General features: G+C 69.3%; 56 protein-coding genes (1 of these 56 only partly in view). 26 read left to right on the top strand and 30 right to left on the bottom strand.

The genetic code is table 11. The features are described from left to right. Positions 1-811: 811 nt before the first annotated feature. The gene (locus tag ACZ6O0_RS40135; RefSeq protein ID WP_465770322.1) at positions 812-1,426 is read left to right on the top strand and encodes a P-loop nucleotide/nucleoside kinase family protein; all 615 of its coding nucleotides are present in this window, start codon (positions 812-814) and stop codon (positions 1,424-1,426) included. Between the two features lie 25 nt (positions 1,427-1,451). Here the strand turns inward: ACZ6O0_RS40135 and ACZ6O0_RS40140 are convergent, their stop codons facing one another. After that, the gene (locus ACZ6O0_RS40140) at positions 1,452-1,865 is read right to left on the bottom strand and encodes a VOC family protein (protein ID WP_465770323.1); all 414 of its coding nucleotides are present in this window, start codon (positions 1,863-1,865) and stop codon (positions 1,452-1,454) included. An 89-nt stretch (positions 1,866-1,954) separates the two neighbouring features. Between ACZ6O0_RS40140 and ACZ6O0_RS40145 the strand changes: the two genes are divergently transcribed. After that, positions 1,955-2,746, top strand: a complete 792-nt coding sequence (locus tag ACZ6O0_RS40145) for an LLM class flavin-dependent oxidoreductase (protein WP_465770324.1) — start codon at positions 1,955-1,957, stop codon at positions 2,744-2,746. Positions 2,747-2,963: 217 nt separating this feature from the next. Here the strand turns inward: ACZ6O0_RS40145 and ACZ6O0_RS40150 are convergent, their stop codons facing one another. The 3 genes from ACZ6O0_RS40150 to ACZ6O0_RS40160 are packed head-to-tail and all read right to left on the bottom strand — an operon-like array spanning position 2,964 to position 5,538. Further along, positions 2,964-3,767 (bottom strand): ABC transporter ATP-binding protein, encoded by an 804-nt coding sequence (locus ACZ6O0_RS40150; RefSeq protein WP_465770325.1) that lies wholly within the window; start codon positions 3,765-3,767, stop codon positions 2,964-2,966. Then, positions 3,764-4,753 (bottom strand): ABC transporter ATP-binding protein, encoded by a 990-nt coding sequence (locus ACZ6O0_RS40155; RefSeq protein WP_465770326.1) that lies wholly within the window; start codon positions 4,751-4,753, stop codon positions 3,764-3,766. The genes ACZ6O0_RS40150 and ACZ6O0_RS40155 overlap by 4 nt, the downstream gene beginning before the upstream one ends. Positions 4,754-4,788: 35 nt before the next feature. Beyond that, positions 4,789-5,538, bottom strand: coding sequence for an ABC transporter substrate-binding protein (locus tag ACZ6O0_RS40160; protein ID WP_465770327.1), 750 nt, complete (start codon positions 5,536-5,538; stop codon positions 4,789-4,791). 9 nt (positions 5,539-5,547) lie between these two features. Here ACZ6O0_RS40160 and ACZ6O0_RS40165 point away from each other — a divergent pair, with 9 nt between their 5' ends. The 3 genes from ACZ6O0_RS40165 to ACZ6O0_RS40175 all read left to right on the top strand — a co-directional run bounded on the left by ACZ6O0_RS40165 (position 5,548) and on the right by ACZ6O0_RS40175 (position 8,651). Continuing rightward, positions 5,548-7,113 (top strand): glycoside hydrolase family 127 protein, encoded by a 1,566-nt coding sequence (locus tag ACZ6O0_RS40165; RefSeq protein WP_465770328.1) that lies wholly within the window; start codon positions 5,548-5,550, stop codon positions 7,111-7,113. A gap of 189 nt (positions 7,114-7,302) precedes the next feature. Then, on the top strand, positions 7,303-7,941 hold the full coding sequence (locus ACZ6O0_RS40170; RefSeq protein WP_465770329.1) for an SDR family NAD(P)-dependent oxidoreductase: 639 nt from the start codon (positions 7,303-7,305) through the stop codon (positions 7,939-7,941). Positions 7,942-8,033: 92 nt separating this feature from the next. Next, positions 8,034-8,651, top strand: coding sequence for an FMN-binding negative transcriptional regulator (locus ACZ6O0_RS40175; protein ID WP_465770330.1), 618 nt, complete (start codon positions 8,034-8,036; stop codon positions 8,649-8,651). On the opposite strand, the gene ACZ6O0_RS40180 is transcribed toward ACZ6O0_RS40175, so the two are convergent. The 3 genes from ACZ6O0_RS40180 to ACZ6O0_RS40190 are packed head-to-tail and all read right to left on the bottom strand — an operon-like array spanning position 8,632 to position 10,918. Next, positions 8,632-9,252 (bottom strand): response regulator, encoded by a 621-nt coding sequence (locus tag ACZ6O0_RS40180; RefSeq protein ID WP_465770331.1) that lies wholly within the window; start codon positions 9,250-9,252, stop codon positions 8,632-8,634. The genes ACZ6O0_RS40175 and ACZ6O0_RS40180 overlap by 20 nt on opposite strands. Further along, a complete protein-coding gene (locus ACZ6O0_RS40185) occupies positions 9,249-10,505 on the bottom strand; it encodes a sensor histidine kinase (RefSeq protein ID WP_465770332.1) in 1,257 nt (418 codons plus the stop codon). The genes ACZ6O0_RS40180 and ACZ6O0_RS40185 overlap by 4 nt, the downstream gene beginning before the upstream one ends. Beyond that, a complete protein-coding gene (locus tag ACZ6O0_RS40190; RefSeq protein WP_465770333.1) occupies positions 10,502-10,918 on the bottom strand; it encodes a hypothetical protein in 417 nt (138 codons plus the stop codon). Before ACZ6O0_RS40190 ends, ACZ6O0_RS40185 begins: the two co-directional genes overlap by 4 nt. Positions 10,919-11,246: 328 nt before the next feature. Here ACZ6O0_RS40190 and ACZ6O0_RS40195 point away from each other — a divergent pair, with 328 nt between their 5' ends. Next, entirely contained in the window at positions 11,247-11,903 is a 657-nt protein-coding gene (locus ACZ6O0_RS40195) for a VanZ family protein (protein ID WP_465770334.1), read from the top strand. 95 nt (positions 11,904-11,998) lie between these two features. On the opposite strand, the gene ACZ6O0_RS40200 is transcribed toward ACZ6O0_RS40195, so the two are convergent. Continuing rightward, positions 11,999-12,604, bottom strand: a complete 606-nt coding sequence (locus ACZ6O0_RS40200) for a pentapeptide repeat-containing protein (protein WP_465770335.1) — start codon at positions 12,602-12,604, stop codon at positions 11,999-12,001. 139 nt (positions 12,605-12,743) lie between these two features. Here ACZ6O0_RS40200 and ACZ6O0_RS40205 point away from each other — a divergent pair, with 139 nt between their 5' ends. Then, complete coding sequence (locus tag ACZ6O0_RS40205) at positions 12,744-13,622, top strand: NAD-dependent epimerase/dehydratase family protein (protein WP_465770336.1); 879 nt, start codon at positions 12,744-12,746, stop codon at positions 13,620-13,622. Positions 13,623-13,634: 12 nt separating this feature from the next. Further along, on the top strand, positions 13,635-14,393 hold the full coding sequence (locus ACZ6O0_RS40210; protein ID WP_465770337.1) for a protein phosphatase 2C domain-containing protein: 759 nt from the start codon (positions 13,635-13,637) through the stop codon (positions 14,391-14,393). Here ACZ6O0_RS40210 and ACZ6O0_RS40215 read toward each other — a convergent pair. The 3 genes from ACZ6O0_RS40215 to ACZ6O0_RS40225 form a co-directional block, all read right to left on the bottom strand. Continuing rightward, the gene (locus ACZ6O0_RS40215) at positions 14,390-15,382 is read right to left on the bottom strand and encodes a DUF4328 domain-containing protein (protein ID WP_465770338.1); all 993 of its coding nucleotides are present in this window, start codon (positions 15,380-15,382) and stop codon (positions 14,390-14,392) included. The two genes, ACZ6O0_RS40210 and ACZ6O0_RS40215, sit on opposite strands and share 4 nt — an antisense overlap. A 76-nt stretch (positions 15,383-15,458) precedes the next feature. Beyond that, positions 15,459-16,991 (bottom strand): glycerol-3-phosphate dehydrogenase/oxidase, encoded by a 1,533-nt coding sequence (locus ACZ6O0_RS40220; protein WP_465770339.1) that lies wholly within the window; start codon positions 16,989-16,991, stop codon positions 15,459-15,461. A gap of 38 nt (positions 16,992-17,029) precedes the next feature. Continuing rightward, complete coding sequence (locus ACZ6O0_RS40225; protein ID WP_465770340.1) at positions 17,030-17,662, bottom strand: TetR/AcrR family transcriptional regulator; 633 nt, start codon at positions 17,660-17,662, stop codon at positions 17,030-17,032. 118 nt (positions 17,663-17,780) lie between these two features. On the opposite strand from ACZ6O0_RS40225, the gene ACZ6O0_RS40230 reads away from it, so the two are divergent. From ACZ6O0_RS40230 to ACZ6O0_RS40240, 3 genes are read left to right on the top strand one after another with little or no spacing between them, the layout of a single operon-like run. Next, a complete protein-coding gene (locus ACZ6O0_RS40230) occupies positions 17,781-19,346 on the top strand; it encodes an FAD-binding oxidoreductase (protein ID WP_465770341.1) in 1,566 nt (521 codons plus the stop codon). A 33-nt stretch (positions 19,347-19,379) separates the two neighbouring features. Beyond that, positions 19,380-20,099, top strand: a complete 720-nt coding sequence (locus tag ACZ6O0_RS40235) for an SDR family NAD(P)-dependent oxidoreductase (RefSeq protein ID WP_465770342.1) — start codon at positions 19,380-19,382, stop codon at positions 20,097-20,099. Next, positions 20,096-21,127: an S-adenosylmethionine:tRNA ribosyltransferase-isomerase gene (locus ACZ6O0_RS40240; protein WP_465770343.1), complete on the top strand. Its 1,032-nt coding sequence runs from the start codon at positions 20,096-20,098 to the stop codon at positions 21,125-21,127. Before ACZ6O0_RS40235 ends, ACZ6O0_RS40240 begins: the two co-directional genes overlap by 4 nt. Positions 21,128-21,322: 195 nt before the next feature. On the opposite strand, the gene ACZ6O0_RS40245 is transcribed toward ACZ6O0_RS40240, so the two are convergent. Together ACZ6O0_RS40245 and ACZ6O0_RS40250 are read right to left on the bottom strand one after the other, a co-directional pair. Further along, positions 21,323-22,063 (bottom strand): rhomboid family intramembrane serine protease, encoded by a 741-nt coding sequence (locus ACZ6O0_RS40245; RefSeq protein ID WP_465770344.1) that lies wholly within the window; start codon positions 22,061-22,063, stop codon positions 21,323-21,325. 55 nt (positions 22,064-22,118) lie between these two features. Further along, positions 22,119-22,661, bottom strand: coding sequence for a peptidylprolyl isomerase (locus ACZ6O0_RS40250; RefSeq protein WP_465770345.1), 543 nt, complete (start codon positions 22,659-22,661; stop codon positions 22,119-22,121). Between the two features lie 242 nt (positions 22,662-22,903). Here ACZ6O0_RS40250 and ACZ6O0_RS40255 point away from each other — a divergent pair, with 242 nt between their 5' ends. After that, positions 22,904-23,746 carry a hypothetical protein gene (locus ACZ6O0_RS40255; RefSeq protein ID WP_465770346.1) on the top strand — a complete coding sequence of 281 codons (843 nt, stop codon included), beginning with the start codon at positions 22,904-22,906 and terminating at the stop codon, positions 23,744-23,746. Positions 23,747-23,831: 85 nt separating this feature from the next. Here ACZ6O0_RS40255 and ACZ6O0_RS40260 read toward each other — a convergent pair whose 3' ends face one another. Then, on the bottom strand, positions 23,832-24,152 hold the full coding sequence (locus ACZ6O0_RS40260) for a hypothetical protein (RefSeq protein WP_465770347.1): 321 nt from the start codon (positions 24,150-24,152) through the stop codon (positions 23,832-23,834). A 162-nt stretch (positions 24,153-24,314) separates the two neighbouring features. Continuing rightward, entirely contained in the window at positions 24,315-24,788 is a 474-nt protein-coding gene (locus ACZ6O0_RS40265; RefSeq protein ID WP_465770348.1) for a methylated-DNA--[protein]-cysteine S-methyltransferase, read from the bottom strand. Positions 24,789-24,898: 110 nt separating this feature from the next. On the opposite strand from ACZ6O0_RS40265, the gene ACZ6O0_RS40270 reads away from it, so the two are divergent. The 3 genes from ACZ6O0_RS40270 to ACZ6O0_RS40280 all read left to right on the top strand — a co-directional run bounded on the left by ACZ6O0_RS40270 (position 24,899) and on the right by ACZ6O0_RS40280 (position 28,787). Beyond that, the gene (locus ACZ6O0_RS40270; RefSeq protein WP_465770349.1) at positions 24,899-25,624 is read left to right on the top strand and encodes a DUF4328 domain-containing protein; all 726 of its coding nucleotides are present in this window, start codon (positions 24,899-24,901) and stop codon (positions 25,622-25,624) included. A 205-nt stretch (positions 25,625-25,829) separates the two neighbouring features. Next, positions 25,830-27,986: a DUF4328 domain-containing protein gene (locus tag ACZ6O0_RS40275; protein ID WP_465770350.1), complete on the top strand. Its 2,157-nt coding sequence runs from the start codon at positions 25,830-25,832 to the stop codon at positions 27,984-27,986. Between the two features lie 12 nt (positions 27,987-27,998). Further along, positions 27,999-28,787 carry a sugar phosphate isomerase/epimerase family protein gene (locus ACZ6O0_RS40280; RefSeq protein ID WP_465770351.1) on the top strand — a complete coding sequence of 263 codons (789 nt, stop codon included), beginning with the start codon at positions 27,999-28,001 and terminating at the stop codon, positions 28,785-28,787. On the opposite strand, the gene ACZ6O0_RS40285 is transcribed toward ACZ6O0_RS40280, so the two are convergent. After that, positions 28,754-29,314, bottom strand: coding sequence for a TetR/AcrR family transcriptional regulator (locus tag ACZ6O0_RS40285; protein WP_465770352.1), 561 nt, complete (start codon positions 29,312-29,314; stop codon positions 28,754-28,756). The two genes, ACZ6O0_RS40280 and ACZ6O0_RS40285, sit on opposite strands and share 34 nt — an antisense overlap. Positions 29,315-29,408: 94 nt before the next feature. Here ACZ6O0_RS40285 and ACZ6O0_RS40290 point away from each other — a divergent pair, with 94 nt between their 5' ends. Both ACZ6O0_RS40290 and ACZ6O0_RS40295 read left to right on the top strand, forming a co-directional pair. Continuing rightward, the gene (locus tag ACZ6O0_RS40290; RefSeq protein ID WP_465770353.1) at positions 29,409-30,554 is read left to right on the top strand and encodes an FAD-dependent oxidoreductase; all 1,146 of its coding nucleotides are present in this window, start codon (positions 29,409-29,411) and stop codon (positions 30,552-30,554) included. A 54-nt stretch (positions 30,555-30,608) separates the two neighbouring features. Then, positions 30,609-32,234 (top strand): M14 family zinc carboxypeptidase, encoded by a 1,626-nt coding sequence (locus ACZ6O0_RS40295; RefSeq protein WP_465770354.1) that lies wholly within the window; start codon positions 30,609-30,611, stop codon positions 32,232-32,234. Here ACZ6O0_RS40295 and ACZ6O0_RS40300 read toward each other — a convergent pair. After that, the gene (locus ACZ6O0_RS40300) at positions 32,231-33,229 is read right to left on the bottom strand and encodes a LacI family DNA-binding transcriptional regulator (protein WP_465770355.1); all 999 of its coding nucleotides are present in this window, start codon (positions 33,227-33,229) and stop codon (positions 32,231-32,233) included. The genes ACZ6O0_RS40295 and ACZ6O0_RS40300 overlap by 4 nt on opposite strands. A gap of 288 nt (positions 33,230-33,517) precedes the next feature. Here ACZ6O0_RS40300 and arfA point away from each other — a divergent pair, with 288 nt between their 5' ends. The 5 genes from arfA (at position 33,518) to ACZ6O0_RS40325 (ending at position 40,270) form a co-directional block, all read left to right on the top strand. Then, on the top strand, positions 33,518-35,005 hold the full coding sequence (gene arfA / locus ACZ6O0_RS40305; RefSeq protein ID WP_465770356.1) for an arabinosylfuranosidase ArfA: 1,488 nt from the start codon (positions 33,518-33,520) through the stop codon (positions 35,003-35,005). Positions 35,006-35,024: 19 nt separating this feature from the next. Next, positions 35,025-37,235, top strand: a complete 2,211-nt coding sequence (locus ACZ6O0_RS40310; RefSeq protein WP_465770357.1) for a family 43 glycosylhydrolase — start codon at positions 35,025-35,027, stop codon at positions 37,233-37,235. A gap of 1 nt (position 37,236) precedes the next feature. After that, entirely contained in the window at positions 37,237-38,139 is a 903-nt protein-coding gene (locus tag ACZ6O0_RS40315; protein WP_465770358.1) for a glycoside hydrolase family 43 protein, read from the top strand. A gap of 135 nt (positions 38,140-38,274) precedes the next feature. Next, positions 38,275-39,204: a hypothetical protein gene (locus ACZ6O0_RS40320; RefSeq protein WP_465770359.1), complete on the top strand. Its 930-nt coding sequence runs from the start codon at positions 38,275-38,277 to the stop codon at positions 39,202-39,204. Between the two features lie 130 nt (positions 39,205-39,334). Then, complete coding sequence (locus ACZ6O0_RS40325; protein ID WP_465770360.1) at positions 39,335-40,270, top strand: hypothetical protein; 936 nt, start codon at positions 39,335-39,337, stop codon at positions 40,268-40,270. Between the two features lie 25 nt (positions 40,271-40,295). On the opposite strand, the gene pdxR is transcribed toward ACZ6O0_RS40325, so the two are convergent. Beyond that, the gene (pdxR, locus tag ACZ6O0_RS40330) at positions 40,296-41,660 is read right to left on the bottom strand and encodes a MocR-like pyridoxine biosynthesis transcription factor PdxR (protein ID WP_465770361.1); all 1,365 of its coding nucleotides are present in this window, start codon (positions 41,658-41,660) and stop codon (positions 40,296-40,298) included. A gap of 69 nt (positions 41,661-41,729) precedes the next feature. On the opposite strand from pdxR, the gene ACZ6O0_RS40335 reads away from it, so the two are divergent. Further along, the gene (locus ACZ6O0_RS40335) at positions 41,730-42,410 is read left to right on the top strand and encodes a pyridoxamine 5'-phosphate oxidase family protein (protein ID WP_465770362.1); all 681 of its coding nucleotides are present in this window, start codon (positions 41,730-41,732) and stop codon (positions 42,408-42,410) included. On the opposite strand, the gene ACZ6O0_RS40340 is transcribed toward ACZ6O0_RS40335, so the two are convergent. The 5 genes from ACZ6O0_RS40340 to ACZ6O0_RS40360 form a co-directional block, all read right to left on the bottom strand. After that, positions 42,407-43,189, bottom strand: coding sequence for an ABC transporter permease (locus tag ACZ6O0_RS40340; RefSeq protein ID WP_465770363.1), 783 nt, complete (start codon positions 43,187-43,189; stop codon positions 42,407-42,409). The two genes, ACZ6O0_RS40335 and ACZ6O0_RS40340, sit on opposite strands and share 4 nt — an antisense overlap. Then, complete coding sequence (locus tag ACZ6O0_RS40345; RefSeq protein WP_465770364.1) at positions 43,186-44,133, bottom strand: ATP-binding cassette domain-containing protein; 948 nt, start codon at positions 44,131-44,133, stop codon at positions 43,186-43,188. The genes ACZ6O0_RS40340 and ACZ6O0_RS40345 overlap by 4 nt, the downstream gene beginning before the upstream one ends. Before the next feature lie 138 nt (positions 44,134-44,271). Continuing rightward, positions 44,272-44,796 carry an EXLDI protein gene (locus ACZ6O0_RS40350; RefSeq protein ID WP_465770365.1) on the bottom strand — a complete coding sequence of 175 codons (525 nt, stop codon included), beginning with the start codon at positions 44,794-44,796 and terminating at the stop codon, positions 44,272-44,274. A 79-nt stretch (positions 44,797-44,875) separates the two neighbouring features. Next, a complete protein-coding gene (locus ACZ6O0_RS40355; protein WP_465770366.1) occupies positions 44,876-45,484 on the bottom strand; it encodes a hypothetical protein in 609 nt (202 codons plus the stop codon). After that, positions 45,469-46,101 (bottom strand): hypothetical protein, encoded by a 633-nt coding sequence (locus tag ACZ6O0_RS40360; RefSeq protein ID WP_465770367.1) that lies wholly within the window; start codon positions 46,099-46,101, stop codon positions 45,469-45,471. The genes ACZ6O0_RS40355 and ACZ6O0_RS40360 overlap by 16 nt, the downstream gene beginning before the upstream one ends. A gap of 81 nt (positions 46,102-46,182) precedes the next feature. On the opposite strand from ACZ6O0_RS40360, the gene ACZ6O0_RS40365 reads away from it, so the two are divergent. Continuing rightward, a complete protein-coding gene (locus tag ACZ6O0_RS40365) occupies positions 46,183-46,629 on the top strand; it encodes an Lrp/AsnC family transcriptional regulator (RefSeq protein WP_465770368.1) in 447 nt (148 codons plus the stop codon). Between the two features lie 229 nt (positions 46,630-46,858). Here ACZ6O0_RS40365 and ACZ6O0_RS40370 read toward each other — a convergent pair whose 3' ends face one another. Next, complete coding sequence (locus ACZ6O0_RS40370; RefSeq protein WP_465770369.1) at positions 46,859-47,119, bottom strand: cell division protein CrgA; 261 nt, start codon at positions 47,117-47,119, stop codon at positions 46,859-46,861. 98 nt (positions 47,120-47,217) lie between these two features. Here ACZ6O0_RS40370 and ACZ6O0_RS40375 point away from each other — a divergent pair, with 98 nt between their 5' ends. Continuing rightward, positions 47,218-47,988: a DUF881 domain-containing protein gene (locus ACZ6O0_RS40375; protein ID WP_465770370.1), complete on the top strand. Its 771-nt coding sequence runs from the start codon at positions 47,218-47,220 to the stop codon at positions 47,986-47,988. A gap of 17 nt (positions 47,989-48,005) precedes the next feature. After that, complete coding sequence (locus ACZ6O0_RS40380) at positions 48,006-48,632, top strand: aminodeoxychorismate/anthranilate synthase component II (protein ID WP_465770371.1); 627 nt, start codon at positions 48,006-48,008, stop codon at positions 48,630-48,632. Positions 48,633-48,694: 62 nt separating this feature from the next. On the opposite strand, the gene pknB is transcribed toward ACZ6O0_RS40380, so the two are convergent. From pknB to ACZ6O0_RS40410, 6 genes are all read right to left on the bottom strand, one after another. Further along, positions 48,695-50,536, bottom strand: coding sequence for a Stk1 family PASTA domain-containing Ser/Thr kinase (gene pknB / locus ACZ6O0_RS40385; protein ID WP_465770372.1), 1,842 nt, complete (start codon positions 50,534-50,536; stop codon positions 48,695-48,697). 114 nt (positions 50,537-50,650) lie between these two features. After that, complete coding sequence (locus tag ACZ6O0_RS40390; RefSeq protein WP_465770373.1) at positions 50,651-52,105, bottom strand: peptidoglycan D,D-transpeptidase FtsI family protein; 1,455 nt, start codon at positions 52,103-52,105, stop codon at positions 50,651-50,653. Beyond that, positions 52,102-53,499, bottom strand: coding sequence for an FtsW/RodA/SpoVE family cell cycle protein (locus ACZ6O0_RS40395; RefSeq protein ID WP_465770374.1), 1,398 nt, complete (start codon positions 53,497-53,499; stop codon positions 52,102-52,104). The genes ACZ6O0_RS40390 and ACZ6O0_RS40395 overlap by 4 nt, the downstream gene beginning before the upstream one ends. Further along, on the bottom strand, positions 53,496-54,872 hold the full coding sequence (locus ACZ6O0_RS40400; RefSeq protein WP_465770375.1) for a PP2C family protein-serine/threonine phosphatase: 1,377 nt from the start codon (positions 54,870-54,872) through the stop codon (positions 53,496-53,498). Before ACZ6O0_RS40400 ends, ACZ6O0_RS40395 begins: the two co-directional genes overlap by 4 nt. Positions 54,873-54,882: 10 nt before the next feature. After that, a complete protein-coding gene (locus ACZ6O0_RS40405; protein WP_465770376.1) occupies positions 54,883-55,365 on the bottom strand; it encodes an FHA domain-containing protein FhaB/FipA in 483 nt (160 codons plus the stop codon). Between the two features lie 10 nt (positions 55,366-55,375). Then, positions 55,376-55,440 carry the end of an FhaA domain-containing protein gene (locus ACZ6O0_RS40410; protein ID WP_465770377.1) on the bottom strand. Its footprint extends 763 nt past the window's final position, so only the last 65 of its 828 coding nucleotides appear in the window; the start codon falls outside the window, past its right edge; its stop codon occupies positions 55,376-55,378.

A 55,440-nucleotide genomic window follows, 5' to 3' on the forward strand; every position in this document is an offset into this window, starting at 1 on the left:
AAACCCACACCCCCTACAACGAAACCACCGCCTGGCCCCAACACCCACAAACCACCGCCGCTTGACACCCCAACCCCCTGGGATGTCTCCGTCGCGTGCTACGCGCCGCTCCCGCCCACCCGAAACGGTGCGTGCTCCGCGCGCTCCTGGCGCTGTCGCGCGGTCTGCGCGCTATCGCGCGATCTCCGCGCTGCCGCAGGGGTTGGCGGGCTGCCGCCCGCGTACGCGCTGCCGCGCGAACTGGCGGGGCTTCGCCCGCGTTGCGCGCTACCGCGCGGCGACCGCACCGTGGTCCCGCGCGCCGTGGATCGTGAGCTGATCCAGCTCACGCCTGATTCGACGGTTGACCACGCCCGGCAGATCCCGAGCGCGATGCCGTGGTCGGTGAGATCCTTGTTTCCCCACACAGCTGCTTGGTGGATCCGCGGCGGGCCTCACTCAGTCGTGGATCTGGGTCCTCCCGGAGGCGGAAATCGACGCCGGGCGTCGGGCCAATGGGCTACGTGGCCTGGGGTGTCGAGGTTGAGTTCGGCGGTGGTAGGCACTCGATTCGTCGGGGGTGGCCCACCTGTCGATCTCGGCGTATGGGTCGTCTCGGAACCATGACGGGGTTCAGTGCGTGCTTGACCAGGCCGAGGAGGTTCGTGCCGGTTGGTGTGGCTGGGGGCGGCGGTCGTACTCCGACAGGCCGTGCAGCTTGGCGAGCATCGTTGCCCGGCTGCTGTGCAGGACATTTTGCACGCCCTCGAGCGGACCCTACAGACCGGCGGAGGACTTCTGGGGTGACCCGCGGTGGCCGGAGGATGGGGGCATGAGTGAGGTCGGAGGGCTGGGGTCGGCGGGTGGGGTTTTTCTGCTGCAGATGGCGGGGCGGCCCGGGGCCGGCAAGAGTACGGTCGCGGCGGAGATCGGGCGTCGGACCGGAGCGGTCGTCCTCGACCTGGACGTGCTCAAGTCCACCGCGCTCGACGTCGGGATCGAGTGGGATCTCGTCGGGAAGGTGGGCTACCGCGGCGGGTGGGCGATGGCGGAGGCGCTGCTCGAGCAGGGGTTCAGTGTCGTTCTCGACAGCCCGTGCCGGTTCGAATGGATCGTGAACGAGACCACGGCCGTCGCCGCGCGGCAGTCGGCGACCTACTGCTTCATCGAGTGCGTCCTGCCCGATCTCGAAGAGCTCGGGCGCCGGCTTCGGTCGCGACCACGGATGCCGAGTCAGATCGTGGACGTCCAAGTCGCTTCGCCTGAAGCTCCGGCCACGAACAGCGCTGTCCAAGCGTTGCAGTCCGGCGATGCATCGGTCTCGCCGTCCAAGTACCCGGCGAGTCCCTGGCTGCAGCTCGACACCCGCGAGAACGCCGAGCAATCGCTCGCTCGGGCCCTCGCCTACCTGGACGAGCGGCGAGCCGTTGCCGGCGGCAACCTCTAGCAGGCGGATGTGTTGAATCAGGTGGTCAGGACAAGCACAGACAGAAGGGGTGGCCTTCGGGGTCGATCATGACGCGGTGTTCTGATGGGCGGGCCTGGAGGGTGGCGACGCTCGCGCCGCAGCCGATTGCCCAAGAGACTGCGGTGTCGAGGTCGTCCACGCCCAGGTCGAGGTGGATGGTGGGTGACTGCTCGCCGGGGACGGTGGGCCAGATCGGGCGGCGGTAGTTGGGGTCGTAGTCGAAGTTGAGCGCCGGGGCCACGGTGCCGTCCGGCGGGCAGATCAGGGCGTAGCCGGCGTACGGCGGCTCTCCTGGGCGGGCCGGTTCTTCGCGGATGTACGTCCAGCCGAGGAGGGTGGCGTAGAAGCGTGCGAGCTCGCGGGGCCGGGCTGCCGTGATCGTCAACGCGCCCACGCGTACTTGCGGTGGAATGGTCATCTCATCACCTCACGTTCCATCCTGGACTACGGCGGGGACAGTTCGGCGACGTGCGGAATAGGGTCGCCGAGGGGTGGGTTGCCGGGAGTATGGGACTCGAGATCGGGGTGATTCTGCCGACGTCGTCGCCGGAGGCGGGGCGGGCGATGCTGGGGGATGTGCGGGAGAGTGCTCGGTTCGCCGAGGAGGTGGGGCTGGACTCGGTGTGGTCCACGGATCATCTGATCGCCAGTGCGCCGATGCTGGACAGCTCGGTGGTGCTGGCTACCGCGGCGGCGGTGACCGAGCGGATCACGGTGGGGTTCAACGTGATGTTGCTGGCGTTGCGGCCGGTGGCATGGGCGGCGAAACAGGTGAGCACGCTGCAGCTGGTTTCGAACAATCGGCTCGTGCTCGGAGTCGGCACGGGGAATCCGGCGCATGGTGATGTCGGGTGGCGTGCGGCTGGCGTGGAGTTCGCGGCGCGCGGGCGGTTGACGGATGAGGCGCTCGCGGTGCTGCCGGAGTTGATCGCCGGGAAGCCGGTCGTACTCGCGGATGGGCTCGAGGCGACGCTCTCCCCCGGCTCGGTGGTCCCGCCGATTGTTGTCGCGGGCAACGGTGTACGGGCGCACCGGCGGGCGGCGACGTACGGCGATGGGTGGGCGACGGTCGCGATGACGCCGGCCGAGGTCCGGGCGAACCTGGACCGGATCAACGAGCTCGCCGCGGAGCACAACCGGCCCGCTCTCAAGGCAACAGTTGTCGCACCGGACCTGAGTGGCGATCCGGCCGGGCAGCTCGCCGCCTATGAGGAGGCCGGTGCCGAGCGGGTGATCCTGCCGCCGACGGGCGATTGGCACCGCGACTACGAGCACGCTGCTGACCTGCGTGCGGGCTAGCAGGAATTGCCGGTCGCGCAGGTGCGGTCACATCTAGACTCGGGTGGTCCTCGCCCAAGGCGCTCTGGCTCCGGATGAGAGCGCCCGTGACGGAGAGGGTGGCCGCCCGTTCGAGCCGGGCCGAGTCCGGGGGATGCTCCGCTCAGCCGGGGCATCCCCAAGCCGGTACCCCCCACCGGCGTGGCGTCCGGAGGTACCCCGCGGGGACGACGGTGGACTAAGAGTTGAGCTCCAGTGCCGCGTCGAGCAGGGTGCGGGTGTACTCGTGCTGAGGTGATCCGAGGACCTCGGTGGCTGGGCCTTCTTCTACTAGTACGCCGCGGCGCATGACGGCGATGCGGTCGGCTATTTGGTGGACTACGCCCAGGTCGTGGGAGATGAAGAGGATCGAGAGGTTGTGGCGTTGGCGGAGGTCCTCCAGGAGGCGGAGGATCTGAGCCTGGACGGAGACGTCGAGGGCGGAGACGGCTTCGTCGCAGACCAGCAGCCTCGGCTTGACCGCTAGGGCGCGGGCGAGGCTGACTCGCTGGCATTGGCCGCCGGAGAGTTGGCTGGCTCGTTGGTGGGCCACGCCGGCGTCCAGGCCTACGTCGGCGAGGAGTTGGTGGAGGGCGGGTGTGCGGTCGCCGGAGGGGGCGGCGACCGGATGGGTGCGCCAGGCTTCGGTGATGATCGCGGCGACGGTCATGCGGGGGTTGAGGGACGAGCGGGGGTCTTGGAAGACCATCTGGATGGCGCGCTGGAGTTCGCCGCCGCGGCGGGTGCCCAGGGGTAGCGGGTGGCCGTTGTAGGAGATCTGGCCCGAGGCCGGGCGGACGAGGCCGACGATCGAGCGGGCGACGGTGGTCTTGCCGGAGCCGGACTCCCCCACCAGGCCGACGGTTTCGTTGGCGCCCACGGTCAGGGTGACTCCGTCGACTGCGACGAACGGCTTGCGGCGCGGGCCGAAGGCGACGCGGAGGTCGCGCACCTCCAGCAGAGCCGTGTCATCGCGCGGTGGCTCAGCGACGTCCGTGGTCATCGGTCCAGCACCTCCTCGGCGAAGTGGCACGCCGTCCAGCGGTCTGGTGCCACAGCCCGTATCTCCGCCTGCTCGGTGCGGCAGCGGTCCCGGGCCAGGGGGCAGCGGGGGTGGAACGCGCAGCCGGTCGGGCGGTTGGCGGGGGTGGCCGGAGTGCCCGGGAGTGGGTGGGCCAGGGCGGTTTTCGTTCGTACGGCGGGGACGCTGTCGACCAGCGCCCGTGTGTACGGGTGGGCCGGGTGGCGCAGTACTGCACTGGTCGGACCGCGCTCGGCGACGCGGCCGGCGTACATGACGACGACCTGGTGGGCTACGTGGGCCATGACGCGGAGGTCGTGGCTGACGAGGAGCATCGCCAGGCCGGCGTCCTCCTGGATGGAGCGGAGCAGGCGGAGGATGCGGGCTTGGACTGTCACGTCCAGGGCGGTGGTCGGCTCGTCGGCCAGGAGGAGAGACGGGCTGCCGGCCAGCGCCATCGCGATCATGGCGCGCTGCCGCATGCCGCCGGAGAACTCGTGCGGGAAGCTGCCGAGCTTCGTGGCCGGGTCTGGGATGCCGGCGCGGTCCAGGAGTTCGATCACTCGGTCGCGGACGGTGGAGCGGGACGAGCCGGAGCGGCGGAGGATCTCGCCGACCTGGCGGCCGATGGTCTGGGTCGGGTTGAGAGCGGCGAGCGGGTCCTGGAAGATCATCGCGATCTCGTGGCCGCGCAGCTGTCGGCGGCGGGCGGATGTTGCCTGCAGCAGCTCCTCGCCGCGCCAGCTGAGGGAACCGTCCACCGAAGCGCCGTCGGGGAGCAGACCGATCAGGGCGTTGGCGGTCATGGTCTTGCCGGACCCGGACTCGCCGATCAGCCCGACCGTGGTCGCCGCCGGGATGTCGAAGGACACCCCGTCGACGATCCGTACCGCGCCGGAGCGCCCGGGCAGGTCGACGACCAGCCCGGACACCTCCAGCAGGTTCTCCGCTGAAGCCTGGTCAGCCACAGCGTCCCGCACAGTTGTGGACAAGTCGGCGCCGCTCAAGAGGTGACCTGGAGTTTGGAGAAGTCGGGGAGGCCGTTGGGGTCGGGGGTGAAGCCGGTGAGGCGCTTGTTCCAGGCGTAGGCGTACTTGACGGCCATCGGGAACATGCCGACCGCGTCGTCCCAGATGATCTTCTCGGCGTCGCCGTACAGCTTCACCCGCTGCTGTTCGTCGGTGCTCGCCGCGGCCTGGGCGATCAGCTTGTCGAGCGCGGGGTTGCAGTAGCCGTTGCGCTTGGCCGCGCAGGGGTAGAGCCGGCCGACGGTGTTCGCGGCGTCGAGCATCGGGTTCGACAGTTGCTGGAAGTTGATGTCCCAGTTCAGCGCGAGCAGGTCCTTGGTGAACACTGCCTGCTCCTTCTGCAGCAGGTCGACCTGGACGCCGATCTTCTGCAGGTCGGAGACGACCGCCTGGTTGAACTGCTGGAACTCGGCGTTCGCGAACTGCAGCCGGAGCTTGGTCCCGAAGTCGAAGCCGGCCGCCGTCAGCGCGGCCTTCGCCGCCGTCGGGTCGTACTTCACCGGGGTCTGCGCGACGTATCCGAGGGTCTGCTTCGACACGACCGAGTCGGACAGCGAGCCGGTCTGCGGGTAGAGCTTCTTGATGATGGTCGGGAAGTCGACCGCCTGCCAGAGCGCCCGGCGCACGGCCGCGTCCTTCAATGCGGGTGTCGACGAGTTGAACCACATCGTGAAGACGGCCGAGCTCTGCACCATCTCGACGTTCAGCGTCGAGTCCTTCTGCACCTCGGGCAGTTGGTCGTCACGGCCGCGCAGGTCGACGACGGGTACCTCAACTCCGCCATCCAGGTGCGTGGCGAGGAGCGGTACGCGCGGTTGTGGACGAGCCACGAGCTCTACTGCGCCGGCCATCTGTTCCAGGCCGCGGTGGCAACCGCACGGGCGACCGGCGAGACGGGACTGCTCGACGTGGCGACCCGCCTGGCCGACCACCTCGCCGACACGTTCGGACCGTCTGGACGGACCGAGCTCGAAGGCCATCCGGTGATCGAGTCCGCGCTGGTCGAGCTGTACCGGCACACCGGCGTACGGCGCTATCTCGACCTGGCGTCGTACTTCGTCGAAGCGCGGGGGCACGGGCGGGCGACCAAGCCGGGGTTCGATCCGTCGCACTACGGCGACCCGGCGCACTACGCCGACCTGGTGTCGGTCCGGGCGGCGGAACCGCTCGAGGGGCACGCCGTACGGGCGGTGTACTTCGCCACCGGGGCGACGGATGTCGCCATCGAAACCGGGGACGCCGAGCTGCTGGCCGCCGTACGGCATCAGTACGACGCGATGCGCCGCCAGAAGCAGCACGTCACGGGTGCGGTGGGGTCGCGGTGGGACGGTGAGGCGTTCGGCGAGGCCTACGAGTTGCCGGCCGACCGTGCGTACGCCGAGACCTGTGCCGCGATCGGTGCGCTGCAGTGGGCCTGGCGACTCCTGCTGGCCACGGGTGAGTCGACATACGCCGATCAGATCGAGCTCCTGCTCTACAACGCGATCCTGCCGGCCGTGTCGCTCGAGGGGGCGGATTACTTCTACGTGAACACGCTGCACCGTCGCACTGGCGCTCGTGGTGATGTGCAGCGGGCACCGGCGTACGGGCGGCGGGAGTGGTTCAACTGCGCGTGTTGCCCGCCCAATGTGATGCGAACGCTGGCCAGTCTCCCGGCGTACCTGGCCACTGCGACCCCGGACGGGCTGCAGATTCATCAGTACGCCGTGAGTTCGCTGACTGCCGGTGAGTTCGCAGTGGACGTCGAGACCGAGTACCCATGGGACGGCCGGGTCACGGTGACTGTCCTGGAGGCCCCGGCCGGTGAGGTCGAGTTGGCGCTGCGCATCCCGGACTGGGCCGAGGGAGCTCTGGTCGACGAGAAGCCCGTGGCCGCGGGCGAATACACGCGGGTCCGCCGGGTCTTCCACGCGGGCGACCAGATCGTGCTGCAGTTGCCCATGTCACCGCGTCTGATGGTCTCGAACGACCGGATGGACTCGACCCGAGGCTGCGTCGCGGTAGCGCGAGGCCCACTGGTCTACGCCATCGAGCAACCGGACCAGGCCGCCCACGTCGTGCTGGAAGACCTCCGCCTCGACCCGACGGCAGCACTGACATCCGAACACCGCGCCGACCTGCTCCGCGGCGTCACAGTCCTCCACACCGTCGGGGCGGTAGTGGCCGAATCGCCTGACCCCTACCGCCCCTACGGCACGACCACTCCGCCGCCGGAGACCACTGATCTCACCCTGATCCCCTACTACGCGTGGTCCAACCGCGGTCCGCACGCCATGCGGGTGTGGATTCCTACTCGCTGACGATCTCGCCGGACAGCGCGGTCGTCAGCAGACTGCGGCCACTGCGTCCGTCGATCCGCGTCAGCGTCGGTACGCCGCGGCCGTAGTCCACGCCCGCGCAGACCTAGGCCCCACTCACGACCACCGTCAAGCGTGCTCCCCCGGCGCTGACTTGACCTTGACACTGATGTCAGGCTTTACGGTCGTGGCATGTCAGGAGTCATAGTCGTCGGAGTCGGACCAGGGATCGGCCTGGCGGTGGCCAAGCGGTTCGTCCGGGAAGGAATGAGCGCCGGGTTGATCGCGCGCTCGGAGCAGAAGGTGAAGGCGGCGGCCGACGCGCTCGCGGGCGCCGGCGTCCTCGCGCTCACCGCCGACAGCACCGACGAGGCGGAGCTGCGGGCCGCGCTCGACCGGGTGATCGAGGAGCACGGCGTACCCGAGGTGGTCGTCTACAACGCGGCGCTCATCCAGCCGGATGCGATCGGCGACCTGACCGCTCAGCAGCAGCTGGACGCGTGGGCGGTCAACGTGGTCGGTGCGATCACCACCGCGGCCCACGTCGTACCGGCGATGGCCGAGCGCGGCAGCGGCACGTTCCTCATCACCGGCGGCATGCCCGAGCCGAAGCCCACCTACGCCAGCCTCTCCCTCGGCAAGGCCGGCGTTCGAACGCTCGTCACACTCCTGGACCAGCAGTACGGCGCTGCCGGCATCCACGCCGCTTCCGTCACAGTGACCGACGCTGTCGCTCCTGGTACGCAGTGGGACCCGGACGACATCGCCGACCAGTACTGGCGCCTGCACACGCAGTCCCGCGACGAGTGGGAACACGAAGTCGTGCACTGAGTGGACTGCTGAATGCTGCGCGGAATGGACCTGACGGCCGGCCGGCGCGGCGGGGAGACTGTTGCTGTTCGCGACAGTTGAGGATGTGACCGATGTACGTGCCCGCGCATTTCGCCGCCGATGACGAAGCGGTTCAGGACCTGCTCGCCCACCACGGCGCCGCCGATCTGGTGACGATGACGCCGGACGGGCTGGTGGCGACCATGCTGCCGTTCAGCTACGACCGGTCGAGGAACGTGTTGCTCGGGCACTTCGCGCGGAACAACGACCACTGGCGCCGCGACGTGATCGGCGAGGCGCTGGTGATCATGCGCGGGCCGGACGCCTACGTCTCGCCGGCCTGGTACGCGTCCAAGCGGGAGCACGGCCGCGTGGTGCCGACCTGGAATTACGTCACCGCGCACGTCTACGGAACGATGACCGTCCACGACGACCCGGCCTGGGTCGAGGACGTCGTTCGGCGGTTGTCGGATCACCACGAGGCGGGCCGGGCGGAGCCGTGGTCCGTGGACGATGCGCCGGAGAAGTTCGTCAGCGGGCAACTGCGGGCGATCGTCGGGGTCGAGATCGCGATCAACCGGATCGAGGCGAAGTTCAAACTCAGCCAGAACAGGCCTGAAGCCGACGTCGACGGGGTGATCGACGGGCTCCGTGCGGATGGTGAGGAGCGGGCCGCGGCTGCGGTGGCACTCAGAGCAGGCCGCGCTTGAAGGACTCGGCGACGGCGGACGCGCGATCGGGGACCTCGAGCTTGGCGTAGATGTTGATCAGATGGGTCTTGATCGTCGCCTCGCTGATGAACAGGTGGGCCGCGGCCTCCCGGTTGGTGTTGCCGGCGGCGACGAGGCGGAGCACTTCGAGTTCGCGTGGGCTCAGCAGCTCGGGTGCAGGCGGCGTACGGACGCGATTCATCAGGGCGCTCGCCACGGACGGCGCGAGGACCGACTGACCGTCCGCCGCGGCTCGGACCGCTCGGAGCAGCTCGTCGCGCGGGGCGTCCTTCAGCAGGTAGCCGGTCGCGCCGGCCTCGATCGCCGGTACGACGTACCCGTCGGTGTCGTAGGTGGTCAGCACGAGCACGTGAGCGGTGACACCGCGCTTCCCGAGCTCGGCGATCGCGGCCAGACCGTCGACACCCGGCATCTGCAGATCCATCAGGATCACGTCCGGCCGCAGGGCCTCCGCGAGCCGGATCGCCTCGGCACCGTCACCCGCCTCGCCGACCACCTCGACCCCGGGCTCGGCCGCGAACATCCCGCTCAACCCGTCTCGCACCACCGGATGGTCGTCGGCGATCAGCAGCCTGATCATGCCGGCACCCCCGCCCCGGCGGTCGGGACCGACGCGGAGATCGCCGTACCCGATCCTGGCTCGGACTCGATTTCGAGCGTTCCGTTCAGGCCCTCGATCCGCTGCCGCATCGCGACCAGGCCGAACCCGCCGCCCTCCGAGCTGGTCTGCCGGGACGGGTCGAAGCCGACACCGTCGTCGCGGACGTCCAAGGCGACCCCCTTCTCCATGTACGACAGCGTCACACCGACGCGGGTCGCCTGCGCGTACTTCGCCACGTTCGCGAGTGCCTCCTGAGTCGCACGGAGCAGAGCTGCCTCGGCCTCGGGCGTCATCACCCGCGGCGTGCCGGTCGTCGTCAGCTGTACGGCGATCCCGTGCAGAGCGGACCAGCGCCGTACGACGTCGTCGATCGCCTCACTCAAGGTCGCCGACTGCAAGGGCTGTGGACGAAGGGCGTGGACCGAACGACGTGCCTCCGTCAGACTCTCCCGAGCCAGACCGACCGCGGCCGTCACGTGCCGGCGCCAGTCGGTCGAATGCTCGGCCGCCTGGAGTTGGGTGACGATCCCCGTCAGCCCCTGCGCGAGGGTGTCATGGATCTCGCGGGCCATCCGGTGCCGCTCGTCGTGGACGCCGGCCTCCCGTGCCTGAATGACGAGCTGGTCGTGCAGGGTCGCGTTCTCGGCCAGGGTCGCCTCGAGGCGGCGGTTGGTCTCGGTCAGCGCGTCGACCGCCTCCTGGCGTTCCCGGCTGAGCACCTCACTGCGCCAGCCGAGCCACGCGGCCAGGCACATCCCGGCCACGTTCACCCCGAGGACCGCGACGTACGCGAGCACGCCTGCCAGGTCGTCCTTCGGGATCGCGTACGCCTGCGCCGTACCGGCCACCACCGCGACGGCGCCGACGCCGACCAGGCGGGTGGGCCAGGGCAGCAGGAGGAAGGTGTAGAAGTACCCGGCCGGGGTGAGGAAGCCGAACCACGGATCGCGGATCACCAGCACGGCCATGAGCACGACGAAGCCGGTGATGAAGACCGCCATCGGGCCGAACCGCTCCCGGGCCGCCGGGCGCAGCGTGAACATCGCGAGCATCCACAGGGCGGTCGCGGCACAGAGCACGAGGTCGACCGCGAGCGACCCGGGCTCGGACCGCTTGATCAGGGCGGTGATCGCGGTGAGGAAGGCGAGCAGGACGTACGGCGCCACCGTCAACCGCACCGGCCAGACCCGCTCGCTCATCCCGCTCTCCTCACCCATCACCGTCGTGCTCATTGCCCAGTGAACACCGAGCGCAAGTGCCGCCCGTTCACGATCAGCGCGACACCGAGCAGCAGCAGCCCGCAGATCGCCTGCTCGCACTTCATCCAGAGCGGGAAGGTCCCCGGCAACGCGATGATCACGACGATCGCGACCAGCATGATCGCCGACACCAGCCGCAGCCGGAGGAATCCCCTCCGGGATCCGCGGGCGGTCCGGCGGGCGAACGCGAACGTGAGCAGCGCGCTGGCGACCACGATCGTGCCGCGGGTCCAGACCGCGTCGTTGACCGCCGCCGCATCGTTGCGCAGGGCAATGATGGCGACCAGCGTCAGCACGCTGAGGGCGAGGTAGGCACCGACCAGCAGTTGCACGCTGCGCAACGCTCCGACGCTCCGGGGGTGCTGCACGTCGACCATGGATGACATCTCGGAACTCCTTTGCTGTGATCTCGACACCTCTTCACTGTCGCGATCGCGACCCCACCCGCACATCGCCCGCGCGGCCCTGCCCGGTCCTCGTCCGGTGGATCGGCCACTCCACCGATCGGTGGAGGCATGCAAAAGATCGTTGCCCTGAGCACCTTCCTTCCGTGACAGTTTGTGCACGGATTGTCACGGACTGTTTGCGGGTGCGTGCAGATGTCCGGACAAGCCTGGTGGCGGTGGGAGCCGACGGCAGATCGTCTGGTGAGGAAGCGCAATCGACGACGAAAGAGTTCGAGTCAGCCGGTCGACCACGGGAGGGTCCGGACGCGTGCTCGAGACTTATCGCGGCATCCCACACCTACTGGACACCTGGCTCGTGCTCACCGGCATGACCCTGCCGATCGCGATCTCGTCGCTGCGCCGGCCCGGCGACCTGGTCCCGCGGCTGGCGGCATCCTGCCTGCCGGCGGCGTTCGCACTCGTACTCGCGGCTACCCTCAGCCCGACCGCTCACCGGCTGGGTCAGATCGGCCAATGCGGCACACACCTGACGACCACCGGCGGACTGACCTCGCTCCAGGGCCTGCTCAACGTCCTGCTGTTCGTCCCGGCCGCGGGCATGCTCACGCTGGCCAGCGGTCGGCCGGCCGACGGCATCGCGGCCGGGATCGGGATGTCGGCCGCGGTCGAGGCAGTCCAGGCGCTGATCCCGCAGCTCGGCCGGTCCTGCCAGTTGCACGACCTGATCGCGAACTCGCTCGGCGCGTTCTGCGGCGTGGGAGTGGCCGCCGGGCTGCAGACCATCACCCGCAGCCGCCGGCTGGTCGCCGGCCCGTACGTCGTCGAGCACGCCGCGATGCTCGTCGTACGCTCCCGGCAGGTGGCCCGGCATCGCCGCGGCGGGCTGGTCCAGCGGCCTGTGCCGGTCTTGAAACCGGCCCCGAAGCCGGCCAACGGGTTGCGCCCGGTAGCGCGAGCGCGGTGAGATCACGGAACGGATGCAGAGTTATCCGGATGGTTATCCACAGCCTGTGGATAAAACGGGGGATGACGGCCCGACTACATGGAGATATCCACAGGCTAGGGCCGGACGTCGAGCCCCAGGCTGGCCGCGACGACCATCGCCTGGGTGACGTCGATCCGCGCATCCTTCAGGACGACGGTCAGCGGATCGAGCGTCGACAGGTCGGAGCCCCGCAGGTCGGCGCCGGTGAAATCGGCCCGCTGCAGCGACGCACCGGACAGATCCAGGTCCCGCAGCACCGCCTTCGCCGCCCGGATGCCGGTCAGTTCCGCCTCGCGCAGCTTCACCCCGGTGAACTCGGTCCCCTTCAGGTCCGCGCCCGGCAGGCCAGTGAACGACCAGTCGCCGCCGGACACCTTCATCAGGTTGTAGGTGCAGTCGTCGAAGTAGCTGCCGACCAGCTTGCACCGGGTGAACGTGGTGTCGAACAGCGAGCAGCGCACGAAGGTGCAGTTCACGAACGCGGCGTCGGTGTGGGTCGAGGCGTTGAACCGGACCCCGCGGAACGTGCACTCCTCGAAGATCCCGCCGCGGTTGTCCACCTCGGTCAGGTCGGAGTCGATGAACTGCACCCGGCGGTACGTCTGCCCGGACGGGTCGGCGTCGTCCCAGTCGCGGATCGTCGACTCGGTCGGCGCTCCCGGTCGCGCGCGGTCGGCCATGACTGCTCCCTCGATCGGTGCCAGGAGTGCCTACCCTGCCAGTTCACGCCGACATCCCCGTGATCGCCGTACAGCAGTTGTGATCGGTACGACGGAGAACGGTAGGCGGACCGACAACTACGGGCCGCACGATGGAGGGGTGACCGGAACTGAGCGGGTGATGGTGTTCGGCGCGGGAGGCTTCCTCGGCGCCAGGATCTGCGCGCTGCTCGCCGACCGTGGGATCGAGTACCGCGGGCTGAGCCGGAGCCGGGGCGAGCCGTACCGGCTGTGCGACCTGGCGTCGATGCACTCCTACGCCCTGGACACCCAGATCGGCATGTACAAGCCGACCGTGATCGTCAACGCGGCCGGCGCCACCCTCGGCGCGCCGGCCGACCTGGTCCGGGCCAACGTGATCGCCGTCGAGGCCCTGCTCGCCTCGGCCCGGGACAACGCCGGCCACGCCCGCTTCGTCCAGCTCGGCTCCGCGGCCGAGTACGGCGGTGGTCCGCACGGCACCAGCCTGGACGAGCAGACCGAACCCCACCCGGCCGGCCCGTACGGGACCACCAAGCTGGCCGGATCCGAGCTCGTCCTGCGGGCCCAGCGGAACGGCGCGGACGCCGTCGTACTCCGGATCTTCGACGTGACCGGCCCCGGCGCACCCGACAGCACGCTGACCGGCCGGGTGATCCGCGATCTCCGCTCCCGGCAGCTGATCGAGGTCGGCTCGCTGGACGTGTGGCGGGACTTCGTCGACGTCCGCGATGTCGCCGAGGCGGTGGTCGCGGTGGCCCTCGCGGACGCGAAGCCGCCGCCGGTCCTGAACGTCGGCACCGGCCGGGCGACCCTCGCCCGGGATGTCGCCGGTCAGCTGTTCGAGCTGAGCGGCCAGCCGGCGACGATCGTCGAGGACGGCGATCCGGGGGTGAGCTGGCAGCAGGCGGACGTGAACCTGATCGGTGCTCAGCTCGGCTGGTCCCCGAAGATCTCCCTCGAGCAGTCCCTGGCCGACAGTTGGTCAGGCCATACGTAGCAGACTGGCCGGGTGGAGATCCGCTCGCTCAGCCTGCCCGCGCCGGACCGGCGACCGCCCGCGGTGAACGAGGATCTCGTCCTCACCGGACCCGGCTTCGTCGTCGTCCTCGACGGCGCCACCGCCCCGAACGGTGTGGACTCCGGCTGCCGCCACTCGGTCGCCTGGCTGGTCGGCCAACTCGCGACCCAGCTCGCGCCGCCGCTCCTCACCCACTCCTCCGCGCCACTCGCCGACCTTCTCGCTGACGCGATCAGCGCAATCCGGGCCACCCACGCCGGCACCTGCGACGTGACCAACCCCGACAGCCCGTCATCCACCGTCGCGATGCTCCGCTTCCGCCCGGACCACGTCGAGCACCTCGTCCTCGCCGACTCACCGATCGTCGCGCGATCGCCCAGCGGGTCCGTGACTGTGCACAGCGACGACCGGATCGACCTCCTGCCCGAGTACACGTTCGAGGCAGTCCGCCGGTTCCGCAACCAACCCGGCGGCTTCTGGGTCGCGAGCACCGACCCCGAGGCCGCCTACGAAGCCGTGACCGGTACGACGGATCGCGCGGACGTCGACGTGATCACCGCAATGACCGACGGCGCCGCCCGCTACGTCGAGCGCTACGGCCACACCTGGGCCGACCTACTCGACATCCTGACCACAGACGGCCTACCCGAGCTCATCACCCGAGTCTGGGCCCTCGACGAGGCCGCCCACCCGAACACCTTCCGCGGCAAACGCTACGACGACGCGAGCGTCGTACTGTGCCGCTTCTAAGGCCTGGGGCCGTAGGACGGGAAGGTTGGGCCGGGGTTGTTGTAGCGCGGGGCGTACTGGGGTGGCTCCGGTGGCGGCACGTCGTCGGTGACGCGCGGAAGGGTTACGCGGTCCTGCTGCCATTGGGTGACCTGGAGCAGCATCAGCGAGGCGGCGACGCCGGCTGCGATGAGTAGGACGGTCGCCACGGTGAAGCCGATGTTGACCGCGAGCGCGACGTGGACCATGAAGTCCTGCAGGTCGTAGATGTCGACGTAGTCACCGGTCGCGTCGGCAGCGTCGGCCGCGTCGACCAGGCGGACGATCCACACGATGAACCCGAGGAAGGCGATGCCGCCCCCGCCGATCAGGATCACCCAGAATCCGGTCCACGTCGCCCACCACCCGTGCAACAGGGTGCGCATCCGGCCGGTCCGGGCCACCCCCGGCTGATCGGGCGGCTCGCTCGCCGCGACGACGTCCTCGACGACCTGCCGTGGGTACCAGAACTGCACGATCGGGCAGAACCACGAGCCGACCACCCAGCCCTGCACGTGCCGGTGCAGCGCACGGCCCGGTTCAGGCGGCGGAACTGGTCGTGGCGCCAGGGGTGAGTGCAGGAACTCGGTGTTCTCGCGCGCCTGCCACAGCCAGATCAGGAAGGCGATCGCGGTCCCCATCAGCAGGTAGCTGACCAGGTTGAGGAGCGGGCCGGTGCCGGCGACCGACTCGATACCCCGGTCGATCTCCTCCTCGGACAGCAACCCGTAGACGAACCGCTTGACGTCGTCGTACGAGCTCCAGAGCAGCGCGGCCTGGACCACCGCCGTGACCGCCGTCAGCCCCATCAGCACGATGCTGACCAGCGCGATCTTCCGCAGCGGCCGGTACCGCGGCGGGATCGGCGCCGGCTGGTACGGCATCGGCTGATACGGCCCGGGCCCCTGGAACGGTCCCGGCCCCTGGTACGGCGCCGGCCCCTGATACGGCCCTGGATGCGGCTGCGTCACCTGTTCACCTCCCCGCAGCCAAGTTAGCCGACGCTGAGGAGCGGTCAAGCCGTTACCCACAGGTCAAAACCTGCAATCACACCGCGGCGAACGCCTCCCGGACCGCGGGCCGCGCGAGCTCCCGGTCCACGGCCGACAGCCCGAGGCGGGTCCGCCGGTCCAGTACGTCGTCCTCCGTCAGCGCACCCTCGTGCCGGACGGCGAAGAGCAGCTCCGCGTACGTCGTCCGCAGACCAGGCGCAATCGGCTGGGTCAGTGACGGCGGCCCCGCGATCACGTCGGGCGCCTCCACGCCGTACCGCTGCACGAATCGGGCCGGCGCCCGCACCGCCGCGAGCCGGACCCGGTCGGCCGCACCCACGAGCGGAATGCGGTGCGTCGAGCAGGGACGGCGTACGTCGAGCGACGACTGCTCGAGCGCGGTGTCGAGCGCGTCCTGCGCCATCCGGCGGTACGTGGTCAGCTTCCCGCCGACGATCGTCACCAGTCCGTCGGCCGTGGTGATCACCGCGTGCCGTCGGGAGATGTCCGCGGTCTTGTCCTCACCCTTGTGATGACCCGTGTCCAGCAGCGGCCGCAGCCCGGCGTATGTCCCGAGCAGGTCGGCTCGGGTCAACGGCTCCTGCACGGCCGAGCTGATCGTGTCGAGGAGGAAGTCGATCTCCGCCTCGGTCGCCTCGGGTACGTCGCTCACCGCTCCGGGCGCGTCCTCGTCGGTGAGACCGACGTACACCCGGTCGTCCGGGGCCGGGATGGCCATCACCACCCGGCGCAACTGACCCGGCACCGGCACCGTGAGGACGGCGGACAACCCGCCGAACACGGACTGCGGCAGCACCAGGTGCGTGCCCCGGCTCGGCCGGAGTTTGATGCCTGCGGCAACTTGATCGGCCCAGATCCCGGCCGCGTTGATCACCACCTTCGCGTCCACCGGCAGCCGGTCGCCGGTGAGCTGGTCGACCAGTACCGCGCCGCGGCCGGTGACCTCGGTGGCGGCGACCCGGGTCAGGACGCGTGCGCCGTACTGCGCCGCGGTCCGGGCGATCGCGACGACCAGCCGGGCGTCGTCGTACAACTGCCCGTCCCAGGTCAGGAAACCGCCGCGCAGCCCGTCGGGCCGCAGCGTCGGTGCGTAGCGGAGGATCTCGGCCGAGCTGACCCGGCGCGAGTGCGGCAGGTAGTCGTCGCTGGTCCGCGCGAACGTGCGCAGGATGTCGCCGCCGAGGAAGGCCGACCGCAGCATCGCGGCCTGCGCGAACTTTGCCTGCGGCAACCAGGGCGCGACCTGCGGGATCGGGTGCACGAGGTGCGGCGCGGTCGTCTTCATCAGGATGCCGCGCTCGACCGCGCTCTCGTACGCGATCCCGACGTGGCCGGAGGCCAGGTAGCGCAGGCCGCCGTGCACGAGCTTGGAGCTCCAGCGGCTGGTGCCGAACGCGAGGTCGTGCTTCTCGACCAGGGCGACGGACAGGCCGCGCGCGGCCGCGTCCAGGGCGACGCCGGCGCCGGTGACCCCGCCGCCGATGACCAGCACGTCGACCGCGCCGGTCGTACCGAGCCAGTCCAGCTCGCGGGCGCGGCGGGTCGCGTTCAGGCTCGCGTTGCCCACGGTCCTGAATTCCTTCCCCGTCCCACCGCGCCGGTCGGTCATGGCGTCAGGTACCTGGTGAGCATGTCTCGCAGCTCCTCGTCGAGCTTCGGGAACTCGTCGTGCGACGCCATCACCGGACCGGACACCGCCGACGCGAGCGAGACCAGGATGATCTGCCGGGCCAGCCAGACCGGGTCGCCGGTCCGGATCGAGCCGTCGGCCTGGCCGGCCTTGATGCCCTCCTCGACCAGCGCCAGGTGCGCGACCGTGCTGCTGCCGCGGCGCTCCAGCAGATACGGCGTGAGGAACTCGGGGTCGAGCTCGATGATCTTGCGCATCAGCGGGTGGACGCGGGTCTTCGCGACCACCTCGACCACGCCCTCGACCAGCCGGGACCGGCCGTCCGCGGCGTCCGGCTGGAACGCCGACACCAGCGCGGTGGTCCACTCCCGGGTCATCAGCGCGGCGACCACGGCCTGCACGTTCGGCCAGCGCCGGTAGAGCGTCGCGCGGGAGACCTCCGCGTGCCGGGCGATGTCCGCCATCGTCATCCGGCGCATCCCGATCGCGAGCAGCAGCTCGTAGGCCGCGTCGAGGATGCGCTCCTCGCCGATCGCGTTGGCCGGGGCCGGCCGGGTGTTGGTCTCGGACCCTGTTTCCTGCGCCGAGTCGCTGCTACGCTGAGACATCACACGTCAGAGTGTATCAGCGACTGTGGCGTCCCGGAACTGTCCGTGGGAGGTGGAAGCCAGGGGGTTTCACCTCCCACGGACGCTACCTCCCCGCACCACCGAAAGGCAGCCCACGATGACCGAGTCGGACCTTCCGGTGGTGCAACTCACGCCCGGCCGCTGGGGCGACCCGGCGCACCCGGTCGACCTCCCCGCCGCCGCGGTCGACGCACTCAAACACCTGGGCGTACGACGCCCCGCGACGGGTCCCGTGGATCCGGTCGAGCGACCCGGGGTGACGGCGGACCAACTGGCTTTCCTGGCCGACGTGGTCGGGCCCGACCACGTCGCCACCGACCGTGATGCCCGATGGGCCCACACCCGTGGCTACTCGACGACCGACCTCCTCCGTCATCGCGCGGGCGACACCTCGGACATGCCCGACGCGGTCGTCTACCCGGCGACGCACGACGAGGTGCTCGCTCTCCTGGCCGGCTCGGCCGAGCACGACCTGGCGGTCGTCCCTTACTCCGGTGGTACGTCGGTGGTCGGCGGGCTCGCTCCCGACCGCCGGTTCATCACCGTCGACCTGCGCCGGCTGGATCAACTGGTCGAGCTCGACGAGGTGTCGCGGACGGCGACCCTGCAGGCCGGCGTGCGAGGCCCGGCGGCAGAGGCGCTCCTGGCCAAGCACGGCTACACCCTCGGCCATTTCCCCCAGTCCTACGAAGGCGCTTCGATCGGTGGGTACGCGGCGGCGCGGTCGAGCGGGCAGTCCTCGGCCGGGTACGGGCGCTTCGACCAGATGGTGGTCGGGCTGACGCTGGCCACGCCGCGGGGGACGATCGAGCTCGGCCGGGCGCCGATGTCCGCGGCCGGACCGGACCTGCGGCAGCTCGTGCTCGGGTCGGAGGGCGCGTTCGGGATCATCACCTCGGTCGTCGTACGCATCCGTCCCCGACCGACCGAGCGGCACTTCGAGGGCTGGCGGTTCGAGAACTTCGCGGATGGCCTGACCGCGATCCGGCGGCTGGCCCAGGACGGCCCGTTGCCGACCGTCCTGCGGTTGTCCGACGAGGCCGAGACGGCGGTGAACCTGGCCGATCCGGATGTGCTCGGCGGCGGCACGGGCGGCGTACTGGCGATCGTCGGATTCGACGGGCCGTACAACTCCGCGACGGCCGAGGTCCTGACCGCGGCCGGCGGACAGAACCTCGGCGAAGGGCCGGGTGAGACCTGGCGAGTCGGTCGCTACCGGGCGCCGTACCTCCGCGATCCCCTGCTGGACGAGGGCGCTCTCGTGGAGACGCTGGAGACCGCCGCCTTCTGGTCGCGCATCCCGGCGTTGAAGACCGCCGTCACCGAAGCGCTGGTGACGTCGCTGACAGAGCAAGGCACGCCACCGCTGGTCCTCTGCCACGTCTCGCACGTCTATGAAACCGGCGCCTCGCTGTACTTCACCGTCATCTCGGCCCAGACCGCCGAGCCCGTCCAGCAGTGGCGTACGGCGAAAGCCGCGGCCGGCCGGGCGATCGCGGCAGTGGGCGGCACGATCTCCCACCACCACGGCGTCGGCACCGACCATCGCGCGGCCTACGCCGACGAGATCGGCCCGCTCGCGGTCGAGGCCCTGCAGGCGGTCAAGCACGTGCTCGACCCGCACGCCGTCCTCAACCCGGGGATCTTGCTCGAAGGCTCTTGACCTCAAGTTGACTTGAAGTATGACAGTGCGGTCATGACTCCTGAACCCTCTGACCGTCCTGTCGCTCTGATCACCGGTGCGTCCGCCGGCCTCGGGCTCGCGCTGGCCCACGGTCTCGCCGGCCGCGGCTGGGCGCTGGTGATCGACGCCCGTGGCGCCGAAGCCTTGAAGGACGCGGCCGACGCGCTGGCGAGCAAGACCGACGTGGTCCCGCTCGCGGGTGACATCACCGACCCCGACCACCGGGCCGACCTGGCCGACGCCGTGATCGAGCTCGGCCGGCTCGATCTGCTCGTGAACAACGCGAGCTACCTCGGGCCGAGTCCGTTGCAGCCGTTGGGTGCGGCCGATCTCGACGAACTGCGTCGCGTGTACGAGGTCGACGTACTCGCACCGATCGCGTTGACCCAAGCGTTGCTGCCGAATCTCACCGCTACGTCCGGTGTGGTGCTCAACATCAGTTCCGACGCCGCGGTCGAGGCCTACGAGACCTGGGGTGGCTATGGCTCCGCCAAGGCTGCTCTGGATCACGCGAGCCGAGTCCTCGCCGCCGAGCACCCCACGCTGGCGGTGTACGCCGTTGATCCTGGTGATCTGCGGACGGCGATGCACCAGGCCGCGTTCCCCGGTGAGGACATCTCGGACCGGCCCGAGCCGGCGACCGTCGTACCCGCGTTCCTTCAGCTGCTGGACAGCCGGCCGGCGAGTGGTCGCTACCGGGCAGCCGAGTTCGCGCCGGCGGTGACGTCGTGAGGGTGCATCCCCACACCAGATTCGTCCTGCCCGACTCACTGAACGCTACCGAACCACCGGAGGCCCGAGGGCTGTCGCGGGATCAGGTGAAGCTGCTGGTCGCGGAGGGGTCGACCGTCACGCATACCCGCTTCGACCGGATCGGTGCACACCTGCGCCCGGGAGACCTACTGCTGGTGAACACGTCCGGCACGCTGCCCGCGGCGGTCGACGGCTCGTGGATCACCGGTGCCGGGGTGGCTCCGGTGGTCGTGCACTTCTCCACCGCGCTCGATGACGGCACCTGGGTGATCGAGTTGCGCAACGGCGGCTCCCCGATGTTCGGCGGTACGGCGGGCGACCAGGTGGAGCTGCCGGAGGGCGTGCTGACATTGCTGTCGCCGTACCAACCGGGCTCCAACCGGCTGTGGCGTGCCAAGCCCCCGGTGGCCGATGTGCTCGGCTATCTGGACCGGCACGGGCGGCCGATCAGTTACAAGTACGTCGGGCAGCAGTGGCCGCTCGCGTCGTACCAGACGGTCTTTGCCCGTGAGCCCGGCAGTGCGGAGATGCCGAGCGCGGCCCGGCCGTTCAGCTTCGAACTGGTGAGCGACCTGGCGTCGCAGGGGGTGCTGATCGCGCCGATCCTCTTGCATTGCGGGGTGTCATCGCTCGAGAGCCACGAACCACCCCTGCCCGAGCGGTACGACGTACCCGCACACACGGCTCGGTTGGTGAACTGGGTGAAGTCGAACGGCGGTCGGGTGATCGCAGTCGGCACCACCGCGGTCCGAGCCATCGAGTCAGCTGTCACGCCGGATGGCTCGGTGACCGCGGCGCACGGCTGGACCGACCTCGTTCTCGGGCCGGACCACCCGGTGCGTGTCGTGGACGGCCTCGTGACCGGGATGCATGCACCCGAGGCCTCGCATCTACTCCTTCTGGAGTCGGTCGTCGGAGGCGGCACGGTCCAGCGCGCCTACGACGCCGCTCTGGACGAGCACTACCTCTGGCACGAATTCGGCGACAGTTGCCTGCTGCTTCGCTGACGGTGCCGGCCGATGGTCGTTGCCGGGCCGTGCTCTCTTCTCCACCGCACGTGGACTCATCGCAGGTGTCCTTACCACTGGGGTCCCCCGTCGGGACGTCACCTGATTAGACGAGGATCCAGGGCCCGCTGTCATCCGCATTCATCGAACCGACGGGAAATTGTGGCCTAGGCCGATTAGTTGCAGATTGAACGGTCAGGTGCGGGCCTTGTTGCGGCGGCGGTTGGCGGTCTGGAGGAAGATCCAGGCCACCGCCGCGCCGGTGACGAAGCCGCCGAGGTGGCCCTGCCAGGAGATGCTGGGGATGACGACGGACAGGACGGCGGTGATGGCGACGTAGCCGACGATCCAGGTGATGTCGAGGCCGCGGGCGCGGTGGACCACCAGCAGGGCGCCGATCAGGCCGAGGACGGCACCGGACGCGCCGAGCGTGGCCGAGCCGGGAGCGGCGAACAGCCAGACCGCGACGCCGCCGCCGAGCGCGGAGAGCAGGTAGAGGATCAGGAACCTGAGCCGGCCGAGCATCTGCTCCAGCGGCGGACCGAGCTGCCAGAGCATGAACAGGTTCGAGAAGATGTGGAAGAGCTGCAGGTGGGTGAACGCCGACGTGAGCAATCGCCACGGCTCGCTGTCCACCAGCACGGGGACCAGGACGAGGTCGTTGACGATCCGGCTGCTGCCGACGCGCACGGCGATGAAGACCAGCACGTTGATCGCCAGCAGGCTCATCGTGACCAGCTGCGGGTTGCCGCGCTGGATGCCGCCCAGCGAGGTGCGGGTCCGCGGGACCGACTTCACGCCCTCGTTGAAGCAGTTCGGGCACTGGAAGCCGACGGCGGCGCTGTTCATGCAGGACGGGCAGATCGGCCGGTCACAGCGCTGGCAGCGCACTCCGGCGGGCCGATCCGGGTGCCGGTAGCAGACGGTCTCGGTCACGCGGGTGCGTCCTCCCGGGAGTGCGGGGCCGAGCCTCCTCGGCCCCGCGACAAGATCAGGCGTTCTTGCGCTCGATGACGACGTGGTTGATCAGGATCGGCTCGATCGGCCGGTCGCCCGGCGCGGTCTTCGCGGTCGCGATCGCGTCCACGACCTTCTTCGACTCGTCGTCGGCGACCTCGCCGAAGATCGTGTGCTTGCGGTTCAGGTGCGGCGTCGGTACGACGGTGACGAAGAACTGCGAGCCGTTCGTGCCGCGGCCGAACTGGATGCCGGCGTTCGCCATCGCCAGCAGGTACGGGCGGTCGAACTGCAGCTCCGGGTGGATCTCGTCGTCGAACGAGTACCCCGGCGAGCCGGTGCCGGTGCCGAGCGGGCAGCCGCCCTGGATCATGAACCCGTCGATCACCCGGTGGAAGGTCAGCCCGTCGTAGAACGGCTTGGTGACGGTCTGCCCGGTCTGCGGGTCGGTCCACTCCTTGGTGCCGTCGGCCAGGCCGACGAAGTTGCTCACCGTCTTCGGCGCGTGGTTGGGGAACAGCCTGATGACGACATCACCCTTCGTCGTCTGCAGGGTCGCGTACAGCTCTTCGGCCACGGGAGTACTCCTCATCGGTTACGGCTTACGCCCTCGATCCTGTCATGGTGGTTCAAGAAGGCGTGCACCGACGTGCGCAGGTGGGGGATGTGTGGGTTCGGGGCACCGGGGCACAGGGTTATCGGCTTGTGACGTCGTACGATGCAGATGAAGCCGGATTTGTCCAGAGCCGTACACAGAGCCCATGTCGCCGATGGGCGGGAACGCTGTCCGTCGGTACGGGCGGCACCGAGGAGGGAACCGTGGGTTTGAGGAAGTCCAAGGGCCGGGTCGAGACCGCGAAGGACAAGGTGCGACCACTGGCCGAATCGGCGTCGGAGAAGCTCGGGCCGGCCGTCGGCCAGGTCCGTGACCACCTCGCGCCGGCTGTGGGCACCGCACGGGAGAAGGTGTCGCCGTACGCCGAGAAGGCCGTGGAGCGCGGCGCCCACTACGCGGGGGTCGCAGTCGAGAAGGCCGGACCGGTGATCGACGACGCGCTCGCCAAGGTCGGACCGGCCACCGAGCACGCCGCGGAGAAGGCCCGTGAGCGGTTCAACGACGACGTGCTGCCGAAGGTGACCGCCGCTCTGGCGTCGCTGGCGGCCGCCGCTGAGCCGGTCGTCGAGGAGACCTCGCGCCGGGGCAAGGCCACCAAGGCCGCGCTCAAGGGTGAGATCGAGGTGCCGCAGAAGAAGAGCCATCGGCTCCGCAAGGTCGTGCTGTTCCTGGGCTTCGGTGCCCTGGCGGCGGCAGCGGTGAAGAAGCTGCTGACCCCGCCGGAGCCGGCCTGGCAGTCGACCCCGACCAGCGGTCGCGACTACAGCTCGGCCCCGGCCGGTGCGACGTCCCGCCCGGAGACCCCGTCGGCCAACGGCAAGACGGAGTCCAACGGCAAGACCGACACCGCGAAGCCGGACAGCCCGAAGACCGACACCGCCACGGCGGAGGCACCGAAGGCGGAGGCACCGAAGGCCGAGACGCCTGCCGCCGCCAAGGACGGCGAGGTGAAGGCCGGCACGAGCGCGAACGGCCCGGCCGCGAAGAAGACCACCACCACCCGGAAGTCGACCGGCTCGAGCGAGTCCAAGCCGACCGACTCCTGACCACACCACGACCGCAACGGCGAAGGCCGCGAACCCCGTCGGGGTTTCGCGGCCTTCGTTTGTACGTCGCCTTGCGCGTACGACGTCAGTTCGCCTGCGGATCGGGATCCGGGTGATCCGGCCTGGCGATCGTGTACCGGCCGGCCGAGAGCAGCTGGGTGGCATACCGATGGGTGATGCACGGATAGGTGCCGCCGCAGCTCTGGCAGACCGCGTCGTTGCGGTGCAGCCACGGCACGACCTTGAACCGCTTGACCCAGGTGAGCGGTTCCCGGTCGGGCGCGTGCAACTGCAGCGCCGAGCGGGCCGCGTCCTGGATCTCGGGAGCCGACCAGTCCTCGGCGCTCTTGTCCATCAGGGCGCTGAGGTCGGGGTGGAGGTGGTCAGTGGACTGTGCTTTGTTCATTTATGCGTCTTCCAGGGGCAGGTGGGAGGGCCGCTGAATCGTTCGCTTCAAACGTAACGACTCGATCGCTATCAGCAACGGTAGTCCTCCAGGAGCCCGTGACGCGCGCTGACAAGCGCCGATCCGGTGTCAGATCTTCGTCAGGTTTCTCAGCGTGCCGGCTCAGGACCAGAGCGTCTCGAGCGTGACCCTGGCCTCGAGCTCGAGCAGGTGGCGCTTGGTCGGGATGCCGCCGCCGAAGCCGACCATCTTCCCGCCGGCGCCGACGACCCGGTGACAGGGCACCACGATGGCGATCGGATTGCGGTTGCAGGCGACTCCGACGGCCCGGGCCGCCCCCGCGTCCCCGACGATCTTCGCGACCTCGCCGTACGTCTGCATCTCGCCGTAGGGGATGCGTCGCAACTGGCCCCAGACGGCGCGCTCGACGTCGGAGCCGCCGCGGACCGACAGCGGCACGGTGAACTCCTGCAGCTCGCCGGCGAAGTACGCCTTCAGCTGCTCGGCCGTCTCGGTCAGCAGCGGGTCGGCGTCGAGCGGCCGGTCGGCCGCGCCGAAGTGCAACCGGCACAGGCCGGTCTCGTCGACCGCGAGCGTCAGGTCGCCGATGGGCGAATCGATCACGGACCAGCGCATGACCTCATCCTCGCGCCGCCCACCGACAGTTTCTCGCGGAAATACGCCACGAACCGATGGCGACCTGATGTTCTCGCCCGGTCACGCGGTGTTGTGCTATTCCTGATCCCATGCCGAGCCGGGCACCGCAACCGCCGCTGGATCGCTGGTTCAGTTCCGAGCGGGCGATGGGCCTGGCCGCGTCGATCCTGATCGGGCTCGTCACCGTGACCACCTGGGCGACCGCCTGGTCGGACTGGTACTCCTACCAGACCGTGAAGAGGTACGGCGACGACCCGGACCAGCTGGGCGAGGCCGACCTGATCTCCGGCTCGCTCGGCATCGTCGCCGCGCTCGCGCTGCTGGCCGCCGCGGTGGTGTTCATCGTCTGGCTGTGGCGGGTCCGGTGGAACGCGGAGATGTTCTGCCGCGGCGAGCACCGGTTCACCCGTGGCTGGGTGCTCGGCAGCTGGATCTGCCCGGTGGTGAACCTCTGGTACCCCAAGCAGGTCGTCGACGACATCGTGGCGGCCAGCGATCCCCGGACCGATCCACAGACCGCGAGCCTGCGGGAGATCCCGGGCACCCGGCTGGTCTGGGCCTGGTGGCTGACCTGGGTCGTCGGCCTCGTCTCCGGCAACATCGTCCAGAGGGGAGTGCTGGCCGGTTCGACACAGCTCGGTGACCTGCGGACGAACGTCGTACTGTCCAGCCTCTCGGCGGTGGCGACCACGGCGGCCGCGGTGCTGGCGGTGATCCTGATCGAGCGGCTCGACGAGCTGCAGACGAAGCGTCCGTGGGTGCCGTGGTGGGCGCTCGACCAGACGCAGAGCGGATTCCAACCTCCTGCGCGGTAAACCAAACCGTCACGGACCGTCGGATCGCTCGTTACCACTGGTGATGGGCGTACGAAAAGAACACGTTAAGTCGACACCCTCCGTGCTGGGGCCGACTCCCGTGGCGTACCTACTTCGTGGTATCAATGTGGCTCGGTCATGCGGGGGCAGGATTTGGCCGAAACGCCGAACAGACGGAGTTCCAGCAACGCGAGGGACGCGAGACGTGAGCCACCCGCAGCCATCAGTTCTGTCTGCAGTTGAAGACCATGAAGAAGAGTGGCAGCCACACGCAGCTGAGGAGTTCCAGCAGGTCGGGACGGTCGGAAAGATCGCCATCGGTCTGCTGGGTGCGTCGACGATCACGCATCTGCTGTCCACCTGGTCCGACTGGAACACGTATTCCGTTGTCCACCGCTACCTCGGCGGGATGCCGAACGTCGACGACGCGGATCTGAACCGCGCCGACGCGATCGCCAAGGTCACCGCCGTCCCGAACGTCATCATCTCGGTCGCCGCCGCCGTGGTCTTCGTGATCTGGCTCTGGCGGGCCCGGGTCAACTCCGAGGTCTTCTGCCAGGCCGACCACCGCCGCAGCCACGGCTGGGTGCTGGCCAGCTGGTTCTGCCCCGGCCCGAATCTCTGGTACCCGAAACAGATCGTCGACGACGTCTGGCTCGCCAGCGATCCGAAGACTCCTGTCTACGCCGACGACCTGCGCCGATTCAGGACTCCGACCCTCACGTCCGCGTGGTGGGTCGCCTGGGTCGGCGCTCTCGCGTTCGACGTGGTGGTCCGCCGGTTCCTGATGTGGATGGAGGCGACCGTCGGGTCGCTCCGCGGGATCGCCCTGGCGGGTACGGCGTCGCTCGTGCTGACGGCCGTGTCCGCGGTCGCGGCGACGATGGTGATCCGCAAGATCAACCACATGCAGACCACGCGCGCCTGGGTGCCGTGGTGGGACCAGCGCGAGCCGAAGCTCACGGCGGTTCCGACGTACGCGAACGACGACACCGACGAGCAGCCCGCGATCTCCGAGCCGATCGCCGCCTCCATGCCGGCGCCGCGGCGGCTGGAGCGCCAGCCCGAGTTCCAGATGGCCGGCGTCGCGCAGCCTCCCGCTCCGGCGCCGAACCCGTTCGCTCCGGCTCCGGCTCCGATGGCACCCCCGATGACGGCGCCGCAGGGCTTCCCGGGCGACGGCGCGGCCGCGGGTGGTTTCCCGGGCGCTCCCGCCGCACCGGCCGCGTTCTCCGGCGACCGCCAGGTGGAGGAGCCGCCGAAGTGGAGCCCGTTCGCCCCGGTCGTGGAGAGCTGGCAGGACGACAGCAACACCAACGACTACGGCCCGGCGACCGAGCAGTTCAGCCCGGTGCAGTCCTGGCAGGACGAGAAGCAGGCCGAGGAGACGGCGTACGAGGCGCCCAAGACGTCCTGGAACGATTACCTGGGTTCCGATGACGCCCTGTCGACCGGCACCAGCACCTCGAGCCGGTGGCTGGACGAGACGCCGCCACTGACCGTCGTCGAGCCGGAGCCGTACTCGTACCAGCCGCAGCCTCAGCAGCCGGCGGCCGAGCCGTCCTGGGCCGCGAGCTACTCCGAGCCCTACTCGTACGAGACGCCGGACTACCTGACGTCGACCTCCACGCCGGAGGTCGAGCCCGCACCCGAGCCTGAGCCCGCGCCGGTTGCGCGCGCCGGCCGCCGGGCCGCTCGGGTCGCGGTGGACAGCCCGTCGGCGATCCAGCCGTCGGTCCCGTCCCACGACGAGTACTCCGCCCCGCAGCAGTACGCCGCTCCCGCGGAGCACACGGTGTACTCGCCGTCGGAGCACTCGATGCCGTCGTCGCACGTGTCGGCGTCCTCCGGCTACTACGAGCCGGCTCCGGCCCCCCGCCAGGACGACGACTACCTGACGCCGTCCAAGCCGCTGCCGCCGGTCCCGTCGTACGGCCCGGAGCCGTCGTACCAGCCGGACAGCTACAACTCGGACTACAGCAGCTCGTCGTACGGCGACTCCAGCTACCAGCCGTCGTACGAGTCCCCCTCGGACTACCAGACGTCGTACAGCTCGGAGTATCCGGGCAGCAGCTACGAGTCGACCGACTACAGCGGCTACACCTCGGACTACTCGGGCTCGGGCAACAACAGCTACGACTCGTCGTCGTACGACTCCTACAGCGCCTCGCAGTACGGCGGCACCGAGTCCTACGAGACCTACAGCCCGAACTACGCGACGGAGTCCTACGGCTCGCAGTACGACGAGCCGCAGCAGACCGAGTACCAGCAGCAGGAGTCGCCGTACTCCTACGAGCAGCAGCCGCCCGCCCCCGAGCAGCCCAACACGCCGCGCACCCACCCGCGCCGGCGCTGGGTCTGATCTCGTAGCTGTATGCGTCTAGCCTTCGCCACGCTCGGTTGTCCCGGAGCGCCGCTCGACCATGTCCTGGAGCTTGCCAAAGGCAACGAGATGTCCGGGCTGGAACTGCGGGCCGCGCCGGACGAGTTCACCCACACCGGCCTGACCGCGGCGGAGCGGCGGGAGCTCCGGAGCCGGATCGAGGACGCCGGCCTGGAGATCCTCACGGTGAGCAGCTACGTCAAGCTCTGCGCGGTCGAGGACCAGCCCCTCGAAGCCCATCTCGAGCTCGCCGCCGACATCGGTGCCCGCGGCGTCCGGGTCTTCGCCGGCGACGACCCCAGCACGATCGACAGTACGGCGGACGCCCCGAGCGCCGGCGAGATCCGCGCCCTCGACCGGGTCACGTCCGCCCCGAGGGACGTCTCCATCCTGCTGGAGACCCACGACTCGCACTCGGCCGGCCGCCAGGTCGCCGCGCTCTGCGGGCTGCTCGACACTGACGTCCCCGGCCACAACGTGAAGGTCATCTGGGACAGCTCGCACACCTGGTCGCACGGCGAAACCCTGGCCGAGTCCTTCAATCTGCTGGAGCCATGGCTCGAGCTGGTCCAGGTCAAGGACGCCGACTCCGGCCAGGACTACCGCCCGGTCGCCATCGGTGCGGGCGACTTCCCGATCCAGGAACTGCTGCGGACCCTCGACGGCACTGCCTACCCGGTCTCGCTCGAGTGGGAGCTGAAGTGGCATCCCCACCTCCCACCGCTGGAAGAAGCGCTCCCCGCCCTTCACACCTGGCTGGGTAACGGCGCTGTCAGGTAGCGGGTGAGCGTCGGCCCGAGCCAGGCGATCGCGTCCTCGGCCGGCAGGTTCACGATCGGCGCGAACTCGAGGATGTAGCGGCAGAGCGCGAAGCCGAGCGCCTGTGTGGCGACTAGCCCGGCCCGGACCGCCGGCTCGTCGATCGCCAGCTTCCGCAGCGTCGGCGCGAGCTGCCCGGCGAACACCTCGCGCATCCGTTCGGCCGCGACCTCGTTGGTGACCGCCGTCCGCAGCAGCACCCGGAGTGTGTCATCCGCCTCCCACCGCCTGATCAGATGTGCTGCCATCGCCTCGCCCAGCTGCTCCGCCGGTACGTCGCTGAAATCGGGCAACCGCACGTCGAACTCGGCCGCCGCCGCGAACAGCTTCTCCTTGCTGCCGTAGTACCGCATCACCATGGCCGGGTCGATCGCCGCGTCGGCCGCGATCGCCCGGATCGTGGCCCGCTCGTACCCGTCCGTGCCGAACCGCTCTTTGGCCGCCGCCAGGATCGCCGCCCGGGTCCGGTCCGACTTCTTCTCCGCCATGTCCCCAGCATATGCCAACACTTGTTGACTTTCGCTGATCCGGCTCCTACAGCAAAAGTCAACAAGCGTTGATAAACCTCAGAGAGGAGCGACGATGACTCCGCAGAGTGCAGATGTCGTGGTGGTGGGTGCGGGCCCGGTCGGGCTGGCGGTGGCGGCCGGTCTCCGGCTGCACGGTCACTCGGTGGTGGTGATCGATCGGCAGGCCGAGGGTGCGAACACCTCGCGGGCCTGTGTGATCCACCCGCGGACCCTGGAGATGCTGGACCAGATCGGCGTCACCCAGCGGCTGGTCGAGCTCGGCCTGGAGCTGGAGGACTTCGCGGTGCGCGACGGCGACAGCCGGCTGGTCCCGGTCGGGTTCGCCGACCTGCCGACCGACTATCCGTTCATCACGATGATCCCGCAGTCGGTCACCGAGCAGGTCCTGCTCGAGCGGCTGGAGGAGCTGGGCGGCACGGTCCTGCGTCCGTACGCCGCGACCGGCCTGACCCAGACCGCGGACGGCGCCGAGGTCACCCTGGACAGCGGCGACGTGATCCAGGCGAAGTACGTCGTGGCCGCCGACGGTATGAACAGCACGATCCGCGAGCTCGCCGGGCTGCGGATGCCGGGCAACACCCTGCAGCTGTCCTGCAGTCTGGTCGACGTCCGCGTCGACGGCGGGCTGCCGGTCGACGAGGTCGCGCTGTACTTCGCGGCCGCCGGACTGCTCGTGGTCGCGCCGTTGCCGGACGGCACCTTCCGCCTGGTCGCCGAGGTGCACGACGCTCCGGAGCACCCCGACCTCGCCTACGCGCAGCAGTTGCTGACTGCCCGTGGTCCGCGCCGGACCTCGCCGAAGGTGACCGAGGTGGTCTGGGGATCGCGGTTCCGGATCCACGAGCGCGTAGCCGATGAGTACCGTTCCGGCCGGGTGCTGCTGGCTGGGGATGCGGCCCACACCCACAGCCCGGCCGGCGGTCAGGGGATGAACCTGGGCCTGCGGGACGCGATGACCCTGGCCGACGCGCTGTCGGTCGCGCTGAGCACGGGCAACGAGTCGGATCTCGACGCGTACGCCGCGAACAGTCGCGCCGAGGCGGTCCGGGTGATCGCACTGGCGCACCGCCTGACCCGGCTGGCCAACCTCCCGCGGCCGCTCCGTCCGGTCCGCAACGCCGTCCTCGGGCTGGCGGGCAAGCTGCAGAAGACCCAGACCGGGTTCGCCAAGCAGCTGGCAGGCTTCCCAGAGCGCTGACGGACCTCTACTCTCCAGTTACCGCAAGCAACAACTCGACTACTGGAGGTCATCGTGTTCCGCCCCACTCGATGGACCCGCGTCATCCCGCTCGCGCTGGCGGCCGTTCTGGCCGTCGGCGCCGCGAGCCAAGTGCAAGCGGCACCGTCGCCGGACCGCAAGGTGGCAGCCGCGCAGGCCGGCGAGCTGATTCAGCTGCTCCGGGTGAACACCCCGGCGCAGGCCGACCGCAAGCGCCTGGCCACGCTCGATCTCGACCTGGCCGAGTCGGCCGGTCCCGGCTACACCGATGTCGTTGTCTATGGCAACAGTGATCGCCGGCTGCTGCAACTGGCCGGCTTCACCTGGTCGACACTCGAGGACGACCTGGTCGGTGCCGACCGCGACCGGGAGAAGGCCGACGCCGCGTATGCCCAGGCGGTCCGCAACAAGACCGTCGCAGCCGCATTGCCCAGTGGGCGTACGGCGTACCGGCAGTTGGCCGACTACGACAACGACCTGGCGAGTCTGGCGCAGCAGTACCCGACCAAGGCGAAGCTGTTCACGCTGAAGGAGAAGTCGCTGGAGGGCCGGACGATCCGCGGCCTGGAGATCACCCACGACGTCGGCACCAGCGACGGCAAGCCGGTGTTCCTGATGGTCGGCCTGCACCACGCGCGGGAGTGGCCGTCGGGTGAGTTGACCATCGAGTTCGCCTACGACCTGCTGAAGAACGACGGCACCGACCCGCGGATCACGAACATCCTGGAGAAGTCGCGGGTGATCGTCGTACCGGTGGTGAACCCGGACGGGTTCACCCTCAGCCGGACCCTCGGGTACGAGATGAAGCGGAAGAACTGCCGGGTCACGAACGGGCAGATCCCCAGCGCCGGGCAGTGCGCGCAGTCGTCGTACCGGTCCCGCGGGGTCGACCTGAACCGCAACTACTCCGGCTTCTGGGGTGGTCCCGGTGCGTCGAGCAGCCTGACCTCGGAGACGTACCGCGGTGCGAGTGCGTTCAGTGAGCCCGAGTCCCGCAACATCCAGGCGCTCGTGTCGCAGCACCAGGTGACGACTCTGATCACCAACCACACGTACTCGAACCTCGTCCTCCGCGAGCCCGGGTACGCCGGTGCGCCGATCACGCCGGACGAGTCGATCTACAAGGCGCTCGGCGACCAGATGGCCGCGCAGAACGGGTACACGAGTCAGTACAGCTACCAGCTCTACGACACCACCGGCGTCACCGAGGACTGGTCGTACTACGCGACCGGTGGACTCGGGTTCACCTTCGAGCACGGTACGAACAGCTTCCACCCGGCCTTCTCGACCGTGGTGAACATGTACCCGGGCAACCGAGCGGCGTATCTGTTGGCGGCCGAGTCGACGATCAATCCGGCCCGGCACTCGATCGTCACCGGTGCGGCTCCGGCCGGCGCCGTACTGCGGTTGAAGAAGTCGTTCACCACCAAGACGTGGAACGGGACGCAGTTGCCGGACACGCTCGAGACCACGATGACCGTGCCGGCCGGCGGCACCTACACGTGGCACACCAACCCGTCCACGCGTCCTGCCGTGGTCCAGCAGGGCGGCACCGAGTCGTGGACGCTCACGTGTGAGCGGCCTGCCGGCCAGGTGAAGGAGACCAAGCCGATCACCGTCGCCCGGGGCGCGAGCGTCACCGCGAACCTCACCTGCTAACCGGCGGTCGACTCCCGGATCTCGAGCGTGTAGGGGACGGCGAGGTCGCGATGCGCGGCCTCGCCGGTCCCGGAGATCCGCTCCAGCAGCAGGGCGACCGCGTTGTCGGCCAGCCACTCCTTGTCCGGCGAGATCGTCGTCAGCGACGGCGAATGGTAGCGGCCGTCCTCGATGTCGTCGAAGCCCACCACCGCGACGTCGTCCGGTACTTTGAGGCCGGCGTCGGCCAGGCTCCGCAGCGCACCCAGCGCCAGCAGATCGTTGAAGCAGAACACCGCGTCCGGTGGCTCCGGCAACGCGAGCAGCTCGCGCATCGACGCCGCACCGTCCGGGCGGTGGTAGCCGGTGCCGGCCAGTTCGAGTGCGGGGTCGTGTGGCAGCCCCGCGGCCTTCAGTGCCTTCCGATACCCCTTCCGCCGGACCGCGCCGGTGCTCGTTCCGCCCACGCCGATGGCCGCGATCCGGCGCCGTCCGATCGAGATCAGGTGCGTGGTGGCGTCGTACGACGCCCTGACCGAGTCGACCGCGACCCGGTCGAACTGATGCCCGGCCGGACGCTCGCCGAGCAGGACCAGCGGCTTCCCCGAGTCGGCGGCGGTCAGCTTGGCCGGCACGGTCGTGATCGGGGAGAAGATGATGCCGTCGATCAGCTGCCCGCGCATTCCGTCCAGGACCAGCTTCTCGGCGGCCGCCTCGCCCTCGGTCTGGTCGATCAGCACGGTGATGCCGCGGCGCTTCGCGGCCCGGCTGATCACGGCGCCGAGCTCGGCGAAGTACGGCGAGGCCATCTCCGGGATGGCCAGTGCGATGAAGTCGGACCGGCCCTTGCGCAGCGAGCGGGCGCTCACGTTCGGCCGGTAGTCCAGCGCGGCGATCGCGGCCTCGACCTTGGCCCGGGTCCGCTCGGTGATGTGCGGGTAGTCGTTGATGACGTTGGAGACGGTCTTCACCGACACCCCGGCCCGCGCCGCCACATCGCTTAGCCTGGTCGTCATCCAGAACCTCCTGTCACCGGCTTGGCCTGAGTGTGCCACGACAGCGTGTGCCGGGTCGTGTCTGGTGATCCCCGCCTACTGCGCGGCACTCGGCACGGCACCTCGCCGCACTGGCGCAAAGGCCACGATGCTCCGCATCGAGACCTTCGCTCCAGCACGCCGATGCACCGCACCGAGCACCTGCTCGCTACGGCGCGGGATCACCAGGCACGACCCAGCTCTTTACAGGTCTTGTCAATCGTTGTAGACATCCACGTTAAACGTTGTAAAGACTCCTGGGGAGGCTCTGTGGCGCGGTTGGTGGTGGATCCGGCGTTCGTGGTCGGCGCGCTCGACCGGCGGGTGTTCGGCTCGTTCGTCGAGCACATGGGCCGCTGCGTCTACACCGGCATCTACGAGCCCGGGCACGCGACCGCGGATCCGGACGGCTTCCGGCAGGACGTGCTCGAGCTGGTCCGCGAGCTCGGCGTCACCGCGATCCGCTACCCCGGCGGCAACTTCGTCTCCAACTACGACTGGGAGGACGGCGTCGGGCCGAAGGACCGGCGGCCGCGGCGGCTCGATCTGGCCTGGCGGGCGATCGAGCCGAACCAGTTCGGCACGGACGAGTTCGTTGCCTGGTCCCGGAAGGCAGGGGTCGAGCCGATCTGGGCGGTCAACCTCGGAACCCGCGGCATCAAGGAAGCCGTCGAGCTGCTCGAGTACTGCAACCTCCCGGCCGGCACCGAGCTGCCCGACCGCCGGGTGGCCAACGGCAACCAGGAGCCGCACGGCATCAAGGTGTGGTGCCTGGGCAACGAGATGGACGGGCCCTGGCAGATCGGTCACAAGACCGCCGACGAGTACGCCCGGCTGGCCGAGGAGACCGCGAACGCGATGCGCCGGGTCGAGCCCGGGCTCGAGCTCGTCGCCTGCGGCTCGAGCAACGCGACCATGCCGACCTTCGGCGAATGGGAGCGGGTCGTGCTGGAACGGACGTACGACCTCGTCGACCACATCAGCCTGCACGCTTACTACGAACCTCGTGACGGCGACCAGGCGAGCTTCCTGGCCGCGTCCGCGGAGATGGACCGGATGATCACCGAGGTGATCGCGACGGCCGATCACGTGAAGGCGCTGAAGCGCAGCGACAAGCAGATCACCTTGTCGTTCGACGAGTGGAACGTCTGGTACCAGCAGCGCTTCCCGGGCGAGCTCGGCCTCGACATCCGCGAGGTCGGCCCGTTGATCGAGGACACCTACACCGTCGACGACGCGGTCGTGGTCGGCAGCCTGCTGATCACCCTGCTCCGGCACGCCGACCGGGTGAAGATCGCTTGCCTCGCGCAACTGGTCAACGTGATCGGCCCGATCCGCACCGAGCCCGGCGGCCGTGCCTGGCGGCAGACCACCTTCCACCCGTTCGCGCTGACCGCCCGGTACGCCGGTCCGACCGTGCTGCGGACGGCGGTCACCGGCGGCCCGGAGATCGACACCGCCGCCTTCGGCCGGATCCCGGCGCTCTGGAGCACAGCGACGTACGACGAGAACACGCGGGAGACCGTGATCTTCGTGGTGAACCGGAGTGAGACCGACAAGGTCGACCTGGAGATCCCGGTCGGCCTGCAACTGATCGAGCACCTCGCCCTGTACGACGACGACCGCGCCGCCGTGAACACCGCCGACGACCCGGACCGAGTGGTGCCGCGCGCGGTTGACGGCACCGAGGTCGTGAACGGCATCTGTACCACCACGCTGCCACCCGCGTCGTGGCATGTGATCCGCCTGCAAGGTTGATTCGAGAGGGGACCCGCCCGTGCCTTCAAAGAAACTCCTGGCCGCAGTGCTGGCTGTAGCCGCGGTAGCCGCCGGTACGTCGGCCGCCACAGCAGCACCCGTGGTGACGACGACCAACGCGATCTCGTCGTCCTTCGCCGACACGTTCGCCGATCCGTCGATCATCCAGGGCCGCGACGGCTACTGGTACGCGTACGCCACGTCGGATCCGCTGGTGGCGAACGGCCCGTTCGGCCTGATGCACATGGCCCGGACCAAGGACTTCAGCTCATGGGAGTACCTCGGCACGGTCTTCAGCGACCAGACCAAGCCGGCCTGGGCCGCGCCGGGGTCGTTCTTCTGGGCGCCGGACATCCGCTACTTCGGTGGCCGGTACGTCATGTACTTCACCGTCACCGACACCGCGGCCAACCCCGGTGGCGATCCTGCGATCGGTGTGGCCACCGCCCCGACCCCAGCGGGACCGTGGACCGCCACCGACGGCCCAGTTGTCGCGCCTCGACCGGACGGCGCCGGCGGCTACTTCGGCACCATCGACCCGGCGATGCTGACCGCCGCGGATGGCAAGCGCTACCTGTATTACGGCGGTTTCTACGGCGGGATCTCCGTCACCGAGCTGAGCGCCGACGGCCTGCACGCGGTCGGTGCGCCGACCCAGGTGACGGTCGGGGACCGCTACGAGGGCTCGTACGTCGTCTACCGCGACGGCTGGTACTACCTGATGGGCTCGTCGATGAACTGCTGCGCCGGACCGACCACCGGCTACTCGGTCTTCGCCGGCCGCTCGCGCTCTCCGCGTGGGCCCTTTGTGGATGCCGACGGCGCATCGCTGAACGAGTCGCGCGTCGGCGGCACGACGGTCATCACGCAGAACGGCAACAAATGGATCGGGCCCGGCCACCACGCGTTCATCACCGACGCGGCCGGCCAGGACCACATCGTCTACCACGCGATCGACCGCGGTACGCCGTGGCTGACCGACCCGTTCGGGATCAACCGGCGGCCGATGCTGATCGACCGGATCGACTGGATCGACGGCTGGCCGCGGACCCGGGCCGGCCTCGGCCCGTCCGAGGGACCGGTGCCGGCCCCGACGACAGGCTCCGGGCTAGGCATCGACTCCACCGACCCGGCCGGCGGACTGCTCGGTGCTCAGCGTCAGCCCGGCGACGCGGTCGGCGGTCCGGCCGCCGCCATCAGTGGGGCGGCCCAGACCCGTGAGGCCGCTGCCGGTGGCTCGCTGCGCGTGGAGGCCGACGTCCGGCTCGGGTCGTCGTACACCACGGTCCTGGGCAACCAGGTCGTGGCGACAGTTGCGCAGGGCAAGCTCACTCTCGCGGCCGGCCGTCGTACCACCTCGGTGGCGGTGCCCGCGGACTTCGACCGGACGCAGTGGAACAAGCTGTCCGTCCAGATATCCGGCTCTACCGTGAGCGCGCGGCTCAACGACGCGGGCCTGGGTGACGTGTACGCCGAGGCGCAACTCGCCGTACCCGGATTGAAGCTCGGCTCCGCGCCGGTGCGGTGGGCCGGGTCGGCGGAGGTCGACAACCTGACCGTGCGGCCGGTGGCAACGCCGGTGACCCGGATGGCCGACGTACCGCGGACCGGCAAGCTGCTGATGGGAGACGACTTCTCCTCGGCGCTGGGGCCGGACTGGTCGTGGGTGCGGCCGGACGCGAACGCGGTTGTTGCTGATGGCAAGCTGTCGTGGCCGCTGGAGAACGCGGACCTGGTCGGGGCGGGGAACAACGCCGGCCTGCTGTTCCACACCACGCCGGATCGGGACAGCTGGATCGCGGAGACCAAGCTGCATCTCGACACCGGTGTGGACGACATCCGCAACTACCAGCAGGCGGGGATGATCGCCTACCTGAACGACAGCGACTTCGCGCGACTCGGCAACGTGTCGATCTGGAAGACCCGGCAGACCGAGTACGGGCGTGAACTGGTGGCACGGCCGTCGGACGGCGCGACGTCGTACGGAGCGGCCGCGATCGGGCGGTCGGCGCCGACGCTGTGGATGCGGCTCGCGTACCACCGGAACGCCGCGGGCGAGCACGTCTATCGCGCGGGAACGTCGGTGGACGGGGCGAACTGGACGTGGGGCGCGTCGTGGGTGCTGCCGGCCGCGGCGAAGATCGGGCTGTACGCGCACGGTGAGTTCACCGGGGCGAACCCGCCGCCGGTGGCGACGTTCGACTACCTCCGGTTCTACGAGAGCAGGTGAGATGGGCTTCACCAATCCGGTCTACGGCAACAACTTCGCCGACCCGCAGGTTGTTGCCGTAGACAACATCTACTACGCGTTCGCGACCAACGGGGCGCTCGGCAACGTGCAGACGCTGACGTCGGCCGACCTCGTCTCCTGGGACGAGGTCGGCGACGCGCTCCCGGTGCTGCCCTCGTGGACCTCACCCGGCCGGGTGTGGGCGCCCGAGGTCGCCGTGCACGCCGCGGACCGGTACGTCATGTACTACACGAGTCGCGACGACGCGTCCGATCAGCAGGCCGTCGGCGTCGCGGTCGCGTCCGCGCCCGAAGGTCCATATATCGACAAATCGTCACATCCCCTGATCTGTCAGGTAGACGAGGGCGGCTCGATCGACGCGTCGCCGTTCCAGGACTCGACCGGTCGCCGCTGGCTGTACTGGAAGAACGACGGCAACGCGATCGGTGTCGACACGTGGATCTACGTGTCGGAGCTGTCCACCGACGGACTCACGCTGACCGGCCCGGTGCATCGCCTGATCAAGCAGGACCTCGAGTGGGAGGGCAACCTGGTCGAGGCGCCGTACATGGTCGAACGCAACGGCAAGTTCCACCTCTTCTACTCCGCCAACGCCTTCGACCAAGCCGCGTACGCCGTCGGCCACGCCCGCTGCGAATCCCCGACCGGCCCCTGCACCAAGTCCGGCGCCCCAATCCTCACCACCTCCCCCGACGCCGCCGGCCCCGGCCACAACATGGTCCTCCACGTGGCCGACCGCGACTGGTTCATCTACCACGCCTGGAACCCCACCCACCCCGGCACAGACCCCACCGGCCGCACCATGTGGCTCACCGAACTCACCTGGGACGGCGACCGCCCGCTCGTCCAGCCACCGCTTCGCGACAACCCGAGCGTCCCGTAACCTTCCCGGCTCTTCGCGCATCAAGCTCTACGGAACCTCCGAGTCCCAGGCCTCGGTGGCGACCGTGGAGGGATCGGCCGCCGCCTGCTGCCTGACTGTCGGATCGGTGACTGACGAGACCTTCGAGGAGCGAGCATGATTCGACGAGCTCTGTTGTACGGCCTGGCCGGCGCGGCGGTTCTTGCCGCGGTTGTCACGACGGCGCCGGCCAACGCGACCGGCGGTGCCGCACAGGCGACAGCTGCCGCCTGCAGTGTCCGCCCGGGATCCGTCCTGGCCAACGGTGCCCATGACAACAGTGGGGCCACCATCGGGTACCCGCCGCGCACTATCGGCTTCCCCGGCGTGACCTTCAATGTGTTCACGCCGGGCGCGGTGCGACTCAGCACGACCTTCACCACCGACCCGTACTCCGGGGGCGCCGCCAACGAGGGCTGGGTGGTCCAGGGCGACTCGCTGTACTACCGCTCGTACTGGACCGACATCATGAGCGAGATCGACCCCGGGCAGCCGGACGAGATGCAGCGGGTCGGCGGCGGCTGGGCGAACTTCACGGCGGTGGAGACCTCCAGCTACTACGCAAGCGGGTCGCCGGCCCGGCACTCGGCGTACGGGCTGCGCAGCGACGGCACGCTCTTCCGGTGGAGCATCGACCGCTGGTTCTGGAAGGCCACCGGGTCGGCGCCGGGGTTCGCCTCGGTCAAGTCGATGGCGCTGATCAGCAAGACCGCGACGTACGACACCTTCCTCGCCAACACCCGCGGCGGCGCGCTGTACACGATCCGCATCCCGGTCACCTCGCCGATGAAGCCGATCGTGAAGCCGGTGCGGACCAAGACCTGGCAGGGCTTCGAGAAGCTGATCGCGAACCAGTGCGGTCGGTTCGGCACGATCCTGCTCGGCATCGACCGGGACACCGGGACCGGCTACCGGTACGCCGTCGGCCATGCCAACGGCACGGCCACGGTGATCAACGGCCTCGGCCTGGCCGGGAACAACTTCACCGATCCGGTCTACTTCCGCTGGGGCGCCCTGGCGTACATCGATCCGCTCAACGGCGACTGACGTCGAGGACCAGTGGATCACCGATCCCCTCGGTGCTGTGACAAACCGACCCTCGCGCGGTCTGCGCGGGCATAACCTTTCCGGTTCTCCGCCGCATCATGTTGTACGGAGGGAGATAAGGGGGAAGGACATGTCCCGAAGGAGCAACATCCGCGCCGGTCTTCTGCTGGCGGGCGCGGCAGTGCTGGGCATGACGGCGTTGACGCCGCCTGCAGGTGCTCGACCGGCGGTCGCGGAGGGTACGACCGCCGCCTGCACCATGGACGTGGGATCCGTGACCGCGGCTGGGGATCACACCAAGAACCGGGTCACCGCCGGCTCGCCGCCGACGATGACGGTGGTGCCCAATCAGAGCGGCAGCGGGGTCTACACCCCGGGCCAGGTGCGCCTCAGCAGCACGTTCGTGGCCCAGCCCGAGTTCGGGCTCTGGTACATCGTCGGGTGGGTGGTGCAGGGCGACGCCCTCTCCAGGAGCAGCTACGTGTTGCAGAACCTGGGTATGTACCTCGACCCGCCTGCTCAGACCCGGATCGGTGGCGGTTGGACGAACTTCAAGGCGGTCGACGAGGCCCAGTTGCTCGACATGCAACACGGGCAGACTCTGCGGACCTCGGAGTACGGGCTGAGGAGCGACGGCACGCTCTTCCGCTGGCAGAACAACGGCCTCATCTGGCGTCAGTCGGGTAGCGCCGGCGGCTTCGCGTCGGTGAAGGCGATGGCCCTGATCAGCAAGACGCGGACCTACGACACGTTCCTGGTGAACACCCGGGGCGGTGCGCTCTACACCGTCCGCATCCCCACCACGCTGCCGATGAGGCCGGTGGTCAAGGTGGTGCGTACTGCAACCTGGCAGGTGTTCGAGACCTTGCTTGCCGTGCAGTGCGGCCTCTCCGGCACGATGCTGCTCGGGATCGACAAGGACACCCAGTCCGGCTACCTGTACGCGGTCGGGCACGCCAACGGACTGTCCACAGTCATCAGAGGGCTCGGCAAGGTCCAGGGGATGTTCCCGGATCCGGTCTACTTCCGCTGGCGCTTCGACTTCGATCCGCTCAACGGCGAGTGACACAACCCTTTCCGCCCACCTCGCGTCAAGGGCTGCGGAGCACGTGGGTCAGGATGTCGAGGGCTTTGTGGAGGTCGGCTGTTGATGGGGTGGCGTAGCCGATGACGAGGCCGGGCGGGCCTGGAGTGGTACGGCGGTACTCGGACAAGGGTGCCACGACGACTCCGGCCGCCCGGGCCGCGGCGGCGACCTCAAGGTCGTCGACGTGGTCGGGCAGCAGGAGGGTGATGTGGAGGCCGGCGTCCTGGCCGATGATCTGGCCGTACGGCGAGAGCACGGTGCAGGTGTGGGTGCGGCGGTCGGCGTACAACCGGCGGCCCTTGCGGACAGTCTGGTCGAGGTAGCCGTCGCGGAGCATCGCGAGCAGGGCGGCCTGCATCGGCCAGCCGGGCCAGTCGCCGGAGTTCGCGCGGAAGGTGGCGAGGCGGTCGACCATCTGCTCGGACGCGACCAGCCAGCCGAGGCGCAGCGCGGGGCTGAGCGTCTTCGAGAGCGTGCCGAGGTGGACGACCAGGTCCGGGTCCAGCTGCGCGAGCGCGGGCAGCGGCGCGACGTCGTACCGGTACTCGCTGTCGTAGTCGTCCTCGATCAGCATCGCCCCGGTCCGCCGCGCCCACCGGACCAACTCGTTGCGCCGGGCAACTGACAGCCGGCCGCCGAGCGGGTACTGGTGCGACGGCGTGACGTAGACCGCCGGTACGTCGGTCAGCGCGGACACCCGCAGCCCGTCCTCGTCCACGGGGACGTCGACGATCTCGAGCTGATGGTCCCGGGCGGCGACCACCGCGTTCAGATAGCCGGGGTCCTCGATCGCGATCCGGTCCCCCGCTCGCCGGGTGACCGTGAGCAGCAGCCGGAGTCCGTGCACGGTCCCATTGGTGACGAGGACGTTCTCGGGTCCGCACGCGATCCCGCGGACCCGGCCGACGTGCTCGGCCAGGGCGGCCCGGAGCGCGGGCAGCCCGGCGGCGTCGTCGTACCCGCGGGGCGGCGACTGGGTCGAGACCTCCCGCCACGCGCGCCGCCAGCCGGGGTCCGGCGTCGGTGCGATGAACGGGATGCCGGGTCGCAGCGTGAGCAGGTTGGTATCGGGATCCGGGCGGGGCGTCGTGTGGCGCCGTACGGCGGGCTGCAGCGGTACGACGTCCGTCACGAAGGTCCCGGCGCCGGTCCGCCCCTCGATCCAGCCTTCGGCATGCAACTGGTCGTACGCCGCCTGCGTCACGGACCGGGACACGGACAGCTCCCGCGCGAGGTCGCGGGTGGACGCGAGCCGGTGGCCGGCCTGGAGCCGGCCGTCCAGGATCGCGGCCCGGAACTGCTCGGCCAACTGCAGATGCAGCGGTACGCCGGCGGTGCGATCGATCGTCAGCGGGAGCGAGCTCTCCACGAATGGACTACCTGATTCGTGCGGGAATGGACCGTGCCAGCATGCCACTCCCGGCTCGACCCTGGTGACATGACCACCACTCCGCTCCAGCCGACTGCCCGGACCTCACTGCGTCGTTCGAAGGAACGTGCCGCCTCCGACCGTAAGGTGCTGGCCGACGTTCTCCTCGACGGCATGTTCTGTCACCTGGGTGTCGTGGTCGACGGCGATCCGCTGGTGCTGCCGACGGCGTACGGTGTGGATCTGGACCGTGGTCCCGACGGGACGCTATACCTGCATGGCTCGGTCGCGGCGCGGAGCGTGGTCGCGGCGCCGCAGCAGACGATCTGTGTCACGGTCACCCACGCGGACGGCCTGGTGCTCGCCCGCTCCGCCTTCCACCACTCGGTCAACTACCGCTCGGCAGTCATCTTCGGCGTGCCGCGGCTGGTGACCGACCCGGACGAGAAGCTGCACGCCCTCAACCGCATCGTCGACCACCTCGTCCCCGGCCGCTCCACCGCCACCCGTCCGCCCAACCGCAAGGAACTCGCGAAGACGTCCGTCCTCGCGCTCTCCCTGACCGAAGCGTCCGTGAAGACCCGTTCCGGACCCGCCAACGACGAGGAGCAGGACCTCGACCTGCCCTACTGGACTGGCGTGATCCCGCTCCACGTCGTGGCCGGCGAACCGGAGAACAACCCGGACTGCGACCTCGTTGTTCCGGCCCACATCCGCACCCGCGCGAACCTGCTGGGCGCACCGTCCTAGGCCACGGTCCCCTTGTTGTAGTTCTTCTGGGCCCAGAAGTAGCCGACCACCGCGATCGCCAGGCACCAGGCCAGGGAGAGCCAGCCGTCGCCGCTGTCCATCGGCGTGCCCACCAGCAGGTGGCGCAGCGTGTTGATGATCGGGGTGAACGGCTGGTACTCGGCGAACCAGCGGATGCCGCTCGGCATCGACTCCAGCGGGATGAAGGTGTTGCTCAGGAAGGGCAGCAGCAAGCTGATCGGCAGGACGACGTTGCTCGCGCCCTCAGGGGTCTTGCTGGTCAGCCCGAGGGCGATCGCGAACCAGGTCAGGGCGACGGTCAGCGCGATCAGCAACCCGGCGGCCAGCAGCCACTCGCCGAACGTGGCGTTCGGGCGGAACCCGATCATGATGGCGAAGCCGATCACCAGGGCCAGGCTGACGATCGTCAGGATGACGTTGCCCAGCACATGCCCGGTCAGCACGGCCGGCCGGAAGATCGCCATCGTCCGGAACCTGGCCACGATCCCCTCGGTCATGTCCATGCAGGCGCCGACCGCGGGCGACATCGTCCCGGACGCGATCGACATCAGCAGGATGCCGGGAGTGAGGAAGTCGAGGTAGTCGAAGTCCTGGCCGCCGCCGAGACCGGCCGAGAACGTGTCGCCGAAGACGAGACCGAACAGCAGGATCATGATGACCGGCATCCCGAGGGCACCGAGCGAGAGACCCGGGTAGCGCTGCGCGTGGCGCAGGTTGCGGCGCAGCATGGTGGCGGTGTCCTGGAGTGCGTAGCTCATTTGGTGGTCACTTCCTCGTGCTCGGTGGGCTGACCGGTGACGGCGAAGAACACGTCGTCGAGGTCGGGGGTGTGGACAGTGAGTTCGTCGACCTCGAGGGAGGCGTCGTCGATCCGGGCCAGCAGGGCGCGCAGGCTGTGCACGCTGCCGTCGTTCGGCACCTGCAGGACCAGCGATTCGTGATTCGGTACGGCGGTCGGCAGCACCTGACCGGCGAGCGTGAACTCCTCCGGTGACGTGAACCGCAGCCGGATGTGTCCGCCGGGCGCGAGCCGCTTCAGCTCCTCGGCCGTACCCTGGGCGACCAGTCGCCCGTGGTCGAGGACCGCGATCCGGTCGGCCAGTTGGTCGGCCTCGTCGAGGTACTGCGTGGTGAGGAGGACCGTGACGCCGCCGGCGACCAGTTCCCGGATCAGCTGCCACATGCTGTGCCGGCTGCGCGGGTCGAGACCGGTGGTGGGCTCGTCCAGGAAGATGATCCGCGGGTTCCCGACCAGCGTCATGGCCAGGTCGAGCCGCCGCTTCATGCCGCCGGAGTACGTCATCGCCAGCTTCGAGCCGGCCTCGACCAGGTCGAACCGCTCCAGCAGTTCGTCCGCACGGAGGCGGCCCTCGCGGCGGCCGAGGTGGTACAGGTCGGCCATCATGATCAGGTTCTCCCGGCCGTTGAGCAGGCCGTCGACCGCGGAGAACTGGCCGGTGACGCCGATCGCGGCGCGGACCTGCTCGGGGTCCTGGTGCAGGTCGAACCCGGCGACCCGGATCTCGCCGGCGTCGGCGGTGCCCAGGGTGGACAGGATCTGCACCACGGTGGTCTTGCCGGCGCCGTTCGGGCCGAGCAGGGCAAAGATGGTGCCTTCGGCAACGTTCAGGTCGATGCCGTCGAGTACGAGTTTCTCGCCGTACGACTTACGCAGTCCACGGACGTCGATCGCTGCTGACATGTCGGATGTCCTCGGTGTTTTCGGGCAGGGTGAACCTGACCCAGGTGGCTGAAAGGGTCTGCAGGAGGAGATTCAGGGCGTGCTGATCCAGCCGGCCGGCCTGCGGGCAGGCGCCGGATCAGCGGTGTTCAGTGGGGACTAGATGTCGAGGTCTTCCACCGCGGGGTGGTTGCCGGCTTCCTCGACCAGGGCGTAGAGATCCTCGGGGATCAGCTCGCGGAGCTCCTCGATGGTGTCGACGACATCGAGACTGGCCTCGCCCTGGGCCATGCTCCAGGACTGGTCGCTGCTCCAGTTGCCGATCCAGGAGCGCCAGCCGCTCAGGTACTGCTCGTCGTCGGCGCCCACGCTGAAGAGATTGCGGCGGTCCGCGTGCAGCACGAACTTGCCGGTCCGGCTGCGGTAGACCTTGAAGGCCTCGTAGCCGTTCTTGCTGGACCGGCCGCCCTCGGCGAGCAGCACGCCGGAGAACCGTTGCTTGCGGCCGGCTCCCCGGCCCACCCGCACGGTGATCTCGTCGTACCCCTCGAGTCGCCCTTCCTCCAGCTCGACGTACTTGCGCAGCGCGATGGAGATCGCCGAGGACAGATTCCCGGCGAGCTCCTGCGCCTTCTTGTACAGCGGCAGGTCGTCGTCCGACACGTAGATCGTCTTGTTAGGCATTCGCCCTCCTCCTACGTAGAACTATACGCAGAAGGCTACGCAGATGTCTACATATATCTCTACGTAGACGCGGACCGGCTCAGCGGGGCGAGTACAGCCAGGGCTGCTTCAGGTCGAAGAACTCCGGCGGGCCGGCGGCGAGCGCGTTCATCTCGTCCATCTGCGCCTTGAGCTTCGCCGGCGGCTCCTTCTGCTCGCCCTCCCGGGCGTCCGCCTCGGAGGTGAAGTACATCGCCATCGTGTAGTCGCCGTCGTCGTACATCGCCGCGACGCTGGCGATGATGTCCGGCCGGAACGCGGCCCACTCGTCGGAGTCCGAGGCCATCAGCTCGCGGGCCCGCTCCGGGTTGCTGCCCCGTCCCTGCATCACCTGGACGAAGCCGGCCGAGTCCGGGTCGCCCTGCTGGTCGAGCGTCACGTCCTCCGCGTCGTGGAACGTGGCGTCACCGCTGAGCAGCGACGTGAACTCGTGCCACCACTTGTCCTGGGCCGGCGACTCGCTGTTGCGTCGCGCGGCGTCGGCGGAGTCGAACCGCGCCAGCGCGATCAGCCGCCCGTCCTCGGTGACGCCGGCAGTGGTCCCCAGCCAGCCGGTCGCCTCGGGAGCGAGCTCTTCCATCCACCGGTCGAACGCGGCGTGTGCCTGCTCGGCGTCCGTCACCTGTCCCTGAATCACCTGAACGAACATCCTGCGACCCTCCCTATATCTCCCCCAGGTCGCTCCGGGTACTTCGACGCTACGCCCGCCCGGCGGGCTCGGGCCAGCATCAGCAGACTCGCGACGACACCGGTGACGCCGAGGGTGATCAACCGGGCGTCGGTTTTCCACAGGCCGAAGACGAACCAGCAGGACAGCTCACCGAAGACCAGCGCCCAGGTGCCCTGCGAGATCCCGGTCGGCCGTTCGGTGCGGTACGCCGTCCACAGCGAAGGCGTGACCTGGACGATCGAGGCCGCGGCGAGCAAGGTCCCCAGCCCGATCCGGCCGCCCAGGATCGTCGCGATCACCAGCAGGGCGGCCCAGCCACAGATCCAGCCGATCGCACGCCGATTCACCGCGCCACGTCGTACCAGCATCACCGAGACGGTCCCGGCCAGGACGGTGGCGGCTGTGGACGGAAGGCTCGCGGTCCAGTACCCCGAGGCCATGAAGTACCCGAACCAGGCCGCGTTGTCGACGCTCGTCAGCGTTGCCCACGACCAGGAGACTCCAGAGGTGTCGCCGGTCCGGCGGAGCTTGAGGATCTGCGGGAGGTACTGCGGGATCCCGAAAACGGCGGCGGCGAGGGGCAGGAGGTCGAGCATGGCGCAAGATTACGGCTGAATCCGCGACAATATCGTGCGAATTCATGCTCGCCTGAGCGCTCCGGAGATAGGATCTTTGCCGTGGATGCGATCGATCGCAACATCCTTGCTGTGCTGCAGGAAGAGGGCCGGCTGACGGTGACCGAGCTGGCTCAGCGGATCGGGTTGAGTGCGGCGCCTTGTCACCGGCGGCTGCGCGAGTTGGAGCGGTCCGGGGTGATCTGTGGATATCGGGCCGTCATCGACGGAGCCGCGGTCGGGCACGGGTTCGAGGTGCTGCTCGCGGTGACGATGGACCGGGAGGAGTCGGTGGTCGCGTTCGAGGCCGGGCTGGCGGAGATCCCGGAGGTCGTGCACGCCGAGCGGCTGTTCGGCGAGCCGGACTACTTCGTCCGGGTGGCGACCGCGGACATCGCCGCGTTCCAGCGGCTCCGCGACGAACGGCTGGCCCGGTTACCCGGCGTACAGCGGCTCACGTCGACGATCGTGATGAAGAAGGTCGTGGACAACCGCCCGCTGCCAACGTGAACGGTGTGGAAACTGCCCACCTCAAACCCGACTTATCCACAGATTTGACCGAGTTTTCGCCAGATTCCGTGGACAACTCGGGGACACCTTGGGGATAAGTCCGCCGAATCGGTGTGCACAACTGGGGATACCGATGTGGATAACTCCACCCCCGCGCACTGCGGCAGTGGACGACCGAACCTCAGCCGGCTGCGCCCGATCACCGGCTGAGGTCAGCGCGAGAGTGCGGTCAGACCCACTGGGTGGAGACGACGAAGCCGACGGCGATCAGGCCCATGCCGATCAGCAGGTTCCAGTTGCCCAGGTCGTCCATCACCGGGATGTCCTGGCCGGCCACGTAGAAGACGACCAGCCAGGCGAGACCGAGCAGCCAGCAGGCCAGCATCAGCGGCGCCACCCAGACGCGGCTGGAGGTGCGCGGCTTCTTCGGCGTCTTCTCCGCCTTGACCTTCTCGGTCTTCTTCTTGTTGCGACTGCTCGACTCGGGCACGACTGAACTCCTTGTAAGGACGCATAAGCTAACCGCCGTGGACCTGTGCGGGTCCGGTCCGGGTTAGCGTAGTGCAGAGAGGAACACGGAGATCACGGGTGCGTAGGTTCAAGCGGATTTCGCTGTGGCGCGTGGGGGCGCCGCTGGCGCTGCTGTGCGCCGGTCTGCTGTTCGCGACCAGCGCCACCAACGCCCGTGGCACCGACCTACGGCCTAGCCGCAACACTACGCTCGCCGGGCTCGTCGAGGAACAGAGCCGGCGCAGCGCGACCCTGGTCCGCCAGCACGCGGCGCTGACTCATGACATCGAGGCCCTGCAGGCACAGCAGGGATCGATCGACCCGAAGCTCGCCAAGCAGCTCGACGACCTGTCCGAGCAGGTCGGGACGAGACCGGTCACCGGGCCGGGCCTGACCGTCACGCTGCGGGACGCGCCACCCGAGGTCGTCAAGGAGAACCCGGACGTCGACGAGAACTGGCTCGTCATCCACCAGCAGGACATCCAGGCCGTGGTGAACGCGCTCTGGGCCGGCGGGGCCGAGGCGATGACGATCCAGAACCAGCGGGTCATCTCCACCACCGGCGTCAAATGTGTCGGGAACTCGGTCGTCCTGCACGGTGTGCCGTACCTGCCGCCGTACACGATCACCGCGATCGGCGACCGGCGGAAGCTGCAGAAGGCGCTGGACGACTCGCAGTACATCGAGAACCTGCAGGACTACGTGGTGAAGTTCCAGCTCGGCTACGACGTGAAGAGCGAGTCGTCGATCCAGATGCCGGCGTACGAAGGCACCCTGGACCTCCAGAGCGCCACTGTCCCGGGCTTCGAACGCACTCCTTCGGTCAGCCCGTCCGCCAGCGGGAGGTAGCTGTCACAATGGTCCGCATGCCGCGGATCCTTGTCGTCGACAACTACGACTCCTTCGTCTACAACCTGGTGCAGTACCTGCAGCAGTTGCAGGCCGACACCACAGTCCTGCGCAACGACGAGGTCACTCCGGACCAGGTCGGTGAGTACGACGGCGTCCTGCTCTCGCCCGGTCCTGGTACGCCGGAAGAGGCCGGCGCGTGCGTGGACATCGTGAAGGAGAAGGGCGGCGAGGTCCCGATCTTCGGTGTCTGCCTCGGCCTGCAGGCGATCGGCGTCGCGTACGGCGGTGTCGTGGGGCGCGCGGACGAGTTGCTGCACGGCAAGACCAGCCAGGTGTTCCACGAGGGCGCGGGCGTGTTGTCCGGACTCCCGTCGCCGTTCACCGCGACCCGCTACCACTCGCTCGCCATCGCGCAGGACACCGTGCCCGACGAGCTCCAGGTGACGGCCCGGACCGAGGCCGGCGTGATCATGGCCGCCCGGCACCGCGACCTGGCGGTCGAGGGCGTGCAGTTCCACCCCGAGTCGGTGCTGACCGAGGGCGGCCACCGGATGCTGGCGAACTGGCTGGCCATCTGCGGCGACCCCGACGCGATCGCCCGCTCGGTGGGCCTGGCCCCGATCGTCAGCTCCGCCGGCTGAGTCCCCGCAGGCTCCAACGAAAGAAGCCCCCGCGGCTGCGGGGGCTTCTTTCGCGTACGGCGTCAGCCGCCGATCGTAATCGGTGGCGTGTTCGGATCCTCCGGCGTGTTCGACGGGGTGTCGGTCGGAGTCGGCGTGTTCTCCGGCGGGTTGTTGATCGTCAGCGTGATCGTGCTGCCCTTCGGCGCCTTGGTGCCGCCCTTCACACTCTGCGCGAGCACTGTCTGGTCGGGCTTGCTCGGGTCGTTGCCGTACGTGTAGCCGACCTGGAAGCCGAGCTTCTTCAGCTGGTCGGCCGCGTCGTCGAACGGAACGGTGACGACGTTCGGGACCTCGACCAGTTCCTTGCCGCTGGACACCGTCAGGGTGAAGACCTGGCCGCTCGGGTACTGCCCGTTCGGGTCCGGGCTGACCGCGAGGACGGTGCCCTCCTTCTCGGCGCTGTCCTGCTTGACCGTCTCTTCCTTGACCTTGAAGTTCCCGGCCGTGCCTTCGAGCGCCTTGCGGGCCTGCGACTCGGACTTGCCGATCACGTCCGGGACCGGGAACGCGCTCCGGCCGGACGAGAAGACCACCGTGACCGTCGAGCCCTGATCGGCCTCGGTCCCCGCGTCCGGGGTCTGCCGGATGGCGGAGCCGCGGCCGACCGTGTCGCTGGTCTCCGACGGTCCCTGCGCGAACTTCAGGCCCTTGTCGGTGAGCAACTGGGTCGCGTCGGCCACCGACTTCCCGGTCACATCCGGTACGGCGACCTTGGCCGGCGGCGTGTTGGTCGCCGTACCGCCGCCGTTGTTGTCGTTGCCGAGGTTGGTGAACAGCGCGTAAGCGCCGACCGCGACCGCGACGATCGCCAGGCCGAGCAGGAAGTAGGCCAGGCCGCGGTTGCGCCGGGACCGGGAGTCCTGGTCCAGGTCGTCGCCACCCGGCGGGAGCAGGTCGTCGTCGCCGGCCTGCCGGTACGCCTGGGTCGCGGCGGTCGCCCCGACGACGGTCGGGGCCATCGCCCGGGTCTCCGACATCGACGCGACCGGCGCCATCGGCGCGGTCACCTGCTGGCCGGCCAGCACCCGGTGGATGTCCTGCCGCATCTCGGAGGCGCTCTGGTACCGCTCCTCGCGGCTCTTCGCGAGTGCCTTCAGGACGACCGCGTCGACCTCCGGCGGGATGTCCGGGTCGAACGACGACGGCGGCAGCGGCTGCTCCCGGACGTGCTGGTAGGCCACCGACACCGGGGATTCGCCGACGAACGGCGGCCGGCCGGTGAGCAGTTCGTAGAGCAGGCAGCCCGTCGAGTACAGGTCGGAGCGGGCGTCCACGGTCTCGCCGCGGGCCTGCTCGGGCGACAGGTACTGCGCCGTGCCGATGACGGCCGCGGTCTGGGTCATCGTGGACGACGTGTCGGCGACCGCGCGCGCGATGCCGAAGTCCATCACCTTGACCTGGCCCTGCGGGGTCAGCATCACGTTGCCGGGCTTGATGTCGCGGTGCACGATGCCGGCCCGGTGGCTGTAGTCCAGCGCCTCGAGCACACCGGAGGTGATCTCCAGCGCCCGCTCCGGCATGATCTTGCGGCCCTCGCGGATCAGGTCGCGCAGCGTCTTGCCGGTCACCAGTTCCATCACGATGTACGGGATGGTGACGCCGGAACCGTTCGGGTCCGGCTCCTCGCCGGTGTCGTACACCGACACGATGGTGGGGTGGTTCAGCGAGGCGGCCGACTGCGCCTCCCGGCGGAACCTGGCCTGGAAGGTGGCGTCGCTGGCGAGGTCGACCCGGAGCCGTTTGATCGCGACCGACCGGCCGAGCCGGTTGTCGACGCCCCGCCGCACCTCGGCCATGCCGCCGCGGCCGAGCGGTTCGCCTTCTTCGTACCGGCCGCCGACGAGACGTGCCTGCGATGTCATGACCTCAGCCTTCCAACCTGTCCGGAAACACACTCAATTTGCCCACGGTAGCGACCGCCACACGTGGAACCCCGTTGGAAAGACGCCCTGTGACGGCATCATTCCGTATGGTGCTCACTGCCCCAGCACCGCCTCCATGACCTTCTTGGCGATCGGTGCCGCCAAGGTCCCGCCGGCGATGTCGTTGCGGGGGATGTTCGCGTCCTCGATCAGTACGGCGACCGCGATCTTCGGGTCGTTGGCCGGTGCGAACGCGGTGAACCAGGCGAACGGCGGGCGCTCCTTGGTCGTCTGCGCCGTACCGGTCTTGCCGGCCACCTGGATGCCGTCGATCCGGCCGGGCTTGCCGGTGCCGTTGTTCACGACGTCGACCATCATCCCGGTCAGCTGGCTCGCGACCTCCGGGGTGATCGCCTGGTGCAGCGACTCCGGCTTGGTCTCCGAGACCGTCTTCAGGTCCGCGGTCTTCACGTTCTGGACCAGGTAGGGCTTCATCACCTCGCCCTTGTTCGCGATGCCGGCCGCCACCATCGCCATCTGCAGCGGGGTGGCCCGGACGTCGAACTGGCCGATCGCGGACTGCGCGGTCTGCGGCGCGTTCGGGTCACCCGGGAACTGGCTGGAGGCGACACCGGACAACTCGCTCAGCGGGCGCTCGCCGAAGCCGAACTTGGCGGCCTGCTCGCGCAGCGCGTCCGGACCGAGGTCCATGCCGACCGAGCCGAACGCGGTGTTGCACGAGTACCGCAGCGCGATCGTCAGGGTCGCGTTGTTGCTGCCGCCGCAGTTCCTGCCGTCTTCGTTGACCAACGGGACGGTGGTCTGCGGCAGCGGCAGCTCGGCGGGCGAGTTCACCTTGGATTCCGGCGTGTACTTGCCGCTGGACAGTGCCGCGGCCGCGGTGACCAGCTTGAAGGTCGAACCCGGCGGGTACGTCTCCTGGACCGCCCGGTTGGTCAGCGGCTTGTCCTTGTCCGCGTTCAGGCTCTTCCAGGCGCTGCTGACCTTGTCCAGGTCGTGGGAGGCGAGCAGGTTCGGGTCGTACGACGGCCGGCTCGCCATCGCGAGGATCCGGCCGGTCTTCGGCTCGATCGCCACCACCGCGCCGGTCTTGCCGGCCAGCCCGTTGTACGCCGCCGCCTGGGCCGCCGCGTTCAGGGTCAGCGTGACGCTGCCGCCCTGCTGCGGCCGGTTGCTGATCACGTCGATGATCCGGCGGAACGCCATCGACGGGTCCGAGCCGTTCAGCTCGGAGTTCATCGTCAGCTCGACGCCGCTGCGGCCGAACAGGTACGAGTAGAACCCGGTCACCGGCGCGTACGTCGGCCCGGACGGGTACGTGCGCTGGTACTTGAACCGGTCGTTGGTCGGCTTGCTCTGCGCGACCGGCGTACTCCCGATCAGGATCGGGCCGCGGTTGACCGAGAACTGCGAGTCGCGCACCCGGCGGTTGTCGTTGCGGCCGTTGAGCTCTCCGGCCCGGAACGCCTGCAGGTACGTCGAGTTCGCCATCAGCGCGAGCATCAGGATGATCGCCGCCACGGCCAGTCGTCGGATCGCTGAGTTCACTGCTTCTGCACCGCCATCGCGATCGTTTCGTCGGACACTGGGGCGGCCGGGGTCTGCGGCCGGCGGGCCTGGTCGCTGATCCGCAGCAGCAGCGCGATGATCGCCCAGTTCGCGACCAGCGACGTACCGCCCAGGGCCATGAACGGCGTGGCCAGACCAGTCAGCGGGATCAGCCCGGTGACACCGCCGACGATCACGAACACCTGCAGCGCGAACGACATCGCCAGACCGGTCGCGATCAGCTTGCCGAAGATGTCCCGGCAGCCGAGCGCGGTCCGCAGGCCGCGCTCGATGATGAGCGTGTAGATCAGGATGATCGCGATCAGCCCGGTCAGGCCGAGCTCCTCGGCGAACGAGGAGATGATCATGTCGCTGTTCGCGTACAGGGTGATCTCCGGGCGGCCCTGGCCGAGCCCGCGGCCGAGGATGCCGCCCCAGGCCTGGCCCATCAGGCCGTTCGCGACCTGGCCGCCGTCGATCGAGAACGGGTCCAGCCAGTCCTGGATCCGTTTGTGCACGTGGCCGAAGGTCTGGTACGCGAAGTACGCGCCGCCGACGAACAGCAGGCCACCGATGATCAGCCAGCCGGCCCGCTCGGTGGCGACGTACAGCAGGAACAGGAACAGGCCGAAGAACAGCAGCGACGAACCGAGGTCGCTCTCGAACACCAGCACACCCAGGCTGACGACCCAGGCGATCAGGATCGGCCCGAGGTCGCGGGCCCGTGGCAGGTCGAGACCGAGGAAGCGGTGCCCGGCCAGTGTGAGGACGTCGCGCTTCACCACCAGGTAGCCGGCGAAGAAGACGACCAGACAGACTTTCGCGAACTCACCGGGCTGGAAGGACATGCCGGCCAGCCGGATCCAGATCCGGGCGCCGTTCAGGTTGACACCGAGGCCCGGGATCAGCGGCAGCACGAGCAGCACCAGACCGGCCAGGCCGGCGGTGTAGGTGAGGGCCTGCAGGCGGCGGTGATCCCTGATCACGAGGATCACCACCAGGAACAGGATGATGCCGACCGCGGTCCAGGTGATCTGCTGCGGTGCGGCGGCCGCCTTCGGGGTCCGGCCGTTCGCCTCCGCGACCGCGGCCAGGCCGAGGTCGATCCGGTGGATCATCGCGACCCCGAGCCCGTTCAGCAGCACGGCGCACGGCAGCAGGACGGGATCGGCGTACGGCGCTCGGTAGCGCAGGGCGAAGTGTGCGATCAGGGCGAGCAGGCCGATGCCGGCCGCGTAGTACCCGGTGCTGGCCGGGACCTTGTCCTGGACGGTGATGCCGATGTTCACGTACGCGCCGACGGAGACGCCGATCGCGATGATGAGCAGCAGCAACTCCACCCCGCGCCGGGTGCGCGGGATGATCTGGATGACGGAGGTCGAAGCGATGCTCATCGGACGCCGTCGCAGTCATCCGGGTCGACCGGCGTACTCGGTGTGGTCGAGGGCGTGGTGGACGGGCGCGTCGTGACCGAAGTGGTCGCGGGCGGCTTCGGCGGTGTGGAGACCGGCGGCGTACTCGGCTTGGGTGTCGGGGTCGGCTTGGGCTTGGCGCACTCGTCGGCGGTCCGTTGCAGCTCGCTGACGATCGTCCGCGCACCGGCCAGGTCGTCGGCCTGGATGTTGCCCTCCACCTGCTCCCGGCTGTACGTCGGGAGCTTGTCCACCTGCAGCGTCTGCCGCTCGTACACCTTCGACAGGTTCAGGCCGGGCAGGTCGGCCTCAACACCCTTGAAGATCGCCACATAGTCGCCGTCGGTACCGACGTAGTACTGCTTCTGCGTCCAGCTGTACGCGAACCAGGCGCCGCCGACGATCACGCCGAGGATCACCGCCAGGACGGCGATCCGCCGCAGCCAGGGGAAACGCTTCGGGGCGCGCGGCGCGTACCGCAGCTCCTCCGGGTCGAGCGCCGGCCCGTGACCGCCGCCGCCGTGACCGCCGCCACCGCCGCGGATGGCGACCGTCGGCTCACCGCGGCCGGTCCCGCCCTGCGCCAGCTCCGCGGCGGCGCCGACGAGTTGTGCCGTGGTCCCGCTCGTGGGTGGCGTCTCGACCACGTCCGCCACGACACACGTGACGTTGTCGTTCGACCCGGCCTCGAGGGCGTGCGTGATCAGCTCCACCACGACGGAGTCCGGCGTACCGTCGGCCATCGAGGCGGCGATCGACTCGTCGCTCACGTAGTCGGGCAGGCCGTCGCTGCACAGCATCAGCCGGTCGCCGGCCCGGACGTCGAGGATCTCCAGGTCCGGATCGGAGTCCGGCCGGCCGTCCAGCACGCGCAGGATCAGGTTGCGGTGCGGGTGGGTGAAGGCCTCCTCCTGGGAGATCCGGCCCTCGTCCACCAGCGACTGCACGAAAGTGTGGTCGTGGCTCAGCTGGTACAGCAGCCCGTCCCGCATCCGGTACGCGCGGGAGTCGCCGAGATGTGCCAGCCCGAGCTGCTTCCCGTCGAACATCAGCGCGGTGACGGTCGAACCCATCCCCTCGCGCTCGGGGTCCTCCTCGACCAGCTCGGACAGCCGCTCGTTCGCCCGGTGCACCGCGCCGGCCAGCGCCTCGATCATGTCCTCGCCGCTGATCTCGGCCGTGTCCAGCCGCCGGATCACCTGGACCGCCGCCGCGCTGGCCACCTCACCGGCCGCCGCACCACCCATCCCGTCCGCGAGCAGCAGCAGGTGCGGACCGGCGTACGCCGAGTCCTCGTTGTTGCGGCGCACGCGTCCGACGTCGGACAGTGCTGCGTAGTCGAGCGACAGGGTCATCGAGGCAGGCCTACTTCGCGATGTTCAGCGTCGTCCGGCCGATCCGGATCGAGCCGCCGATCTCGGCCGGCACCGGGCGGGTCACCCGCTGGCCGTCCAGATACGTGCCGTTGGTGGAGCCGAGGTCCTCGACCCACCACTGGCCCTCGGACTGGAACAGCCGCGAGTGCCGGGTGGAAGAGTAGTCGTCGTCGAGCCGGATCTGGCAGTCCGAGCCGCGGCCGATGATCACCGGCTCGTCGCCCAGGGTCGCGCCGACACCGGCCTGCGGGCCGTCCGCGATCGTCACCGATCCGGGCAGGCCCTTGCGCTTCTTCACCGGCTTCGCGGGTTTCGGCGTCCGGGAGGTCTGCGGTACGACGGCCGCCGCGGCGCGGCTGTCCACCTTCGCACCGAACAGGTCGGACCTGATCACGGACAGCACCGCGAGGACGAACATCCACAACAGGGCCAGGAACCCCAGTTTGATCAGGGTCAGGGTCAGTTCCGACATGGAAGGTCAGTCACCACCCGCTGCTCGGCGGCTGGGCCATCGGCTCGTCCGCAAGACGCAGCGTCATGGTCGTGT

The organism is Kribbella sp. NPDC048837, from assembly GCF_055586945.1.

Excerpts from the sequence above, each read along its gene's own strand:
- ACZ6O0_RS40135 (WP_465770322.1), top strand. The coding sequence starts at position 812 with ATGAGTGAGGTCGGAGGGCTGGGGTCGGCGGGTGGGGTTTTTCTGCTG.
- ACZ6O0_RS40140 (WP_465770323.1), bottom strand. The coding sequence starts at position 1,865 with ATGACCATTCCACCGCAAGTACGCGTGGGCGCGTTGACGATCACGGCA.
- ACZ6O0_RS40145 (WP_465770324.1), top strand. The coding sequence starts at position 1,955 with ATGGGACTCGAGATCGGGGTGATTCTGCCGACGTCGTCGCCGGAGGCG.
- ACZ6O0_RS40150 (WP_465770325.1), bottom strand. The coding sequence starts at position 3,767 with ATGACCACGGACGTCGCTGAGCCACCGCGCGATGACACGGCTCTGCTG.
- ACZ6O0_RS40170 (WP_465770329.1), top strand. The coding sequence starts at position 7,303 with ATGTCAGGAGTCATAGTCGTCGGAGTCGGACCAGGGATCGGCCTGGCG.
- ACZ6O0_RS40175 (WP_465770330.1), top strand. The coding sequence starts at position 8,034 with ATGTACGTGCCCGCGCATTTCGCCGCCGATGACGAAGCGGTTCAGGAC.
- ACZ6O0_RS40180 (WP_465770331.1), bottom strand. The coding sequence starts at position 9,252 with ATGATCAGGCTGCTGATCGCCGACGACCATCCGGTGGTGCGAGACGGG.
- ACZ6O0_RS40185 (WP_465770332.1), bottom strand. The coding sequence starts at position 10,505 with ATGAGCACGACGGTGATGGGTGAGGAGAGCGGGATGAGCGAGCGGGTC.
- ACZ6O0_RS40190 (WP_465770333.1), bottom strand. The coding sequence starts at position 10,918 with ATGTCATCCATGGTCGACGTGCAGCACCCCCGGAGCGTCGGAGCGTTG.
- ACZ6O0_RS40200 (WP_465770335.1), bottom strand. The coding sequence starts at position 12,604 with ATGGCCGACCGCGCGCGACCGGGAGCGCCGACCGAGTCGACGATCCGC.
- ACZ6O0_RS40225 (WP_465770340.1), bottom strand. The coding sequence starts at position 17,662 with ATGTCTCAGCGTAGCAGCGACTCGGCGCAGGAAACAGGGTCCGAGACC.
- ACZ6O0_RS40230 (WP_465770341.1), top strand. The coding sequence starts at position 17,781 with ATGACCGAGTCGGACCTTCCGGTGGTGCAACTCACGCCCGGCCGCTGG.
- ACZ6O0_RS40235 (WP_465770342.1), top strand. The coding sequence starts at position 19,380 with ATGACTCCTGAACCCTCTGACCGTCCTGTCGCTCTGATCACCGGTGCG.
- ACZ6O0_RS40260 (WP_465770347.1), bottom strand. The coding sequence starts at position 24,152 with ATGAACAAAGCACAGTCCACTGACCACCTCCACCCCGACCTCAGCGCC.
- ACZ6O0_RS40265 (WP_465770348.1), bottom strand. The coding sequence starts at position 24,788 with ATGCGCTGGTCCGTGATCGATTCGCCCATCGGCGACCTGACGCTCGCG.
- ACZ6O0_RS40270 (WP_465770349.1), top strand. The coding sequence starts at position 24,899 with ATGCCGAGCCGGGCACCGCAACCGCCGCTGGATCGCTGGTTCAGTTCC.
- ACZ6O0_RS40280 (WP_465770351.1), top strand. The coding sequence starts at position 27,999 with ATGCGTCTAGCCTTCGCCACGCTCGGTTGTCCCGGAGCGCCGCTCGAC.
- ACZ6O0_RS40285 (WP_465770352.1), bottom strand. The coding sequence starts at position 29,314 with ATGGCGGAGAAGAAGTCGGACCGGACCCGGGCGGCGATCCTGGCGGCG.
- ACZ6O0_RS40290 (WP_465770353.1), top strand. The coding sequence starts at position 29,409 with ATGACTCCGCAGAGTGCAGATGTCGTGGTGGTGGGTGCGGGCCCGGTC.
- ACZ6O0_RS40300 (WP_465770355.1), bottom strand. The coding sequence starts at position 33,229 with ATGACGACCAGGCTAAGCGATGTGGCGGCGCGGGCCGGGGTGTCGGTG.
- ACZ6O0_RS40315 (WP_465770358.1), top strand. The coding sequence starts at position 37,237 with ATGGGCTTCACCAATCCGGTCTACGGCAACAACTTCGCCGACCCGCAG.
- ACZ6O0_RS40320 (WP_465770359.1), top strand. The coding sequence starts at position 38,275 with ATGATTCGACGAGCTCTGTTGTACGGCCTGGCCGGCGCGGCGGTTCTT.
- ACZ6O0_RS40325 (WP_465770360.1), top strand. The coding sequence starts at position 39,335 with ATGTCCCGAAGGAGCAACATCCGCGCCGGTCTTCTGCTGGCGGGCGCG.
- ACZ6O0_RS40335 (WP_465770362.1), top strand. The coding sequence starts at position 41,730 with ATGACCACCACTCCGCTCCAGCCGACTGCCCGGACCTCACTGCGTCGT.
- ACZ6O0_RS40340 (WP_465770363.1), bottom strand. The coding sequence starts at position 43,189 with ATGAGCTACGCACTCCAGGACACCGCCACCATGCTGCGCCGCAACCTG.
- ACZ6O0_RS40345 (WP_465770364.1), bottom strand. The coding sequence starts at position 44,133 with ATGTCAGCAGCGATCGACGTCCGTGGACTGCGTAAGTCGTACGGCGAG.
- ACZ6O0_RS40350 (WP_465770365.1), bottom strand. The coding sequence starts at position 44,796 with ATGCCTAACAAGACGATCTACGTGTCGGACGACGACCTGCCGCTGTAC.
- ACZ6O0_RS40355 (WP_465770366.1), bottom strand. The coding sequence starts at position 45,484 with ATGTTCGTTCAGGTGATTCAGGGACAGGTGACGGACGCCGAGCAGGCA.
- ACZ6O0_RS40360 (WP_465770367.1), bottom strand. The coding sequence starts at position 46,101 with ATGCTCGACCTCCTGCCCCTCGCCGCCGCCGTTTTCGGGATCCCGCAG.
- ACZ6O0_RS40380 (WP_465770371.1), top strand. The coding sequence starts at position 48,006 with ATGCCGCGGATCCTTGTCGTCGACAACTACGACTCCTTCGTCTACAAC.
- pknB (WP_465770372.1), bottom strand. The coding sequence starts at position 50,536 with ATGACATCGCAGGCACGTCTCGTCGGCGGCCGGTACGAAGAAGGCGAA.
- ACZ6O0_RS40395 (WP_465770374.1), bottom strand. The coding sequence starts at position 53,499 with ATGAGCATCGCTTCGACCTCCGTCATCCAGATCATCCCGCGCACCCGG.
- ACZ6O0_RS40400 (WP_465770375.1), bottom strand. The coding sequence starts at position 54,872 with ATGACCCTGTCGCTCGACTACGCAGCACTGTCCGACGTCGGACGCGTG.
- ACZ6O0_RS40405 (WP_465770376.1), bottom strand. The coding sequence starts at position 55,365 with ATGTCGGAACTGACCCTGACCCTGATCAAACTGGGGTTCCTGGCCCTG.